The sequence below is a fragment of the Enteroscipio rubneri genome (assembly GCF_002899715.1).
Taxonomy (GTDB): domain Bacteria; phylum Actinomycetota; class Coriobacteriia; order Coriobacteriales; family Eggerthellaceae; genus Enteroscipio; species Enteroscipio rubneri.
Genome location: NZ_PPEK01000007.1, coordinates 56,770 through 112,956, shown reverse-complemented (window position 1 = coordinate 112,956; position 56,187 = coordinate 56,770). Strand labels below are relative to the sequence as shown.

Sequence of the window (56,187 nt, the reverse complement as noted above, 5' to 3'; positions counted from 1 at the left end):
CGGCGGCAAGAAACGGAGCGTATGCGGTCCGGTGGCATTGAGCAGCAGGCCGGCATCCAGACCGCGCGCAACGACGCCGAACGCGTCGAAGCCCTTGTCTAGATCAGCGGCCACCATGAGACCGAGACCGCGGACTTCCGTCACCTGCGGCAGCGAAGCAAGGCGTGTTCGCAGATAGACCCCCACCTCGCGGGCGTTTGAGGCAACGTCTTCATCGGCGAGCGCCTTCACGGTGGCCTCGGCGGCCGCTACCGCCAAACAGCTGCCCCCGAACGTCGAGCCGTGATCTCCCGGCTCGAAGGAGTCGGCTGTCTCGGCGCGCGCAGCGCACATGCCCATGGGAAATCCTGAGGCGATGCCCTTGGCGATGGTGACCACGTCGGGCACGATGCCGAAATGCTGGAAGCCGAATGGATAGGTTCCGCAACGGTACATGCCGCACTGTATCTCGTCGCACACGAGCAGCGCGCCGGCCTGATCGGTCAAACGCCGCGCAGTCTGCAGAAATTCGGCCGTGCAGGGATGCACGCCGCTTTCCCCCTGCACGCATTCGACCACCATTGCGCAGATGGCATCGCCCTGTCGAACGAACAGCTCTTCAAGCGCGGCAACGTCGTTGAGCGGCGTGCGCACGAAGCCGTCGGGCAGGGGTTGGAAGGCCTCCTGCTTGGCAGGCTGCGCCGTGGCTGCGAGCGTGGCGAGCGTACGCCCGTGGAAGCTGGCATCGAGCGTGACGATGAGCCGCGGAGCGGCAGCTTCGGCGGCGCGCACGGCGGCCGCATCGGATCCCGCCGCCTTGGCGGACGCGCCAGCGAGCTTCTTAGCGTGCAGGCGCGCGAGCTTGAACGCGCACTCATTGGCCTCCGCCCCCGAATTGGCGAAGAAGCTGCGCCACGGCCGGCGCTCGTTCTCCGGCGTGCAGGTATTCAGCAGATCGGACACGGCATGCGCCACTTCGCCGCGATGCTCGATATAGTAGTAGTTGCTGACGTGAACGAGCTTGCGCGCCTGCGCGCTGACGGCCTCGACCAGAGCCGGATGGCAGTGCCCAAGGCTCACCGCACCCACACCCGAGACGAAATCGAGGTACGTGCGACCCTCCGCATCCTCCACCCGCATGCCGCGCCCGCGCACAAGCTCAACGGGCTTGCGCGCGTAGGTTCCCATGACGTACGTGGATTCGAGTTGCCGCTCCTCGTTGAAGTTCATCGTCCCTCTTTCGTCGCCGTTTCCTTCTTCGTCCTGCGGATTCTACGCTATCGGCCGGTGCGCGTTCCCTCTGCGCCCAGTGAGCCGGATGGTCCTATCCCGCCCGATCCCGACGCCATCCTATTTTCGAGCAGCTTCGAAGCGAAGTTGCCGAGCGGGTGCGCGTCGAACTTGCATGCCTCATCAGTGGAATGCATCGTAGTGCCAACGCCGGTGCTCGTGAGCAGTTCGAGCAGAAGCGAGTGCGGCGTAATGCCGTTGATGACATGGGCGCGGAACACGCCGGCCTCCAGCGCGAGGATGCACGACTTGAGCTTGGGGATCATGCCGGTGGACACGATGTTATTCTCCACCATGTATTGCGCCTCGAACACCGTGAGGTTGGAGATGAGCGAGTCCTTGTTCTCGAAATTCTCGTAGAGGCCGTCAACGTCGGTGAGAAACACCACCTTGTGTGCGCCAATGGCGGCGGCGATGTGGCCGGCAACCATGTCGGCGTTCACATTGTAGAAGCCGCCGTCCTCGCCGAGCGCGACCGACGCGACGACGGGAATATAGTCGGCATTCACGAGGTCGTCGAGCAACGGGCGGTTGATGCGCGTGATACGGCCCACTCGGCCCAGTTCAGGGCTGGCCTGCTCGGCTACGATGACGCCCGCGTCAGCGCCTGACACACCTACGGCGAAGTTGCCGTGCTCGTTCAAGGCTTCGACGAGCTCCTGGTTCACCTTGCCCATGAGCACGGTACGCACGAGATCCATGGCTTCGGGCGTCGTGACACGTTGACCGTCTTTGAACTCCACGGGAAGCTGCATGTGCTCCATAGCCTCAGTGATGGCCTTGCCGCCGCCGTGCACGATGACGGGGTTTACGCCGACGATCTTGAGCAGCACGATATCGGCCATAACGTCGGCGCGCAGCCGCTCGTCAACCATGGCAGAGCCGCCGTACTTTATGACGACCGTCTTGCCGGTGATATTCTTGATCCAGGGAAGCGCTTCGACGAGCACTTCCGCCGCTTTGTGCGAGGCGCCATGGGGGCGCGTGTCCTTCGCGTATTTCATGATCGATAATCTCCGTTGATCGTGATGTACTCGTGCGTGAAATCGCACGTCCATACCGTGGTGGCGGCGTCGCCCGCGCCGAGGTCGATGTCGAGAACGATCTCTGGCTGCTCGAAGCGGCGCAGCGCCTCGTCCTCGTCGAAGGCGACCGTGAGCCCCTTGCGGCACACGGGCAACCCCATGATGTCGATGGCGGCATCCTCCTGACGGAAGGCCGCGCCCGACTTGCCGACGGCTGCGGCGATGCGACCCCAGTTGGCATCATGCCCGCAGATGGCGGTCTTGACGAGCGGCGAGTTGGCGACGGCGCGAGCCGCGAGATCGGCGTCCTCGGGAGTGGCCGCACCGCTCACGCGCACAGTGACGAGGCGCGTCGCGCCCTCGCCATCGGCAGCCATCTGGCGCGCGAGATCCTCGCAAACGGTTATGAGGGCTCGCTCGAACAGCTCGTAAGCAGAACCGCCCGGCTCGAAAGGCTGCGCGTCAGCCGTGACGGCGGCGCCGCTTGCCATGAGGAAACACGAATCGTTCGTGGATGTGTCCGAGTCGACCGTGACCTTGTTGAAACTCGACCCCACCGCCTTGACAAGCGCCCGATGAAGGACATCGGGCATGATCGGCGCATCGGTGGTGACGACGGCGATCATCGTGGCCATATCCGGCATGATCATGCCGGAGCCTTTCGCCATGCCGCCTACCGCGAACGTGCAACCGTCGTATCCGATACCGTCCCCCGCGAACGTAACGGCTGCCTCTTTGGGCCGCGTGTCGGTGGTCATAATAGCGTGCGCGGCATCATGCCCGCCAGCAGCCGACAGCGACGTCGCAGCGGCCGAAACGCCGGATTCGAACGGCTCGATGGGCAGGTGCACCCCGATGACGCCCGTGGAGGCAACCATGACCTCGTCAGCCGTGCAGCCAAGCGTCTCGGCCACGATGCGCGCAGACGCGCGAGCCGCCTCGAGGCCGCGCTCGCCCGTCGCGGCGTTCGCATTGCCCGAGTTGATGACGACGGCACGCGCAGTACCGTAGCCGCAGCTATCCAGATGTGCGCGCGATACCCTGACGGGCGCAGAGCAAAACACGTTGCGGGTGAATACGCCCGCGCACGCGCACGGCTCGTCCGAAACGACGAGCGCCAGGTCGAGACGCTGGGGATCGGCTCGAAAGCCAGCGTGCACCCCGGCAGCCGTAAAACCGCGTGCCGTGGCAACGCCGCCGTTCGGAACACGGGGCAACGGCGAGGGACGCCGTTCGCTGGCGCGCAACGGAACCGCTCCCTCAGGCGCACCGAACCCCACATCGATTTCATGCTCGGTCATAAGCTTCCTTCTCGTCGAATACGGTTTTGCATCGGTCGAGACACGTCACACGGGTACCGCAGCGCGGTCGAATCCGGCGCTCTCGGGCAGTCGAAGCACCGCGTTTGCACATTGAACGGCCTGACCTGCTGCGCCTTTTCCCAGGTTGTCGATAGCGCACACCGCAATAAGCATGCGCGCGCGTTCGTTGACGGCGAGCCCGATATGAGCGTTGTTCGTGCCCGCAACCGCCGAGGTCTTAGGCATCTCGCCGACACCGAGCACGTGCACGAACGCGCTGTCGCCGTAGAAGGCGCGGTAGTGTTCGATGATGGAGGCGGCATCCAAAGGCGCGTCCGACGCAAGCGGAACGTTGACCGTGGAGAGCAGCCCGCGATTGAGCGGCGCGAGATGAGGGGTGAACACGAGGCGGCCATCGAGCTCGAGAATCTGCTCGATCTCGGGCGTGTGACGATGCGTCGCCACGCCGTAAGCCTCCAGATTCTCGTCAGCAAAGCAGAAATGCGTGCGTGCCGACGCCTTCTTGCCGGCGCCCGTAACGCCCGACACGGCATCTGCGACGACGACGCCTCCAGGAACTACCCAGCCAGCACGAACGGCGGGCGCCGCCGCGAGCGACGTGGCGGTGGGATAGCAGCCAGCGCAAGCCACGAGCGTTCCCTCCCCCATCTTGTGCGCAGCGGCGGCGCGGACGAGATCGTCCGGGAACAGCTCCGGCAGGCCGAACGTTGCCTTCTCGAGCAGCTCGACCGCCGTATGGCGGGCGGCGTACCACTGTTCGTAAACGACGGGATCTTTCAGGCGAAAATCGGCCGAGAGATCGATGACGGTCGATCCGCCTGCCACGAGGCGCGGCGCCATGCCGAGCGCCGCCGTGTGCGGCACAGCGAGGAACACGAGTTCGCACGTATCGAGCGCCGGATCGTCATGGGAGGCGAATGCAAGGTCGGTTGCTCCGACGAAGCCGGGATACTCCGAGGCGACCGCCGTGCCGGCCAGTTCATTGGACGTAACAATGGAGAGCTCGAGATCGGGATGGCGCAAGACGAGCCGGACCAACTCGATGCCGGCAAACCCCGCTGCCCCTACGATGCCCGTCGTGATGGCCATAGCGCCCCTCTTTCGTCGAATCCCGGACGGTTCCGGGTCCAAGCGTGCGAACCGATGATCGGGCTGGAAAATCGTGCACCTGCACAAAAATGCGCTCGAATGTCATTGAGGTTCATCCTAAAAAAGATCAGTCCGTTTGGCAAGGCGCGCAATGAAATAGTAACAGAGTTCTCGGGTCCTTCAGCTCTCGTCCGACGCCGCATGAGCTGAAATAAGCGACAGGCCGATGCGAACGAAACCATGGCGAAATAGAAAAGAAGGCGAAACGGCGGACAGGAAAGAGTATGGTATGCAAAGCAGCATTATCATCGACACGAGTCTGTTCAGGAGCTTGCACTATGAGCGAACCAGTCTGCGCGCCCGAAGCGGCCGCACGCACGGCACAGCCCGCCCGCGAGAGCAATATCGAAGCCATCGTCGCCTACTTCGAAAGCGGCATCAAGCCCCACGACTCCCTGGGAGAATTGGGTATTGAGCTCGAGCACACCATCGTGCACGATGACCTGAGCCCGGTTCCGTACAGCGGCGAGCACGGCGTTGCCTGGGTGCTCGCAAAGCTCCAAGCCGAGTACCCGCACGCAACCACCGACCTCCACGGGGATCTTTTGGGGGTCGCCCGCCCAGGAGAGGCCGTAACCATCGAACCGGCTGCCCAGCTCGAGCTTTCAGCAGGTCCCTTTGCAGATCTCGTCTCCGCCCGAGAGGCATTCGAGGCGTTCGAACAGCACCTCGCGAGCATCCTGTCGCCGGTCGGCGAGCGGGCGCTCACCATCGGCTACCATCCCACCGCCGCCGCACGCGACCTCGAGCTTATTCCGAAACGCCGCTACCAGTTCATGAACCTGTACCTGGGCGCTAAAGATATCTACGGTCCCTGTATGATGCGCGGCAGCGCCTCGACGCAGGTTTCCATCGACTACACGAGCACGTCCGACTGCTTGCGCAAGCTGCGTCTCGCGTTTGCGCTCGTGCCCGTCTTCTCGCTCATCACGGACAACACGCCTCGGTTCGAAGGAGCGGTTCGCACACACAAGCTTGTACGAACCGCGATTTGGCAGCATGTGGACAACGACCGCTGCGGGCTCGTGCCTGATGTGCTGGATCCCGATTTCAGCCTGCGCCGCTACGCCGCCTACATTCTCGACGCTCCCGCTATTCTCGTGCCGTGCCGCAAAGAGCAGTGGTGCTATTCGGACCGCACGTTCGGCGACATCTACGCCGAACGCACCATGACGCGCGCCGAAGTCGAACACGCCGTTTCGATGTTCTTCAATGACGTACGCCTGAAGACCTACGTCGAGATCAGGCCCGCAGACGCTATGCCCATCCCCTACGTCATCGCTTATGCTGCGCTGATCAAGGGTTTGTTCTATGACGCCGCAAGCCTTGACGCACTCGACGCGCTTTTCGCCAACGTGCGCGCCCCCGATGTGGAGATAGCGAAAAAAGACCTCATGGCACAGGGCTATGATGCCGAAGTGTACGGGCAACCGGCAGGTCGGCTGTGCGACAAGGTGCTCGCGATAGCCGAATGCGGCCTCGACGATGACGACGCGGCGTTCCTCGCCCCGCTCGCTCGGCTGATCGAGCGTCGCACTACGTTGGCCGATCTTGCGGAAGCGGAGGCGGTATGAACAACGAGAACCGCATGGTGAAGGTGGCGTATCGAGGGTACTTCGACGATGGGACCACGTTTATCGACCAACGCGAGCAGCCCATCGAATTCCCGTGCGTCGCTGGCTGGATGCCCCCCGCGTTCATTGAAACGGTGCGCGACATGGAAGTGGGCGAAACAAGACGTGCGCACGTGAGCGCCGACGAAGCTTACGAGGAGCGCACCGACGCGCGCATCCTTGAAGTCGAGCGAGCGAAGATCCCCGCGGACGTCAGACTCGTTGTGGGCGAGATGGTGAACCTCGAGCAGCCGGACGGCCAGACCTTTCCCGCGCGCCTTACCGCGCTCGACGGCGAGCGAGCCGTATTCGACATGAACCATGACGCCATCTGTAAGGCGCTCAACTTCGAGATCACCTTGTTGGACGTCTACGATCTGCCGGATCGGCGGAGGATCTGACGGATCCCCGATTCTTGTCGAAGGCGGATCGGATACCCGACGAAGGAGGCGGAGCGTTGGAAGAGAGGGCGCTCGCCCGCCTTGAAAGCTGCTGCGCGCGCTCGCAGCACATACCGAAACCGGCTGCTTCACGAACTTGTGGCAACTTAGAGCAAGTTTGCCTTGAAGAAGAGGAAGCGGCAAGCCCTCGGTTAGACTGGGGCCATCGCTTTTCAATCGACAAGGAGCTTTTCATGAGCAACGAAGGCAAAAAGGTCAAAGTCCACTATACCGGGACGCTTGACGACGGCAAGAAGTTCGACTCGTCGTTTGACCGCAACGAGCCCATCGAATTCACGTGCATGGCCGGCCAAATGATCCCCGGGTTCGACGCCGCCGTGAAGGACATGGAGCAGGGCGAGACCAAGACCGTGCACATCCCCGCTGCCGAAGCCTACGGCGAGCGCGACGAAGATATGGTGCAGCAGGTGCCCCTCTCACAGATACCGAATGGTGACGAGCTGCCCGTCGGCCAAACCGTGTATATGATGGGCCAAGGCGGCCGCCCGTTCCCCGTGTTCGTGCGCTCCATCGAAGATGGTGTCGCCACGTTTGACATGAATCACGAGCTGGCAGGCCAAGACCTCAACTTCGAAATCACGCTCGTCGAGGTCGCCGACTAGCACGGGCCTCGCCTCGGACAATGCGCGACCGATGCAGTACGGATCGCAGTGATAGCACGTTCGCCGCCGGATCAGATGACCGGCGGCGTTCTTTTTTCGGAAATCCGCTCATCGACGGGTTCAACTCGACGGATGGCAACCGACTTCGAGCGCGATAGGCGTGACAGACGCATGTGCACGGAGAGGCTTCTGGCCAGAGTACGGGCCTCATCGCGTCGAAGCAGCCCGCATCAGCACATACCCATCCTGCGACTCGCGTCGATGCAACGATCCCTGAATTCGGCTCTCGCGATACCGTTGAGTCTGGCCGTGCGCGCAGCCAGACTGTCACGGAAGTCGGTCTCGAAACGATCAGGCTCCTTGAGATCGAACGAGCGCGCCCGCCCCGCCGTGCTGTCCGGCGATGGCGGCTGGGCGGAATCGTTTCCCGAAGATGCGACGCCGAGCAGCACCTTCCCGCTTGCTTCGGCTTGGCGCGCAACAACCCGCTCGTATTCGAATCCGAAGAACGTCATCTCCCAAACCGCGCTCGCGATCACGAGATAGCGTTCGCGGCGGCACCAAGGTCCTCCAAGCCACGTTTTACATGCAAGGGTCTGTTCCCAAGGAAAGAGCGTATAGGAGCGTCGTATCGGCAGTTCCTCATACGGAACGTTTGGGGAACTGCGTCGCGTAAAATCTTCACCGCGGGCGGCCGCCTCCTCGTTCGAACATGCCAGCAAACGAAGGTCGTCGAACAAGACAAGCGACGCGCCGAGCCGGCGTTCGATATCGAGACTGCCCGCATGCAGTACGAATGACTCTTCCGGCATGAGCAGAAAGTCCCGACCCGTCTTCTTCTTCATCGGCAATACGCGCATTGAACGCAGCGTGCTCGCAAGCCGCTTCTCCATGGCACGACGTCGCTGAGGAGTCGGCGGCTCATCCTCCATGCGAGCCGCATGGTCGTCCAGGATCACGCGCATCAAAAGCGTCTCATCGCAGCAGCGGATAAGCTCCTGAAGCGCAGGCAGCTGCTTGGGGGCGACATAGCTTCGATCCCAAAAGCTGGCAGGAGACATGGTGCAACACCTCTTCACCAGGCGTTCCATTGCCGAGAGGATCTTGCAAGCGTGGTACGGGCAGCGTGGAACACCGCTACCATCTATGGGCTGCCGCCTTGCGAATGTAGGCGGGACAGCGCTTGCACTGGCTCTATTTGCTGATACCAGTATAGCATATATAAGAACGTTTGTTTGGTATTTTTGCAAGACGTATCCGTCCGTCGTGTCCACGAGCATCGGTTGAGCATCACGAGAACGCGGACGGCGCAGAGGCCGGGCAAAAGGGCGGCAAGGGGACGAACCGCGGCCTCGTCGCCCCGCAAAACCCGCTACCAGGAAAGAAGCTCGTACCCGTCGTCGGTGACGACCGCCTGCACCTCCCACTGGGCCGTATCAGAACCGTCGGCGGTACGGACGGTCCATCCATTCGGATCGCTCATATCGATATCGGCTGCGCCAGCGTTGATCATAGGCTCGATGGTGAAAACAAGCCCCGGAACAAGCACCATGCCAGTGCCGGCCTCGGCCACATGACTGACGAACGGGTCCTCGTGGAACCCGAAGCCAATACCGTGCCCGCCGAACTCGCGCACGACGGAGTACCCGCAGCGCTTCGCATGTTCGTTGACGGCGGCGCCCACATCCCCCAGAAAGCCCCAGGGCTTCACATCCGCGAGACCCGCCTCCATGGCCCTTCGCGTTTCCTCGACCAAGCGAAGGCGCTCCTCAGAGACGTCGCCGATGCAGAACATACGCGAAGAATCGGAATAGTACCCGTCCAGGATAGTGGAGCAATCCACGTTGACGATGCTGCCAGCTCGAAGCACATCGTCCTCGGATGGCATGCCATGACAGACCACGTCGTCTATCGATGTGCACACGCTATACGGGTAGCCTTCATAGTTCAAATCGGCTGGCACACCGCCGTGCTCAACCGTGTAGTCGCGTACCCATCGGTCTATCTCAGCCGTTGAAATGCCCTCGCCGATGCGCTCAGCCACGTAGTCGAGCACGCCGATATTGATCGCCGCGCTCTTCTTGATGCCTTCGATGTCAGCCGGCGATTTCAACAACGAGCGCGGAGGGACTTCATACCCTTGCCCGCGAGCATCTTCCAGCCGCTCGTCGAATCCGAGATGGCACTTCTTGTATTTTTTCCCGCTACCGCACCAGCATTCATCGTTGCGGCCAGGACGCACATCGTCATCGTACATGCTCGTCTTCCTTTCGCTCGCGGGCTATTGTACCGCGAACTTGTGTGTTGTCATCGGGCTTTCATGCGGATCGCCGACGCACGCGATGGTAGACGAGCATTCCTGCAAGCACGAACGCAGCCGTAACGGCAAACACGATGGCGGTCGCCCGCCAGTCTCCCGCCGCCGCATAGGACGAGGCGAGCGTAGCGGCCACGACCGAAGGCAGCCGCCCGACCGTGGTCACGGCTACGAGGTGCACGGGACGCATGCCCGCGAGCGCTGCGAAGTACGCCATGATATCCTTCGGCAGGCCTGGGATGAAGAATGCTACAAGGATGGCCAGGTCGAAACGCTGCGAGCGCTTGAGATGAGCGAGTTGTGCGCGACGTTTAGGCGAGAGGAACAGCCTGAGCACGCGATCACCCCAGCGTCTCACGATGAGGATGATGACGACGCAGCCCACCACACTGGCCGCCAGATAGACAAGCGCTCCCTCCCAGAAGCCGAACGCGTACCCGGCCGCCAGCTCAAGCGGCTCACTCGGCACGATGACGGTGACCTCTTGCGCAACCACCAGAATCCCCAGTACGACGGGCGCGAGCGGTCCCAGGCGTTCCACCTGCCGCTGCACCAGATGGCCGTTCGTAAGGAAAGCGAACACCTCGCGCCCGTACAACGCGAGCAAAACGACGGCGATTGCAAGGACGACGCCAAGCACCGCGATGATTACGGCGCGGTCTCGACGCAACCGCTTTTCGTCGTCTCCTTTCGCCATCGTCCGCCGTCCTTCCCGCATGCTTCGCGATACGTAAAGCACTGATTATCCGCTTGGCGTATGCGCACCGAATTGCCGCAAGACGACGGGACGGAAACGGATGGGGGGTTCAGCTTGCCGGATACATCTCCTGGCGCTTGGCGCAGCCCACGCCGAGAGCGCCGGGGCCCACATGGCAGGCAATGCTCAGCGGTAGTCGGTCCACGAACACGTCACCCGAGCCGAAGGCGGCACGCATTTCGTCGGCCAGAGCAAGCGCATCGCCTTCGCGGTTCGTGTGGGCCACATAAAGATGCACGTTCTCCACGCCGCCGAAGCGCTCGTCCACGTCGCGTGCCAACGCCTTCATCATGGCGCGCTTAGCGGCCTTGAGCGACTTGGCAACCGTGAACGCATCCAATTTTTCGCCCTGTATCTGCAACACGGGCTTGATCTTGAGCACCGAGCCGACAGCAGCCGCAGCCGGGGTGATTCGGCCGCTTCTACGCAGGTGATCCATCGTGTCCACCATGAGGTAGATGCTCGCGTCGAGCCTCGTCTCCTCAAGCAGCGCACGAATCTCTGCCGCAGAACGTCCCTCGCCGGCCCATCTGAGCGCGTCGAGCGTCGCCTCGCGCTGCGTGACCGAGATGCGCTGGTTGTCCGCCACCTGCACGCGCCCCCCGAAGTGCTCGGCCAAGCCGCGCGCCGTCTCGCATGAGCCCGACAGGCCGCTCGACATGGGGATGTACACCACCGTATCGTACGCCTGCAGCAAGTCGCGCCACCGCATGCCCAGATCGACGATGGAGGGCTGCGACGTCGCGATGTCCGCGCCTGCTTCCTGGCGCTCGTAAAAGCGCTCGGCGTCAAGGTTGACGCCCTCGAAGCACTCTTCGCCATCCACGACGAAAGGCATGGGAACCACGTGCACACCCAGCCGTGCGGCTTCGTCCGCCATGATGCCGCTGTTCGTATCCGTCACGACGGCTATGCTCTCGCTCACGATCGTCCCCGCTCTCCGCATGAGAAAGCGGCGGAAACCATCCCGCCGCTCGCGTGCGGACCGCTGACGCTCCGCACGATTTCGTCACCACATTATGACCCAAGGGACCGTATCGCGCATCGTACAAGCCCGTCCTGCCACACCATCTTCACGGCATCCGCCCCGAGCGCTGTCAGGCGACGGCGCGACCGGAACGCCACGCTCCGGTCCACCTTGAGGAGATTGCGCGGCAGCCGTATCCCGCGCGATGACGTGATCGGCTTCGGACGCCATGGAGATCCCGTCCCAACCTGGGCCTTGCCTTGGGTTTCGACCCACCGACGCACGAGCGGCGAGAAAAAAGAGCCTGCGCTCTTGCAAGCGCAGGCTCGGAATACCTCGACGACCGGGTGTTTCAGCTAAGCTCGGACCTCGGCGCCGGTGGCTGCGCTCACCTTCTTCACAAGCCGGGCGTGCGCCTTGTCCACCTCTTCACTCGTGAGCGTGCGGTCAGATGCACGATACGTGAGCGCATAGGCCATCGACTTCTTTCCCACGCCGACGCGCGCCTCGTCGCGGTATACGTCGAACAGCCGCACGTCCTCCAGCAGCTTGCCGCCCGCCGAGGTCATGCACTGCACAAGCTTCTCGTGCGCGATGCCCTCATCCACGACGAACGCCACGTCCATGGACACGGCTGGGAACGTGGGGACGTCGCGGTAGTCGCGAGCGGGGCGGGACGCCTTCGCGAGCGCCTCCACGTCCAGCTCGAACGCTACAACCGGTGCGTCCGCTTGATACGCATCTACGGCCAGCGGATGCAGCTCGCCCACCCAGCCAAGTTCCGTGCCGCCCGACAGCACCGCGGCGGCCCGCCCGGGCTGCAGGTGCGGGGCCTCCTCGGCAGAAAGCGGCTTGAAGCGCAGCTTCGGCAGCGCCAGCTCGCGCGCCAAACTCTCGACGACGCCCTTGCCGTCGAAGAAGTCGAACGGGGCCGGCGCGGCGTTCCAGCCCGCGTCGCCCATGGCGCCCGCCAGCACGCCCGCCAGGCGGCGGCGCTCCTTGGGCTGCTTGCGGCCCTCGGCCGCGAAGAACACGGCGCCCGCCTCGTAGAGCTGGACGTTCTTCACGCCGCGGCTCTGGTTGTACGCCACGCTGCGCAGAAGACCCGGCACGATGCTCTGGCGCATGACGGACTGGTCGGCGTTCAGGGGGTTGATGAGCTCGACCGGCTCGCCCAGGCCCTCGTGCGGCATGCGTAGGCGGTCGAGGTCGCCCGGCTCGGCGAACGAATAGGTCATCGTCTCGTTGAGGCCGCTCGCCCGCATGACGTCGTTCACCGTGTCCATGACGTGCTCCATCCGCGAGCGCGTGCCCACGCGGCCGGGGCCGCCGGGCAGCGTGGCCGGGATGCGGTCCATGCCCCACAGGCGCAGCACCTCCTCGTACAGGTCGATCTCGCGCTCGAGGTCCGGGCGGAACGTGGGCGCCGTCACGGCCAGAACGTCGGCATTGCCCGCCGGATCGTCGGCCACCGCGCAGCCGAGACGGCGCAGGATGTCCTCGATGTCGGCGCGCGGGATGTCAGCCCCCATCATGGCGCAGAAGCGCGGGATGCGGAAGCGCAAATCGGGCGCCGTCGAGGGCGCCGGCCACTCGTCCACGATGCCCTCGCCGTTGCGGACGGCGGCGCTCACCGAGCCCCCGGCCACCTCCACCATGAGCGCGGCGGCCGCGGCCGAACGCTCCTCGATGCCGTGGTCGTCCACGCCGCGCTCGTAGCGCATGGAACTCTCGCTGAACAGGCCCAGGTTGCGGCTCGTGCGGCTCGTGCGGCCCGGCTCGAACGTGGCGGCCTCCAGCAGGATGTCCACCGTCCCGTCCGTGACCTCGGTGTCCAGGCCGCCCATGACGCCCGCGAGCGCCACGGCACCGAGCTCCGGCGTGGAGATGACCGTCATATCGGGCGTGAGCGCGCGATCCTCGCCGTCGAGCGTAGTCAGGCGCTCGCCTTCGGCGGCCGCGCGCACCACGATATGCGCCACGCCGTCCGCATTCTTGAGCTTGTCCAGGTCGAAGGCGTGCAGCGGCTGGCCGAACAGGAACAGGATATAGTTCGTCACGTCCACGATGTTGTTGATGGAGCGCTGGCCGATAGCCGCCAGGCGCTCGACCATCCAGTCGGGGCTCGGCCCGACCTTGACCCCGCGGATGACGCGCGCGGTGTAACGCGGGCAGCGCACCGCGTCCTCGATGGTGATCCTCACCGTCTCGTCGACGGGCGCCGAGGAGGCGTCCAGCACGAGCTTGCCCGCCATGCGCCCGAGCGGGCTCTCGTAGTCGGTGCGGTACATGGCGCCCACCTCGCGCGCCATGCCCACCATGGAAAGGCAGTCGGGACGGTTCGGCGTGATCTCCAGGTCGAGCACCGTGTCGGAGAGCTGCGCGAAATCGGCGATGGGCATGCCTACGGGCGCGTCCTCGGGCAGGATCCAGATGCCCGCATGATCGCCGCCCATCCCCAGCTCGCGCTGCGAGCAGCACATGCCGCAGCTGGGAACGCCGCGCAGCTTCGACTTCTTGATCTTGAGGTCGCCCGGCAGCACCGCGCCCACGGTGGCCACCGGCACCTTGATGCCCGCCGCGATGTTCGGCGCGCCGCACACGATCTGCACGGGTTCGCCTGCGCCCACGTCAACCGTCACGACGTGCAGGTGGTCGCTGTCAGGGTGCAGCTCGCAGGTGAGCACGTGCCCCACGACCACCCCGTCGAGCGCCGCGCCGGTCCTCTCCACCGCCTCCACGCCCGTGCCCGTCAGATCGAGCCGATCGCAGAACGCCTTCGTGTCCGAAGGCACGTCCACATATTCGCTCAGCCACTTCAAAGATACTTTCATATCGTTCTTCCTATCGTCTATGCGCGTCGCGCATACTATTCCGAACCACTCCCGCCCCTCGCGCCTCCCAAGAAAGCAAAACGCGCAGGTCAACCCCTCTCACCATGCCCACGCCTGCCCGACTCCCTCGACTTGAAGCCGGATCCCGGTCATCAGGCGAGCCGCAACAACGTCAACCGTGTGAAAGCGACGGCGGGGCGGCGCCCACCAAGCGAGTTCCGCAGCGCAGCGAGGACTGTTCGAGCGACTGGGCGCCGCCCCGCCGTCGCCGCCAGAAACCTCAGAACTGCCGAAGGAAGCGCATGTCGCCTTCCACCAGCATGCGCAGATCCGGCACGTTGTACTTCAAGCAGGCGATGCGCTCCACCCCCATGCCGAAGGCGAAGCCGGAGTACTTTTCCGGGTCGATGCCGGACATAGACAGTACGTTCGGGTCCACCATGCCGCAGCCGAGGATCTCCAGCCAGCCGGTGCCCTTGCAGAAGCGGCAGCCCTCGCCGTGGCAGATGCCACAGCTCACGTCCACCTCGGCCGAAGGCTCCGTGAACGGGAAGTAGTGGGCGCGGAACCTCGTCCTGCGCTCCTCGCCGAACAGCTGCTTGCACAGGTAGTCGAGCGTGCCCTTCAGGTCGCCGAACGTGATGCCTTCGTCCACGACGAGGCCCTCGATCTGCGTGAACTGGGGCAGGTGGGACGGGTCGGCCACGTCGCGGCGGTACACCTTGCCGGGCGCGATCACGTAGATAGGCAGCTCGTTGTCCTCCATCGCGTGCACCTGCACGCCCGAAGTCTGCGTGCGCAGCAGCACGTCGGACTCGCCGCGCACAGCGACCTGGTCGCCCGAGCGGTCCACCACGTAGAACGTGTCGGCCAGGCTGCGGCTGGGATGGTCGGCTGGGGCGTTGAGCGCCTCGAAGTTGTAGTAATCCGTCTCCACCTCGGGGCCCGTGGCCACCGTGTAGCCCAGGCCGAGGAATATCTCGGAGATCTCGTCGGTGATGCGGTTGATGAGGTGCCGCGTGCCCATCTGCTGGGCGCGGCCCGGCAGCGTCACGTCCACGGCGGCCGCGTCGATTGCGGCGGCCAGCTCGGCGGCATCGAGGGCCGCCTTGCGCGCGGCCAGCGCCTCCTCCACTTTGACGCGCACCTCGTTCACCATCTTGCCCACCTGAGCGCGCTCCTCCTTGGGTACCTGCCCCATGCCGCGCAGGTACCCCGTGAGCGTGCCCGCCTTACCCAGCACGGCCACGCGCACCCGATCGAGCGCGGCGGTGTCGGCCGCCTGCGCGACATCGCCGAGCGTTTGCTCGCGCAGCGCCGTCAGTTCCTCCACGATTGCCATGTTCGCTTCCTTTCCGTCTCTCTTTGCCCGCCGTGCAACGCCAATGCGGGCAACAAAAAGAGCCCTCTTTCGCCCTTGCTCAACGGGATGCGCATCCCGGAATCCAAGGACGAGAGAAGGCTCTCGCGGTACCACCTCGGTTGACGAGCCTCGGCTGCGCACCCGCCCGTCTCGCGACGATGGGGCGCACGGCTTTCGGCCGCCCGCTCATATGCTCTGTGACGGGAGCGCCCGGCGCGTTCTACTGCACGTCTTGCCGTCCGTCGAATCAGGACTGCATCCGCCTTCAAACGCACTGCTCAGAAGGGAATCGCCGCTTTCGTCGCCCGGGTGCTTTCAGCCGGTGGCACCCGTCTCTGCCGACGACCTTCGCATGCGGCGCTGTCTTCGTCATCGCGTGTAACGATGCAGTATAGCGCAAACGGGTGCCGCTGCGCGAGAAATTCCTCCGAGCTTCCACGCGAGCAGCGCGCGAGCGTGCAAACGGAACCGCCGCGAGAGAAGCCCGAGCGTAAACCTGCGAAGCGCAGGACGTCCCTTTGCACGAAGGGATCCGACGAAGCAAGAGCCGCCGGGACCTTGAGGCCGATCCTACAGAAAGCGGTAGCTAACCGTGCGCAGCCCCCATGCGGTGCAGGACGAATAGCCGAACGCCTTCCATACACCGGGCTGCAAGTCGAGCGAGCGGCTGCCGCCACCCATGCCGCCGCAGTCGTTCACGGTCGCATACACGGTCTTGCCATTGTAGGAAATTTCGACCGTACGGCCGAAATAGGAGCGATAGTTCGGCCACGCCATGGGCACGGCCACGCCCATCGACCAGTCGTCGCACACGGCGCCGGTGGCCGTGGTGCCGGGATTCGGAGTATAAGGGTCGGTCGAGCCGCCATAAGCGGATGCGATACCCGTCCTCCAACCGCTCTCAGACGATCCCGAATCAGAACCTCCCGAATTAGAGCCGGAATCAGGGGCAACGGGTTTCGGGTCGGGCTGCACCGGGGTTCCCGGATCCACCACATCCTCGCGATCGACCGTGTTTGCATCGCTCGCTATCGGGGCCTGTTCGGATTCTTGAGAGGCTGCCAGCTGCTCGGCGGCGCGCTGGAGCGCAGCAAGTCGTTCAACCTCCTCAGCCTGCGCGCTCTGGAGCTGAGAGGACGCCGAGGCCACCACTTGCTCGGCCTCCGCCTCCTTCTCCTCGAGCTCGGCGAGCTTTTTCTCCTGCTCGTTCTTCTGGAAATCGAGGTCGCTGGCAATGGCTTCGAACTGGGCGACACGCTCCTGCTGCGCGGTGATCTCGTCCGATTGGAACTGTAGGACAGATTCAAGATAGGACATGCTGCGGAGAAACGCATCGAAATCCTCCGCCTCAAGAACGAGCGTCAATAGAGATTCCACCGAGCCGCCGCGATACTGGTACACGGCCGTCTTGCCGAGCGCAGTCTGGCCTTCGACGACTCCTTGTTGGGATTCGAGCACCTGCGCAGCTGTTTCGTCGATGCGTGCTTGCAGATCGTCGACTTCCTTCTGAAGCGCGTCATGCTCCGACGCGATGCTCTGCATGCGCGCCTCGGCCTCATCAAGCGCCGCCTGTGCCTCAGCCACGCCCACAGCGCGAGCAGTAGACGGAACAGCGGGGACGAGCGCGAACGCGAGCACACAGGCAAGCATCAGCCGACCAGCGCGGCTAACGCCAACAGCGCTCGCGCATTCTACCCGTTGGGAAACAAACCTCATGGCGCTACCTGCATGCTCCTTCTTGGCGCCGCTGCGCCACTCGTTCGTTTGCAGACCCGTAGCCCTGACTGACGCTCAAGTATTTCGTATCGGCGCATATTCGGCAAGCCTTCCACCGCGAAATACACAGGAGGGCCACGGCGGCCCGTGTGCGGCCCCATGCGCGAATCCACAAAGGACTGATCTGCGTCGGCGTCGACGAAGCGAGAGACGGAGCCGGATGCGTCGCGGCCGGAACAAGCTGGAGCGGCGTGTCGGAAAGCCCGCTCAGCCTTCCCGCCCAAGCTCGTCGGATATCATATTCAGCGCCGTCGAGCACGAGATCTTCTGCGCGAGCAGCTGCTGACCCGTCGCGCCGCGCATTCGCCCGCGCGCCTTCAATGCCTCGAGTTCCGCAGCGAGGCTCGCATGCCGCGCTTCCAAAGCCTCGACGACGTTCTCGAACGCCGCCAATCGCTCCACGACAGGCCCTCGCAAAGAGCCGTCATCGTCGAATTCCGCCGCCCCTTGCGCGACGATGTGCGATCCGTCCGCCTGCTTGCAGGTCATACGTTCCATGTGCGCCCTTTCGCTTCCGTGCTAGTATGCGAGAATTAGTGTAGCGCGACCGTCCCGACCGCGCACGACGTTCTCGTGTGCCCTGCCGGAGACGGGCCGCTCGGAAAGGCAGACCATGCAATCGCAGCGCTTGTTCGAGATCGTCTACCTGCTCATGGAACGCTCGCCGCGTCCGGCCGGCGAGCTGGCGGCGCGCCTCGAAGTGTCGGAGCGCACCGTCCGCCGCGACGTGGAGGCGCTTTCGGCAGCGGGCGTTCCGGTGTTCATGACGCGCGGTAAAGGCGGCGGCGTGCACCTTATGGAAGGCTACGTGCTGGACCGCTCTCTTATGACCGATGCTGAACAGGACGAGATCCTTGCGGCACTGTCCGCCCTACGCCAGACGGGGGCCGCCGACGACGCGTCGCTTCCCGAGCGCGTCGCGCGCCTATTCAGGCGGGAGGGCGCCGACTGGCTGGACATCGACTTCTCGTTCTGGGGAGCGCCGGCCGCGTACCGGCGGGCGTTCGACCTGGTAAAACGCGGTATTCTGGAGCGACGGCTGCTCTCGTTCGAGTATCGCGACGCGGCCGACCGCACGAGCCAGCGCACCGTGGAGCCGGCGAGGCTGCTGTACAAGGACCGCTCCTGGTACGTGCGCGCCTGGTGCCGCGAGCGCGGGGACTGGCGTACGTTTAAGGTTATCCGCATGGTTTGGGAGACGATGGAGCTGAAGGACGAGACGTTCGACCCGCGCCCGCTGCCGCCCGACCTCGTGGAAAACTATTCAGCCCGCAACCGGGCGCACGTCGTGCTCGCATTCGAGCCGGGCGACCCGCGCGTGCGCGAGGAGTTCTCGCCCGACGCCATCGAAGCCCTCCCGGACGGACGCTTCCGCGTGACGTTCGATACCGAGCTCACCGACCGGGCGCGCCATCACCTGCTGTCGTTCGGCGCCGGCATGACGGTGGAAGAGCCGGACGAACTGCGCGAATGGATGCGAGATCAAGCTCTCGCCATCCTGAAGGCCTCGGAAGAGAAAGAAGCTCGGACTCCTGCTCTCTAAAAGGGAGAGAAGGCGTCCCCCTTTGCCGCCCTGTTTCCCGAACAATTTTCCAAAACCGGTCACGCCCTGTCCGGTTCGGTCGCGTATCGTGCTCCCCGTCATCAAAACTTCAACGAGAGGAACACCATGAACTACGAGATCGTCGAGCTTCCCGCACGCACCGTCGCAGGTTCCGCCGTTCGCGCGTCCAACAACTCGCCGGAGGAAGGCGCGGTCATCGGCCAACTGTGGCAGCGTTTTATGGGCGAGGGCATGGACCGCGCCATTCCCGAGGTGCGCGTGGAGCCCTACGGCTGCTTCGGGCTGTACTGCGACTACGACTTCTCCGACATGAGCTACAAGCTGCTCATCGGCTGTCAGACGAACGCCGCTGACGCGCCCGAGGGCATGGAGCGCCTGGAGATTCCCGCCGGCCGCTACGCAAAGTTCGCCGTCCGCGGCGGCGACTGCGTGGGAAGTGTGCAGGAGGTATGGGCCGCCATCTGGGCCGACGAGGAGCTCACGGCGCAGCGGGCCTTCACCTTCGACTTCGAGGGGTACCTCCCCGGCGAGGACATGTCCAACGCCGACATCGACATCTTCGTAGCGCTCAAGTAGACGCGTCCAAGGAAAGGAGGGAGCATCATGGAGCCATCGAAGGGAAGCGTCGTCGCGTACCTGCCGGAACGATTCGCCGACTGGGAGGCGGGCCTTGCGTGCGCTGAGCTCAACCGGCCGACCGCCGGCTACCGAGTGCGCACAATGTCGGCCGACGGGGGCCTGCGGCGCTCCATTGGCGGCCTGGCCGTCCAGTGCGACCTGGCCGCCGACTCCCTGCCCGAGGATCTGCGCCTGCTCATCCTCATAGGCGGCGAGACCTGGCTCGACGGCTCAAACGACGCCGTGCTGGCTGTCATCGACGACTGCGTCGCGGGCGGCGTGCCCGTGGCCGCCATCTGCGGCGCATGCACGTTCCTCGCGCGGCACGGCTACCTGGATGCGTGCGACCACACCGGTAACGCGGACTTCGAGTTCGCCCAGCTGGCACCCGCCTACCGAGGACAGGAGCATTTCCGCTTCGAGCCGGCCGTGGACGGCGGGGCGATCATCACGGCGAGCGGCGCGGCGTCGGTGGAGTTCGCGCGCCTCGTGGTGGAGCGCCTGGGCGTCGAGCCCTGGGGCGGCGTCGACACCTGGTTCGCCGCCTTCAAGCGCGGGGTATTCGTCACGGCATAATGGCAACAGCCGGTTGCTTGACGCAGCTTGGCGGGCATGGTTCCATGAATGCGCTTGCATCCATCCGACGAGAATCGAGGAACCCATGGCCATCAAGGAGACACTCATCGAGCTGCGTGAGCGAAACGGCCTCACCCAAACCGAGATGGCCGAGCGGCTGTTCGTGACGCGCCAAGCCGTGTCGCGCTGGGAATGCGGCGACACCCAGCCGGGCATCGACGTGCTCAAGCTCATTGCCACCGAGTTCAACGTGCCCATCGAGAAGCTGCTCGACATGCCCCTGCAAACCGTATGCCAAAGCTGCGGCATGCCTCTTGCGGACGCGAGCCTGCTGGGCACGGAAGCAGACGGCTCCCCCAGCGAGCATCATTGCAAGTGGTGCTACGCGGATGGCTCTTACCTCGGTGAATGCACCATGGAAGACATGGTGGACATCTGCGTGTCGAATATGGCCGGACCCGAGGCGCCCTTCACCGAGGACGAGGCGCGCGCCTACATGGAGGCGCTGCTTCCCACGCTCGAACGCTGGAAGGGCGCCGCACCCGCCGACGCACGATAACCTGCGCGCGCCCAATCGTGCGTGCATGAACGAAGGGAAAGAAGCCGTGGCTGGAGCATTCGACTTCAAGAAGGAATACCGCGATCTCTATCTGCCGAAGGAGAAGCCGGCCCTCGTCGACGTGCCGGCCATGAGCTTCGTCGCCATAGCGGGTGCGGGAGATCCGAACGAGGAAAACGGCTCCTACGCCGATGCGCTTGCCCTGCAGTACGCCTTTTCCTTCACTATCAAAATGACGAAGATGGGGAATTGGCAACCGGACGGCTATTTCGATTACGTCGTGCCGCCGTTGGAGGGCCTTTGGTGGACTGTTACGGGAGGGTTCGACGGACGCAGCATCGTGGACAAAAACCTTCTGCAATGGATATCCTTGATTCGCCTACCCCCGTTCGTCACGCCCGAGGTGTTCGCTTGGGCCCGCGAGCAGGTGGCGGCCAAAAAACCCGATTTCGACGTGACGCGCGCACGATTCGTGACGTTTGCGGAAGGACCGTGCGCCCAAGTGCTGCACAAAGGCCCCTACGACGACGAGCCAGCTACCATCGAAGCGCTTGAAGCGTTTGTTGCCGCAAGCGAGCTGGCGAGCGACATAAGAGACCCGGCTAGCACTGAGGCCATGATGGACATGCTCGATACGTGCGGAGGCGTTCCCTCGGTGCGCCTGCACCATGAGATCTACCTGGGCGATCCGCGCCGCACGAAGCCCGAGAACCTGCGCACCGTGCTGCGCCATCCCGTGAGGCCCGCATCCGCATGAGCGATGCCGCGCCAAGCCCCTGCCCCGTCGTGCGCGCGCGGTCGATCCTTCAGAAGGTGCGCACGCACGGAAACGAATGGTTCGGCATCGACTACAACATGAACCTGTACCGGGGCTGCTGCCACGGCTGCATCTACTGCGACAGTCGAAGCGAGTGCTACCGCATCGACGACTTCGACCAGGTGAGCGTCAAGTTCGACGCGCTGGCCATCCTGCGACGCGAGCTGCGCAGCCGCCGCACGCGCGGCGTCGTGGGCATCGGCGCCATGTCCGACACGTACAATCCGTTCGAGGGTGAGCTGCGCGTAACGCGCGGGGCGCTCGAGCTGGTCGAGGAGTTCGGCTTCGGCGTTTCGGTGGACACGAAGAGCGCCCTCGTCACGCGCGACATAGACCTGCTGAGCGCCATCGGGCGCGCGGGCGGCGCCATCGCGAAGATCACCGTCACCACGGCCGACGACGAGCTGGCGCGCATCATCGAGCCGCACGCGCCGTCGCCGAGCGAACGGTTCGCAGCGCTGGCAGAGCTGGCCGACGCCGGCGTGTTCTGCGGCGTGCTGTTCACGCCGACGCTGCCATGGGTGACGGACGACGATGACACGATCCGCGGCGTCGTTGAGGGCACGGCGGCGGCCGGCGCGCGGTTCGTCTTCCACTTGACGGGCGTCACGATGCGCGACCGACAGCGCGAGCACTTCCTCGAACGTGTGTCCTCCGTCGACCCCGCGCTACCCGAACGCTATCGCGCAGCCTTCGGCGAGCGCTACTTCTGCAACAGCCCGCGCGCGTCCGAGAACCGCGCCCTGTTCCGCGCGTTGTGCAAGCAGCACGGGCTTCTGTGGCGCATGTCCGACATCATCAAGGCGTACAAGCCCGCCCAGCCCCTCGGCGCACAGGCCAGTCTGTTCTAGCGACCCGATGGCGAGAAATACAGGGAGGGGCGACCATCGAAGCGAAGTCGCACCGAATAGGGTGCCAGGACATGCTTCACGCGAAGCATCCGCGTCTCCCCCTGCCGGCGGGAGTCCGATTTCTATTTCCCGCGGTGCTTGGCCTTGCGCTTCTCCTGCTTGAGGGCGAATCGACGCTTAGCCTCGGCCTCGCGGGCTTCGCGCGAGGCCGCTTTCCGCTCCGTCTTGCGCTCTTCATAGGCGGCGCTCATGGCCTGCTGGGCCTTCGTCCCGATGCCCGCATGCTCCACCTGTTTGCGCGCCTCGCGCTGGCGACGCTTTGGGTTCGCATGGGGTGGCGCCTGAATGCCCGCACCCTCAACGAGCCCGAACGGCAAAGAAGCCCAACGCGTGCACACGAAAGCGAGGAGCTCCGTGTCGGTGGGCTCTGTTGCCCCGAACACAATGCGGCATGCGCCGTAGCGGCCCTCGTCCATGTGCTCGCAAATTCCAATCCAGAATTGGCCGTCGTGAAACACGGTCAACGTGGATGAAGCGATGACGTTCATGATCGTCCTCCTTGTATGTAGCTGGCACGCGGAAAATGGACAACCAAGGAGGCAGGTTACTGACGGGAATCCTTGCGAAACCGGGCTACTTCGGCTCAAAGGGCGACTCTCGCGCCCGGACTACCAACCGGGCCGTGTTTTCATGTCCGCACGCGCTATGATAGCACGCCTTACGCGCGCCTTCGCGACGATACCCCGGCCGTGCAACTTGCGTGCGCCGCAGTGCAACTCGACCGCGGGCGCCTTGTGCAGGCGCGATAGGTTGGGCATACTGGCGGCATCGGCCAACCACCGCAACCCCACCGACGGGAAGGCGCGCACCATGAACGTGACCATCACCGAGAATCCCGCGCTCGACGACATCGAGGTGTCCGTCGCGTGCCCGCGCATAGACGAGCGCGTCCAGCGCATCGTCGCCTCGCTGGGCGCCTACGACCGCACGCTCACGGGCGAGCGCGACGGCGCCGTGCACCGCATCGACCGGGATGAGGTCTGCTATGCGGAGACCGTGGACGGCAGGACGTTCCTCTACACGGCCGATGCCGTGTACCGGACGCCGCTCAAGCTCTACGAGCTTGAGGACAAGCTGGCGGGCACCGAGTTCGTGCGCGCATCGAAGCAGATGCTCGTGAACTTCGACCACGTCGCGTCCATCCGGCCCGCCCTGAATGCGCGCCTGCAGCTCATGTTAGACAACGACGAGGCCGTGATCGTGTCGCGCCAGTACGCGCCCGCCATCAAGCACAAGCTCGGACTGTAGGCTGTGCGGCGCCGATCGCGCCGCACACCCCCCCGACCCCCGACCGTCCCTCCGTCAGAAGGAGCCCCCATGAAGAAGATCGCCGTCCAAGCCGCCTCCGCCGCGTGCATCATGTTCACCATCGTCATGCTATGGTTCACGGGCATGGGATACCTGTTCGCCGGGCCCAGCTACGGGCTCAACCTCACCCTGAGCGTGTTCGGCGCCGCCTTCGGGATGGCGGCGCTCCAGGCGCTGTGGTTCACCGGCGCCGTGTTCAAGAAACTCGCCTACCCGGTGCGCATCGCGGGCTTCGGCGCCTGCGGCCTGCCCGTGCTTGCCCTCTGCGCGTGGGCGGGCCCGTGGTTCCCGCTCGACGATCCGGGCGTCTGGGCCACGTTCGCCATCGTGTACCTGTTCATCCTTGCAGGAGTTACGATCGGCTACACCGTCTACTTCAAGAAGACCGCCGGCGGCTACGACGCGGCGCTCGAACGCTACCGCAACCAGAACCGTCACTAACGGCCGCTGCGACGAAACAGCCTATCGAACGTAGGGCGGAGGCTCTGGCCTTGCCGGAGAACCTATGGCACTGCAGCTGCCGAGCGTCAGGGGCAAAGCCGTTGCCCTACAGCCCCACAACAGCAACCCGCTTTGCAGAAAGGCATACCCATGAAAGAGAAGCTCGCCTTCGGCACGAAGGTCACGGTCGCGCACGTCCTCACCTACACCCTGTGCGGCTTTGCGGCAATGTTTCTGTTCGACTACCAATCCTCGGTGGAGGCCATCGGCATGCGCCCCCTGGACGACCCCATCGTCGGGCTGGCCCCCGTATTCCAGATCGTGCGCGGCGCGCTGTTCTCCCTTGTGCTCTGGCTCATCCGCCCCGCGTTCATGGAGCGCAAGCACGGCTGGCTCGTCGTGTGGGCGGTCATAGCCATCGTTGGCATCTTCAACACGCCAGCCCCTTCGCCCGACTCCATCGAGGGCTTCATCTACCTCGCGCCCACGGACGCGCCCCTGGGCATCAGCATCGGAGGAACGCTCGAGATACTCGCGCAGACGCTCCTGTTCAGCGTGGCCGCCACCTGGTGGGTCAAGCGTCATGCCTCCGGTGCGCCCGGCTCCTCGGCGACCGGCTCCGGCACGGTGAAGTCCTCCGACCCGAAGTTCTGATAGAAGCGCCCCGCATCGGCCGTGAAGCGCAGCACGCAGTAGTCGGGATCGGTCACGCCCAGCGGATAGTACGTCGTGTCCCCCTCCTGCCAGATAAGCTCCTTCGCCCAGGCGTCCTCGAGCACCTCCATCGTGCCCTTGAGCATGACGCCCCGGAAGAACCGCCGGTCCATGAAGTAGATGCATGCCTGCGGGTGCGCGCGGTAGTGCCGCACCCGCATCGACGAGGTGTTCGTGGTGAAGTAGAACGTGCGGATGCCCTCGCGACGGCGCGGCGGGAGCATCGCCTTGATCTCGGGGAAGCCGTCCCCGTCCACCGAGCCGACGAACGAGGCGTTCTGGTGGTCGACAAGGTTGCCGATGGTCTGCTCGGGGTCGCGCATCATGGATGCCTCGCTTTCGTCAGAGGGTACCGCTCTTTCGTTTGCGCATTGTATCACGCGAACATGCGTTTTGTTACCGGCGGCAAGGCGTATGCCTTGCCGCCTTCTCTCCTCCCCTCCTCATCGATCTCGCTTCGACCGACCATAGTCTGAACAGCCCTTTGACCGAAGCATGCCGTCGCATAGGGTCCAGTGGCGTAAGATGTCCGATACGCTAGACGGAAGATTCGGAAAACCCGCCCGCGCCGAACGGCAGACGAAGCCCTGAAGGCAAGGGCGCTCGCCGGCCAAGTCGATCGCGTCAGGAGGAGGCGACGTGCCCGTGAGCATCGAACGAGTTCCGCGCCTCAACCGGCACCGGAACACGGGTCCGCGCCTCCCCATGCTGCGGGCCGCCATCGCGCTCGCCATACTGGCCGCGTTCTCGCTTTCCTCCTGCGCTGCAAAAAACGACGACACGGCGACGGCAACCGCGTCGTTTACGGCCATGGACACCGCAATGACCGTTACCGTGCACGCACACGATCGCAACGAGGCGGATGAAGCCCTTTCGAGCTGCACTGAAATCGTACGAGGGCTGGACGAGGCGCTTTCGCCCACTGAGGATGGCAGTTGGATTGCGCGTTTGAACGACGCCGACGAACCCCTGCCCGCGCCCGACGACGTAGAAAAGCTTATCGAGGAAGCGCTCGGCATGGCGGAAGCGACCGGCGGGGCCTTCGATCCCACCATCTACCCGCTTACGAGCGCCTGGGGTTTCACGAGCGGCAACTACCGGACACCCTCGGATGCCGAGATCGAGACGGCGCTCACCCGCGTCGGCTTTCGCTCCGTGGACGTCGACGCTGCAAGCGGCGCAGTCACGCTCGATAACGAAGCCCAGCTCGACCTCGGGGGGATCGCAAAAGGCTACGCTGCCGACCGAATCACCGCTGAGCTCCGCGATCGCAATGCAACAGGCGCGCTCGTCGACCTCGGCGGGAACGTGACCGTGCTTGGATCGAAACCCGACGAGACGCCATGGACCGTCGGCATCGCAGACCCGCACAATCCCGAAGCGCTCGCCGGCACGCTCCAGCTCTCCGAGGCGACCGTGTCCACCTCGGGAGACTACCAGCGATACTTCGTCGACAGCGAAGGCATCCGACGCCATCATCTCATCGACCCCGAAACGGGCTATCCAGCTGAAAGCGGACTGTCTTCCGTCAGCGTCGTCGCAACAAGCGGCGCGCAAGCCGATGCGCTGTCGACGGCTTTATTCGTGCTCGGAGTCGATCGCGCCGTCGACCTATGGCGCGCGACACAGAATGACGAGGCATTGGCATTCGAAGCGGTGTTCATCGCATGCGACGGATCGGTGCTCGTGACGGAAGGGCTTTCCACATCCTTCGCGCCCTCTGCCGCCTACGACGGCCGCGTGGAGACGGTACCGCGATGAGCGCGCCGCAGCGGCTCACGGCCCAACGTGCCGAGATCGTGTTCGCGGGCATCGTGTTTGCCGTCGCAGTCCTCTTGGCCGCCTGCTTCGCCGTAGGCGGCAGCGCAACAGCGGGAACCCATGGCGAACGCACGAAGGCCATCGTGTCCCGCGACGGCGCAGTCGTGCAGACCATCGATCTCGGCAACACAGACGAATTCGATATTCTCCTTTTCGAGGACGACCGCGGCAGCAACCTCATCGAGCTCGACGGCGGCCGCATCCGCGTGGCGGATGCCGATTGTCCCGACAGGACATGCGTGCGCACGGGCTGGATCGAGCGGCCGGGACAGATCATAGCCTGCGTGCCCCATGGTCTGACGATCATTATCGAACGCGAAGGAGAGGGGACGCCCAATGGCCCGGACGCAGTCGTTGGCGCAGCGTGATCCCAATGCCACCCGCCGAGTGTGCCGCTGCGCGCTGCTCGCCGCACTCGCCGTGGCCGTCGCCGCCGCAGAAGCTCTCGTGCCGATGCCTGCCCCCATCCCCGGGATGAAACTAGGGCTTGCCAATACCGTCACCGTGATTGCCGCGTTTTGGCTTGGCCCGGCAGAAGCGACGGTCGTGCTGGCCGTCCGTATCCTGCTCTGCGCCGTGCTCGCCGGTCAGCTGGCCGCCCTCCCATTCAGCCTGGTCGGAGGAGTCTGTGCGCTCGCTGTCACCCTGACCTTCGTCCATCTGAACGCGCGCGGGAAGGTGCGCCTATGCTGCATGGCGGCCGCCGTCGCGCACAACTGCGGACAGATAGCCATGGCAGCGATCCTCACCGCAACACCTCAAATCGCGCTCTATCTGCCCATACTGCTCGTCGTTGGAACAGCGACAGGATATGCGACCGGCACATTGGCTGCAACAGTGCTGGAACGCCTGCCGCACCTACTGGCGTCCGCAACGAATCGGATCGAGCGCCAGAACGCAGAGCCCTCGCCAGGCGGCACCGCCTCCGAGCAACATGGAGCAGGGGCCTGTGCACCGCATCCCGACCGTTCGACACCGTCTGCCGAGCATCCCCGCCACGCGTAACACCTCACCTACCGCTGACCTAAGCACCTCTGAATCCACGATGTCGGGTTGCTATGATGATGTGCGTACCGAACACCAATCTCGGACAGGAAGCGTGCTTTGCGTCAATCGTAGCGCATTCCGCAGAAGGGAAGGCTTATGGGTATTTACGTCATCACCGGAGCTACGAGCGGCATCGGAGCGAAGACCGCCGAGATTCTGCGCGGCCGAGGCCACGAGGTAGTCAACATCGACCTCAAAAACGGCGACATCGATGCGAACCTCGCCACGAAGGAGGGGCGCGCAGGCGCCATCGCAGAGCTGCACGAGCGCTATCCCGACGGCATCGATGCCATGATCTGCAACGCAGGCGTCTCGGGAGGCAAGGTTCCCATATCCCTCATTATCTCGCTCAATTACTTCGGGGCGACCGAAATGGCGCACGGCGTGTTCGATCTTCTTGAAAAGAAGGGGGGCAGCTGCGTCGTGACCTCCTCGAACTCCATCGCCCAGGGAGCGGCGCGCATGGACGTAGCAGGCATGCTCAACAACCACCCCGACGAAAATCGTATCATCGAGCTGGTCAAGGACGTCGATCCTGCCGTCGGGCATATCTACTACGCTTCGACGAAGTATGCGCTCGCCCGTTGGGTGCGCCGCATGAGTCCTGACTGGGGTTCGCGCGGCGTCCGCCTGAACGCCATTGCACCAGGAAACGTGCGCACCGCTATCACGGCCAACATGCTGCCCCAGCAGCGCGCGGCCATGGAAGGCATCCCCGTGCCCACCCATTTTGGCGAGGAGCCGCTCATGGATCCTATCGAGATCGCGAATGCCATGGCGTTCGTCGCCTCGCCCGAGGCTTGCGGCCTGAACGGGGTGGTCCTGTTCGTGGACGGCGGCACCGATGCCCTGTTGAATTCCGAGAAAGTCTACTAGGAGGCGACTATGGTCATCAACGATTTGGTCTCGGCGATGCAAAACAAAGACCACGAGGCGCTCGCAGCATGCTTCGAAGAGGATTGCCGCCTATTCGACTATTGCCCTTCCGTCGCCGGCCGGCAAAACGCCTTCCTGTACGGGCGCAACGCCATCGAAATGTCCTACCACAACAAGTTCATGTTCGGCGGCTTCGGCATGCTTGATCCGTACGTGGTGGATGAGCGCACCGTGAACTTCTACGCCGATTACAACGGCACCATCATCCACGCCCTCGCTCAGATCGAGAACTGCAACGACGGCGTATGCACGCTCGACAACAGCCTTATCCAGGAGCTGGTGATCCGTCCGGCATAAGCTGGCGCCACCGCTCCCAGCCGCATCGCACCCGTCTCCAACGATGCGGCGACCCCGGCCCGAGGCGGCCGCCCGCGCAAACGGGCGGCCGCCTCTCCGTTTTTCGTCGGGGCCTCTACGGTCTGCAATTCTTGCAGGGTTCGTATCCGCGGGCTTCGGCTTCCGAGCGCGTTGTCGGAATTTTGCTCTTCCGCAGCGACGAACATCCGTCACGATGGTATTTTTCACCTGTTTTCGTAAGATACACGGTGTCGCCGCCACGGTCGTCCGCAGCCGAAGCCGCTGCGGCAGCAGCCGCCTCGCGCTCTGCAGCAGCGGCGGCCTCCTGCTCCGCCGTTGCTGCCGCAGCGGCTGCAGCAGCCTCTTCCTCGGCCTTTTGGCGTTCGGCCTCTTCTTGCGCCGCCCGAGCCTGCATCGCCTCGGCATCCTGCACTATCTTGATGCTGACCGTACGATCCTTCAAGCCATCGAACGAGCACTCGACTCGATCCGCCTTCAGTAGCACTTCGCCGACTGCAAGCGACGATGCATCGATCTCGAACGAGTACCGTCCTGGCGAACAAGCGAGCGTATAGGTTTTGCCAATCGCCGCTTCATGACGCTCGCTCACTTTTACGCCATCCGTTTGCGTTCCACTCACGATCACCGTGACCGAAGCGGGCGCAAGCTCTTCATCGCTCTGCACGACAAAATCGAGTTCATGCTCCTCGGGTGCTTCAACCGTTTTCGGTTCCTGTTGAACGGACGAACTGGAAGGCTGCTGAGCCTCGTTGTGAACACCTCCCGAAGCAGCTCCTCCCAACGCGACCATGACTCCGAGCACGACAGAACATATCCCGAGCGCAAGCGTCGCCTTTGGCGCAGTCATACCGGAAGAAGAGGGTTTCTTGCGCCGGTCATGAACGAAGAACCCCAGCGATACGGCACCGCAGAGCGCGCCGACAAGTGAAAGCACGCCGGTGAAGCTCAGGGCAAGACCGACTGCAGCAAGCACGAGCGCGATGATCGAATCGGTTTTCGGCTCGGATCGTTCTATGGAAGGGAGCGAGGTGATGCCGCCCTCGTACGAACCCGAACCGCATTCCCCGGTCGCCTGCTGGCTTGTCGCTCCCGCATCGGGTTTGTCCCGCATGGCCGGCGATTCGTCGGAGGGTTCGGCTGCAGCACCCCCTTCGGGCACGCGCATTCCAGCCTCCGGAGCTTGATCGGGCTCAGTTTCCAGCTCGCTCTTTGCGCTGGCTTGTCCCCTGTCGCCAAGGCGTACTTTGCCTCGTGCCGGATACTCGATCATGCCATTACGATGGAGTTCCGACCGAGCCTTCTCAAAACGATTGGAGAACAGGGCCGATGAACTGCCGGTGACGCAAAAGGCTCGCTGCGCCGATGTGAGTCCCAGACGTTTCGCCGTTTCGCTTTCAAACGAAGCGAGCGATCGCGATCTCCCGCTTTCCAAAACCTGCAAAGCCGCCGGTTTGATGTCCTCGATGCCGGGGATATCCTCCCGCGACACCCCTTTCGAATCCCCCATGCGCCATCCTTCCTGCCGCAAGAGCATACCCCTTGCCTCGGAAACCCCTCTGCCTTCTCATTCTAGCAAAGCGATCGATGATCACATGACGTTATCGATAATAAAAAGCTGTTCGCAGCGCAAACGTGCCGAAGCGCTCGCTCGCCATCGCCTTCCCGAACAGCCATCGCGCCTTGATTCGTCGCCCCTTCAAAACGCTTGAACGCCCGCAGACGCGACAAAGGGCCGAATCGCCAACACCTCACAAGCATTGTCGATCCGGCCCTGAAACGGGCGAGCCTACGCGTTTGCCCGAGGCTCTTGCTGGGTGATGCAATGGATGTTGCCGCCGCCGTAGGCTACTTCCCGGGTGGACACGCCCACGACTTCCCGATCGGGGAACATCTCGCGTACCTGGTCGAGGGCCAGCTCGTCGTACTCGTCGTCGTACTGCGGCACGATGACGCCGCCGTTGACGATGAGAAAGTTCATGTAGGAGGCGATGGCGTAGTCCTCGGTGGTGCGGGGAAGCGTGCCCTCCACCACGTCGACGGCGTCTACCTCCTCCTGCGTCATGTAGGTGAGCTCCTTGGGCATGACCAGCTTGTGCACCTTCAGCTGGCGCCCCTTCGCATCGGTGGCCTGCGACAACGTCTCATAGGCAGCGTGGGCGGCCTCGTAGAAGGGACTCTCCTCGTCGTCGGTCCAGATGCAGGCCGCCTCGCCGGGCGCAACGAAGCACGCCACGTCGTCGATGTGGCCGTTCGTCTCGTCGGGGTCGATGCCGTCTTTGATCCAGATGACCTTCTCCACGTTCAGGTACTCGCGCAGATAGCCCTCGATGTCCTCCTTCGAGAGCTCCGGGTTGCGGCCGGGCGACAGGAGGCACATCTCGGTGGTGATGACGGTGCCCTCGCCGTCCACATGGATGGAGCCGCCTTCCAGCACGAACTGGTCGGGGCGGTAACGGTCGGCGTGGGCGAGGTCGGCCACCTTCATGCCGATGAGCGCATCCTGATCCCAGGGGAAGTACAGGCCGTCGTAGAGCCCACCCCAAGCGTTGAAGTGCCAATGCACGGCGCGAACGCCGCCCTCGTCGTTCACCACGAACGTGGGACCGCAGTCGCGGATCCATGCGTCGTCTGACTCCATCTCGATGACCAGCACGTTCTCGTCCTCAGACATCTCGAAGCGCGCGGCCTCATAGTCCTCGGGCTTCGCGCCGATGATAACGGGCTCGAACCGGGCGATGGCGCGCGCTACGTTGGCGTAGGCTTTCTGAGCGGGTTTGGCGCCGTCGCGCCAGTTGTCGGGGCGATGCGGCCACAGCATCCAGATGCGCTTCTGCGGCTCGAACTCGCCCGGCATGCGGTAGCCGTCTTTCCGAGGAGTGGATTCGTTCTCGTATATAGTTTTCATACGTTTCCTTTCGACGATAAAGAACAGAGTTGCTTGGGTCAGCGACGATCGACGGGGTTGATCTTTTCCGCAACAGCGGCATCGAACGTCTCCGGGTCGCCGCTCGCTTCCATACCGAGATAGTCGACCTTTCGGCCGCGCGCCGAGAGCACGCGCACAATCTCGCCGATGACGACGAACGCGATTACGCCGATAAGCATCGGTATCTTCGACAGCTCCTCTTCGGAGCCGTTCAGCGGCACGATGGTGGCGATGATGGACAGGACGAGCAGCACCACGGGGAGCCAGCATACCACTGCCAACAGGCCTTTGCCGCCGGGCACGCGGAACACCCGCGGGCGAGCAGCGTCCACCTTGCGCAACTTGAGGAACGCGGGGAACATGGGGATGTAGCTGATAAGCAGAAACACGATGTTCATGGAGAAGAATATCCAGAAGAAGCTGTCGAAACCTGCAAGCTCCATGAGCGGCGAGAGCAGCACGAGCACGCTCGCAACGATGCCGTTGATGATGGCGGCGCCGGTGGGCATACCATTCTGAGCGCTCTCGTGGGCGAAGGGCTTCGGCATGTTCTTCTTCTTAGCAGCGTGCTCGGCGACGAAGTTCACGCCGAACGACCAGCTGACCATATTACCGAACAGCGTGATGAGGAATACCACGGCCACCACGACGAACAGCACGCTGCCGAAGCCTGCCATGATCCCCACCGCATCCATGATGCCCGAATCGAGCGAGATGTCGGAGGCGGGGATGGCGGCGCTGATGCCAAACGAGCTGAACAGGTAGAGCGCCGCGATGGCGATACCACCCGCAATGATGGCTTTGGGAATCTGCTTGCTCGGATTCTCCATCGATCCCACGTAGGTGGTGATAACCTCGAAGCCCATGAAGTTGAACAAGATGATGGAAAGATAGGTCAGACTGTTCGAGTCGAGCGAGGGCAGGAACGTCTGAGGGGCCATGTCATTTGCGAACCCGTAATTCACGGCGTACCAGATGCCCAAGCCGCCCACCACCACGGCGATACCCACTTTGAGCACAGCGGCCAGGTTGAGGATCCAGGTTGAGTCGGATACCTTCGAGAAGCTGAGGAATACGACGATCCAGATGAACGCGAGCTCTATGACGAGCGAAGGCAGAAGCCCCAGCTCGAACCCTGTGATAAGCGCAATGGTCTCGGGGAACAGAAATGCGAGCGAAGCCATCCACAGCGGGAAGTTTATCCAGTAGTACCAGCTCACGCGGCTACCCCACGTATCACCGAACGCGCGGCGCACCCAATCGTACAGACCGCCTTCGTCGTCGTAGGCGGTGCCCAACTCGCTCACCACGAGTCCATACGGCAACAAAAAGGCGATGATGAGGAAGATCCACCAGAAGAACTGCGAGTTGCCGATGGCGGCCGCAGGAGCCGCCGCCTCGGCCACGAACACGACGGTTATGACCGACAGTATCGCGTCGATCAACCGGAATTTCTTATTCTTTGCCATAGGTTTCCTTCTTTCACGCACAGGTTGGCGTAGTCAGTCAGCGAGGGCAGCTGTGGTGCTTGAGATTCGTGGGATGGCGAGGGCGACGCGTACTTCGGTACGCGAGTTCGCGGCATCGCTCGAAGATTGAGCGCCACGGCCGCCCGTCCCCTTCGGGGACTTGCTTCGCGGAGCAGCACATCGACTCGTTCCGATGGCCGCTAGGCCGTCGGAACCCCCTGCTTGCCGAGGCCTTCCAGCAGATAGTTCAGCTGGTCGTGCGCCTCGCCGGCTTCGGGCTCCTCGGTTTCGGCCTGCTTGCAGAAGTACGCCAGCAAGCCGCGGATGGAGTGCTTGCGGTTCTCGGCTTCGTCCCAGCAGATGGACTGCGCACCGTCAATGACCGCGTCGGTGACCTCCTCGCCGCGCGAGGCGGGCAGGCAGTGCATAAATTTGGCGTCCGGGGCGGCCATCGCCATGAGCTCCTCGGTGACCTGGTACGTCGGGTAGAAGATGGCCATCCGCTCGTCCTTCGACAGCTCCTTGTCGTACAGGCCGTACCACACGTCGGTGTACACGAAGTCAGCGTCCTTCATCGCTTCCTCGCGGTTGTCGGTGACGCTCACGCTGCCGCCCGACACCTCGCAGTTCTTGCGGCCGATCTCCAGCAGATCCTCGCGGATCTGATGGCCCTCGGGGCCGTACTGCACGAAGTCCATGCCCATCTTCGAGCAGATGAACATCTCGGACACGCACACCTGGGTGGCGTCGCCCACGAACACCATCTTGCAGTTCTCGATGCGCTTGCCCTCGGGCAGGTGCTCGATCATGGTGAGAAGGTCGCCCATCTCCTGGGTGGGATGGTTGTAGTCGGACATGCCGTTGATCACAGGGATCGTGGCGTACTTCGCCAACTCCACGAGGTCTTCGTGGCGGTCGACGCGCGCTTCGAGGATGTCGAGCAGGCGGCTCATGACGCGCGCCGAGTCCTCGATGGTCTCATGCCCGCCCAGCTGGATGGTACCGGGCGCGTAGAACTGGCCCGTGCCGCCGAGGTCGGCCATGGCACCCTCAAACGACAGGCGCGTGCGGGTGGAAACCTGCTGGAAGATCATGCCGAGCGTCTTGTGCTTCAACAGCTCGGGAAAGTAACCAGCCTTCACGCAGCGCTTGAGCACGCGCGACAGCTCAATCATGTCGAGCAGCTGGTCCTTCGTGAAATCATTGGTATCGAGAAAATCCTTGACGGTCATCGCGATGGGCCTCCTTTAGAAGTGGGGACAAGGGAACCGGCGCGACCGGATTGCAGTACGGACGCGCCTTAGATGCAAGTATCGGGGCTCGAGGAGGAGACGCTCGACAGTGACGAGAAGTCGTGCGAGAATCGAGAGCGAACCGAAACCAAATCGATGAAGGAGCCGTCATGGACCTGCCTGGCCTCATCACCGTCCCACCCGATCCCATCGAACAACTCGACAGCCTAGCGCACATGGTGGGCGCGTGCTTCCGTGAAGAGATGTGGTACGCCACCTGGTTGGAGGCGATTGATTCACTCGGAGCGGACGAGTCACGCAAGCTCGAGATCACGCGCGCAGCCATATACGCGGACTACGCCGTCACGGCGCCGTTCCAGTGCGTGTACACGCTCCCCGACCGCGCGGGAGCAGCGAACGCCTACCTGCGCAGCGAGCTGGAAGGCGTCACCTGGCCCGAACTCGAGGAGCGGTCGGGCGCGCTTCTGGCTGCAGCGCTCACCGCCCAGGAGGCCGAGGCGCTGGGGCCACGCGCCGAGGCGATGAACCCCCTTTCCGACACCTGCTGGCCACTTGAGCGGGCCGGCGATGACGAGGACTTCATCTACTTCATCTCCGTGGGCGTCGACCCCGAGAAGCGCGGCACGGGCGCGTTCCGCCGCCTGTTCACACCGTTTCTCGCCTACGCCGATGAGCACGGGCTAAAAAGCTATCTCGACTGCTACACCGACCGCTTGGAACAGCTGTACGGCCATTTCGGCTTCCAGACGGTGGAGCGGCGCGGCGCCCCCGGCTTCGACATCGTGGAGCGCCTCATGGTGCGCGCGCCGCGCTAGCCTAGGAGAGCCCATGAAGTCGAGCGAATTGGCGGAATTGACCGGGTGCACGGTACGCACGCTGCGCCACTACCACGCCATCGGGCTTCTTCCCGAGCCGCCGCGCGGCGCGAACGGCTACCGCGACTACGGCGCGGAGGACCTTGCGCGCGTGCTGCGCATCAGGCGACTCGCGTCGCTGGGATTCTCGCTCGAGCGTATCGGGCGCGTGATGGACGATATGGATGCGAACCCGGCCGATGCGGCGGGTGTGGGCGCCTCGGAGGCCCTCGACGAACTCGACCGCGAGCTGAAGCTGCAGATCGAGCACCTTGAGGGGCAGCGCCGCACCATTGCCCAGCTGAAGCAGGAGCAGCTCGACCCCGACCTGCCCGTGCGCTTCGCGCGGGCGGTGCGTGCGCTCATCGATTACAAAGAAGGCGCCATCTCCAGCGGCGAGCGCGAGGCCCTGCTGATCGCCGCACACCTCTACACCGAGTCAGACACCGCCGAGCTCGAACGCGTCATGGAGAGAGTCCACCGACTCGGACTGTTTGATCAAATAAAGTCGTTGAACGAGCGCTTCGACGAACTGCCCGCAGACACGCCGCGCGAGGAGCTCGAACGGCTCATCGAGGAAGCGCTCGAGACGATCGACCCCCTTATCGACTGCTTCAATTCCGCCAATTGGGAAGACATAACGAACCCGGAAGACGCCGAAATGGAGCGTTTCGTCGACGAGCTCATGCGCAGGGGACTGAACCCCGCGCAGCTCTACGCCGAGGATCGGCTGGAGGAGGAAATAAAGGCACGCATTTTCGCCCGCCAAGACGCCGCTTCCGACACCTAGCCCCTCTCCTTCACAACTTCGCCACGCTCCGCTTGACCCCGACGTTACGTCAGGGTTTTTACTGGTGCCTGCACGAAGCCGCCGAGACGGCACGCACGAGACGGCCGCTCCGCGCCCACCGCGACCGAAAGGATCCCCATGCACGGCAAAAGCACCACCATCCGGTTTCTCACCTCCAACGCGCTCTCGCTTCTGGGCAACTCTGTCGCAGGCGTCGTGTTGCCGCTGGTGCTGCTGGCGCGCACGGGCGACGCGCTGGCGGCCGGCACGCTCGCTCTCATCTGCGCGGTGCCCCAGATGCTGGCGGGCCTCATGGGGGGCGCCCTGCTCGATCGGCTGAACCGACGCTCCATCTCCATCGTGTCGGACTTCATCTCGGCACTCGGCATCGCGCTTCTGCCCGTAGTGGACATGGTGTGGGGGCTGAACTTCGGCTGGTTCGTGGCGCTGGGCCTGCTGAGCGCCGTCGGCGACATCCCCGGCATGACGGCGCGCGATGCCCTGCTGCCCGCCGTATGCGAACGGGACGGCGTGAACCTGCAGCAGTTCCTGGGCGCGGCCCAGTCGCTCGACTGCATCGTCACCATCGTGGGACCCGCGCTGGCCGCGCTGCTCATCGGCTTCGGCGGCGACGTGAACGCGCTGTGGGTGACCGCGGCCCTCTCGTGCGCGGCGGCCATCGTCACCGTCACCATCCCGCGCTCGGTAGGCGCCGTGCCCCCGCGCGTAGCCGCAGATGGCGCATGCGATGCAGAAACAGCGCCCGCGAAACGCCGCACAGCCCTCCAGCGCGTCGCAGCCGCCGCCCGCGCTTCACTCGTGGACGGATGCCGTGTGCTGTTCAAAGACGACGCCGTGCTTCGCGCCTCCACCCTGCTCACGTTCGGCATCGTCATGGTCATGGGCAGCTTCCAGGGGCTCGTGCTGCCGGTGCACTTCACCGAGACGGGGCATCCGGAACTGCTCGGCTATGTGCTGTCGGCTATGGCGGCAGGCATGCTGGCAGGGTCGCTCGGCTACGCGGCGCTCGCCCCGCGCGCCCGCAAGCGCACGTGGTATCTCATCTCGCTTGCGGGCATGGCGGCGAGCGTTGCGCTTATGGGCATGCTGCCCGCCTTCCCCGCTCTTATCGCAGGTGCAGTCGTCCTGGGGATGGCGGCCGGACCGGCGTCTGCACTGCTGGGATTCTTCGCCTACGACCGCATTCCCAATGCGCATCGCGGCAGCGCGCTGGGCACGCAGAATGCGCTCATGCTGGTGGCCGCTCCCGTCGCCGTGTTCGCCACCTCCATCGTGGTAAAGTCGGCCGGTACATCGATAGCCGCGCTTGTATTGGTGGGCGCCTGGATGCTGGTGACGGTTGCCGCCCTTTGCGCGAAGAGCATGCGCAACCTGGACGAAGCCGTCCGCTCGCCCAGCGGCGCAGGGGAGGCCGCGCGGGAGACTTCTGGAGCGGCCGCTCAATCTCCGGCCGAGTAAACCCGACGATAGCGCGCTCGTTGCGCCTTTCCAACGGCCGCCCGGGCGCCGCGTAGGCGTTCGGGCGGCGCTCCTATCATGCCAAGCGGAAACGCCCGGGCGCCCAAGCAGCGCGCCCTGCACATGAAAGGAGCCCTCCATGGCACAAACCGCATTGGTCACCGGCGCAACGAGCGGCATCGGCGAATCGCTTTGTCTGCTGTTCGCCAGCGACGGATACAACCTGGTCACCGTAGCGCGCGACAAGGAAGCGCTCGAAAAACAAGCCGACGAGCTGCGTTGCCTGGACATCGAGGTCACCCCCATCGCCTGCGACCTCTCCAATCCCGACGCCGCGCGCACCATCTTCGAGCGCGTGCGCAAGGCCGGCATCGAGATCGAGTTCTTGGTGAACGATACCGGCTATTCCCCCGCCGGCCGCTTCGCAGAGCTGCCCATCGCCGACATTCGCTCCATGATCCAGGTCAGCGTGACCAGCCTCGCCGAACTCACCAACGTGTTCCTGCACCCCATGCTCGACCGCGGACACGGCCGCATCCTCAATATGAGCTCTATGATGGCGAAGACGCCTTGTCCCTACAACGCGTTGTACGGCGCTGCAAAGGTGTTCGTTCTCTCGTTCTCCACCGCGCTTGCACGCGAGCTACGCGGCACCGGCGTTACGGTGACCACCGTATGCCCGGGCGCCACACGCACGAATTTCCCACGAAACGCAGGCATTGAGGACGCGCCGGCGTGGAAGTACTTCTCCATGGACGCCGATGAGACGGCTATCCGCGTCTACCGTGCCCTTATGCGCGGCGAGCTGTGCGCGGTCACCGGCTGGTACAACAAGATCGGCGCGTTCGGGACACGCTTCATGCCGATGGGATTCCAACTGATGGCAGGCGAATGGCTCATGGGAGCTCGCAAGCATCCGCTCCGCGAAGAGGAAGACGAACACCGCTCCGATGGCTCAACCTGCTCCGACGATCGCGCACCACGCTCGTCAGGTGACGACAAGAACGGGGAGCGCCAGCACGCGCACGGCAAGGACGACCGCAAAAAGCGCGACGGCGGTTCCGCTTGCTTCCACAGCTCCCGTCGCATGACCATCGACCCGGACGATTGGGGCTGGTTCGGCTGGTAGCTCGCTCGAACGGCGGCTGCACCGTGAATGCGCTGCGCTTACCGCACGTACTCCATCGAGCCAACGTCACCAAGCGAAAAACACTCGCCGTCGAAAGCGAGTCGGGTGACGCTGGCGTTGAGTATCTTGAGCGGGTCGTTTACGCGCGAAGGTTCAAGCAGGTAAACAAGCGTACGCACGACGAACGAATGGGTGACCACGAGCACATTGCCGCCGCCGGCCGCAAGCGCAGCTCGACCCGCATCCTCGAAGAACCGCTTGAGGCGGATCTCGATGTCCGCAAAGCGCTCGGCGCGCCCGGAACGATCGGCTGCGGCGATGACATCGGCAACTTCGGGCAGACGGCTGTTGAGCTCTGCAAACGACAGCTTGCGACCAAACCCCTGGGCGAATACTCGGTGAAGCTGCTCGCCCGGCTCTCCCTCCAGATCGCCATAGCACCATTCGCGCAAGCGAGCATCCTGAGCAGCAGGGATGGAAAAGCCATCGTCCTCAGCGCACGCGGAGCGGGAGTTCGGCCCGGCCGGCACGTATACAGCGCTCTGCACGGCTTCGACGCTGGCAGGCGAGCCCTTGCCCTGCGCCCGCTCGTCGAAGCGCGCCCTTGCGCGTTCAGCCGCACGCGAATCGAGCACCTCGTGAAGCGTCTGCACCGCGCGTCCGCTGTCGCTCGAATACGCGGCGGCGAAATCGACGCCGGCGAGTCCCCGACCGAGCGAGCGTGCAGCTCGCACGCCCTCCTCGGTCAGGGGCGTATCGCACCAGCCCTGCACCTTGCCCATGACATTGAACAGGGTCTGACCGTGCCGCACGACGAAAAAAGTCACGTCCACGGCGCTACGCTCCTTCGTAGTTCGCCAAGAATGCCCGGGTGCGTTCATGCCGGGGGTTGTTGATCAGGTCTGCAGCCGTTCCCTCTTCCACGATCACACCCCCATCCATGAAGATAACGCGGTCAGCCACGTCACGCGCGAAGCTCATCTCGTGCGTGACGATAACCATCGTCATATGCTCGGCAGCAAGGTCGCGAATGACATTGAGCACATCCTTGGTCAACTCGGGGTCGAGCGCACTCGTAGGCTCATCGAAGAACAGGACTTCGGGATTCAGGCACAGCGCCCGGGCGATGGCCACGCGCTGCTGCATGCCTCCCGAGAGCTCGCAGGGAACCTTGTCCTCCGTGCCCGCGAGCCCCATCTTGCCCAGCAGGGCGCGCGCGTGCTCGAACACCTCATCCTTCGGGCGCTTTTGCACGTGGAGGGGCGCATCCGTGATGTTCTTCAGCACCGTGTAATGCGGAAACAGGTTGAAATTCTGGAACACCAAGCCAAACCGCATCTTGGCTTCGCGCTGCACCGCCTTCGATGCATACGCCGCCCGACCCGCGGCATCGTTTTCGGCCACGATGAGATCGCCGTAAGCCAGGCGACCGGAATCGAGCGTCTCGAGCAGTGTCATGCAGCGCAGCAGCGTGGATTTTCCTCCGCCCGACGGACCGATGATGCCCACGACCTCGCCCTGGCTCACGGAAAGCGAGATGTCCTTGAGCACGATCGCGTCTCCGAAGCTCTTCTTCGCCTGTTCGAGCAACACGATTGGTTTGTCGGTCATCGGTACTCCTTCGTTCCCTAGAACCTCGCGGCTCTTCGAACTTCGTCAGTCGTGGTAGTAGTCGAGCTTCTTTTCGATGCGGGTGAGGATCATCTCGACGGCGAGGTTGAACACCCAGTATATTGCGCCGGCCACCACATAGGGCACCATGCTCACTTGAGAGGCGGCGAGCGCCTTCGCCTGGCTGAACATCTCCATGATGCCGAGGACGAATGCAAGCGAAGTATCCTTGACCAACGTGATGATCTCGTTGCTCATTGCCGGAAGGATGCGCTTGACCACCTGCGGCAAGACGATTTTCATGAAGGTCTGGCCCTTGGAGTAGCCCAAGACCGTCGCCGCCTCATACTGCCCGCGCGGGATGGACTGGATGCCGCTGCGATAGATCTCGCCGAAGTAGGCCGCATAGTTGAGGACGAAGCCGACGGAACATGCGACGTACTTCCAGTCGTTGCCCATATTGAGTCCGAACAGATAGTACGGTCCGAACATGAGCGCCATGAGCTGCAACATGAGAGGCGTACCGCGCATGATGGAGATGTAGAACCGCGTGATGAGCGCAAGCGGTTTGAACCGGCTCATGCGGCCGAGCGCCACTACCACCCCGAGCGGCAGGGCTCCCACAAGTGTAGTCAAGAATATCTGGGCGGTGAACACCAGTCCTGATAGCAGCAGTTCGATCATGGTCGCGAATTCCATGTTGCCCCTTCCGCCGTTCTGCCGCGCCGCCCGATAGGCAGGTCCCCTTGGGGAGACAGCGGAACGGATTGACACCGCGAAGCGCCGAGGCACGCCGTCCTGCCGGTCGAAGTCCTCCCCGCACGCATGGAGCGTGCTCTATCGGACGTTCGCGGCAATTCGACGCACCTCAGCGCTTCTCGCTGATTATTACACCAAGCTGCGTTACAGCACCCAGTTGTCGTAGGTGATGCCCTGGTCGGCGTACTTGTCGCACAATTCCTTGACGAAACCCTCGTCGTCAAGCTGCTTGAGAGCGTCGGTCACCTTCTGGGCCATCTCCGTGTTGCCCTTCTTGAAGCCTACGGCGTAGTTCTCGGTGGACAGGGGATCGAGCTGCACGTAGGCATCGGGTTTCGCGGCCATCTGATACGCGGCGATGGACAGATCGCACGCAACAGCATCCACCATGCCGGACTCAAGCTGCATGAACGCGCTGTTGTATGTATCGATGGTCTGAAGCTCCTTGAACGTGGAGGCAAGGTCAGCCTGGTCGCCCTCGAGCACGTCGAGCGCCGCGGAATCGACCTGCGTCATGACGATCTTGTCGGCCAGGCCATCCAGCGCGGCAATTCCGCTATCGGCCTTCACGACCACCACTTGTTCGTTCATCATGTACGGATCGGAGAACGTGTAGTTGTCCTCGCGGCCCTCCATGGTGAAGCCGTTCCAGATGCAGTCGATGGAGCCGCTGTCGATGAGCGCATCCTTCGCATCCCAGTCGATGGCCTCAAGCTTGAGCTCCCAGCCATTCTTCTCGCATACAGCCTTGGCCAGCTCCAGGTCGAAACCGGTAAACTCGCCGTCGTCACCCACGTAGCCGTAGGGCGGATAGCCCTGATCGAAACCGAGCGTAAACGTGTCGCCCTGAGCGTCAGCCCCGTTGCCCGAATCCGCGGCCTGTTCGCTGCCGCCAGAGCATCCTGCCAGCAGCACCGCCGAAAACGCGAGCGTCGTCAGAGCGACGACGAGCGCCAAAAGCTTCTTCTTCATGTGGTTCTCCCATCCTTCTCCGAAGGTGCCGCTCCCTACCCCGGTAAACGGCACATCCGCTTTTCTACTTTACTGCACTAAAGTGCAGCAGAGAGTATAGCACAGATGGTGCAAGACGCACGAACCTTCGGGGGACGAACGAACCTTCGGACAGAACGCGCGGCAGACGGCACACCGAAAAGCATGACGAACAGTCGGAGCGGAGCAACGAACGAGGCTATGCCTCGCACGGAACGCGGCAACGGGGCGAGATGCGTCCGATACACGCCCTTCTCGGGATGCAGGCATGGCCTGTACGGCGCCTCTACCAGGAATCCCCCTTTTCGGAGGATGGGGCACAACCGGATGCGCCCGAAACATCCGATGCTTCACAGGCCGCATGGGCGCATCCTGCATTCAAGCCCGCAAGAGGTACGGCCCATCCGCCGTAGACGGCGGGCAAGCAGCGCCAATGGGAGAGGAACGAGAGGATAAGGAGAACATCATGAATAACGAACGCGCCGCCAGCAAGACGAACGGAATGGCAGGATCGGGCAGCCTTTCAAGACGCGCTTTCCTCGGCGTCGGAGCGACGGCCGCGATCGGCGTCGGCGCCCTCGGATTGGCAGGATGCGCGCCCCAGGCGAGCGAGTCCGCCGGCACGTCCAGTTCGCAACCTGCACCTACCGCCGACGATCCGTGGGCCGGTTTCCGAGCCGAGGAGTACGCAGGATCCGCGAGCGAGACGGTCGATGTCGACTTCTGCATCATCGGCTCGGGCGCATCCGGCATGGTGGCCGCCGTCGAAGCCGCACAGAACGGCAAGCAGGTGCTCGTGCTGGAGTCGCAGGAGAACCCCGGCGGAAACGGCATGAACACCGACTGCTGCTTCAGCTTCGGCTCGCCTCAAATGGAGGAAGGCTGCGCGAAGTACGGGCTGACCGTCACCCCCTCCGAAATCATTCGCAGCGAAGTTGAGCTGTACGATTACATGGTAAACCCGCTGCTCTGGGCCGATACCATTGCCCATTCGGCCGACAACACCGCCTGGATGGTGGACAACGGCGTGCGCTTCGCGCCGACCACCGACTACTATGCCGGCAACATGGGCAAGACGCCCACGGCCCTCATGTGGGAGGACAGCTTCTTCAGCGGCGGCGAGTGCATGATGAAGCCCTTATTCGCTGCAGCCGAGAACTTGGGCGTCGAGACGCGAACCAAGACGCGCGCCAAGGCTCTCAAAACCTCGGAGGACGGTGCAGTGACCGGTGTGTATGCCGAGACGAAGGACGGCGTGCTGGAGGTGAACGCGAAGGTCGTCATCCTCGCAGGCGGTGGCTGGGCGGCCAACATGGACATGCTCGCCGAATACGGCGGCTACGACCCCGAAGCCATCACCTCCATGAGCGCAGCAGGCAGCATGGGCGATACGCTGAAGATGGCGGCGGCCATCGGCGCCCGCCAGGAGGCCAAAGCGCGCGGCTATATGTTTGGCAACATGATTGAGGATTTGACCACGTTCTCGCTGCCGCAATACCACCCGGGCATGTGGGTGAACGAGGACGGCGACCGCTTTGCAAACGAGGACTGCGGAGAACTCTGCCATGATTACACCGGCACGGCCGTAGGAGCCCAGAACGAGGTCTACGTCATCTTGAACGACGCGATGGTGGACGAAGCCGAAGCGAGCGGCAATAGCCCCGATTTGCGCAAGGAGATCGAGGCGGCCTTGGCCAAGGGATCGGCCAAGGCCGTATTCAAGGGAGACGACGCCGCCGATCTGGCGAAGAAGGTGGGTTGGGCAGGCGATTTCGAACAGACGCTGGCCACATATGAGGAGTACGTCGCCAAGCAGTTCGACGACGAGTTCGGCAAGGATCCTTCGTACCTCGTCTCATTCGGCTCCGGCCCTCTCTACGCCCTCAAGATCCACCAGGAAATCGCGCTGTCGCTGGGCGGCATCATCACCAACCGCTCCTGGCAGGTCGTCGGCGAAGGCAGGCAGCCCGTTCCCAATCTCTACGCTATCGGCGCCGACGGACAGATGGTGTATTTGGGCCTGTACAACTTGAACACCTCGGGTGGCCATATGGCCACCAACGTTGAATCGGGACGCTACTCCGTGAAGCACGCCGTCGCGCACTGCTTCTAGCACTGCGAGCAGCACATCCACCGTTCCCGACGCGCAGCCTATCCCGTGCCCCGGCTTCCCTCCGCCGGGGCACGTCCATTGCGGCAGACGCTCTCGCTACCGGCCGAACTCGTCAAGCATCCTGAGCAGGTCCTGACGGTTGCCAACGCCCGTCTTCTCGTAGATGTGGCCGATATGGGTCTTCACCGTGCTGTGCGCTACGAACAGCTCATCGGCAGCGGCCTGCACGCTACGACCGCGCGCGATGAGCGCAAGGACCTCCGTCTCGCGCGCAGAAAGCCCGTATCGGCAGGCGAAGCGTTCGCACCTCCCAGGCGATGCGTCCTCCTCGGCACGCGCAGACGCCAGAATCGCGCCATCCGCCAGACTCTTTCCCGGGATATCGAACGACCCCGCCAGAATGAATGCGAATACGAGACCGAGCGAGATGACGGTCAGCCATGTTCCGGCACCGCTTGCCAAGAACAGCCCCAGGAAGAACGCGAGCAGCAGCGAAGCCTGCATGACCGCTCCGCCGAAACCGAACACGCGCCAAGGACTTTGGCGAGCCGCAAGGCAAGTGCGCGCCAACGACGTCAAGATAAACATCTCGAAAAGGATCGTCCCGGCCAGCACCAGCGCCGATGCAAGCACCTGATCTTGCGACCGCGCGAGCGCGAGCGCGATGAGGCCGACCGATATGATGGGCACAACGAACCGGTAGAGCAGATTCGAATAGCGCTCATGGCGCGCCAGCGCATAGTCCACCGCCGCCACAAGCGCGATGATCACCGTGTAGATGCCGTATATTTGGAACAGCGCAGCGCCAGATGCCTCGGCTGCAACCCGACTCGCCGCTCCCGTGACAAATCCTGCAGGCAGCTCGTATACGAACAGACCCACCACAAACGCGAGAGGGAACAGTGCACGCAACCGGGCCTTCGCAGCGCGCCCAGGAGCACGGCCCTCAAACACCAACCGGGAGGCGGAGGTCGGAAAGCCCGCCACAGCCGCACCGGACACGAGCGGCAGCACCAGGAGCGCTGCTACGGCCACCGTCGCATCGATTCGTGTCGTGACGAACCAGATGACTGTGCCGCATACGGTGGCCAGCAAAAAGACGGAGCCCGGCACCTTGCGCCCGACAAGCTCCGTGAACTTCGACATCCAGCAGAGGAATAGCAAAGCGCCACCGCACGCCGCCGCCGCACGACCGAGCACGATGCAAGCGGGAGGCAGCCCGAGGAGCACGGCGCCCGTCAGTATGGCCGTCCCGACCGTGCACAATGCCGCCGTCAGAAAGAACGTGTGGTGACCCGCGAACCCCATCGGACGAAGCGATGCCGCAACGGCGCAGATCACCTGCACGGCAAGGTATGCGACATGCACCACAAGCGATGCCGCGCCCGAATCCAGCGGCGACGACGCCCACACAAGCGGGCTGGACGTCATGGACAGCCACCAGGCGTTCGAAGCGCCGAGGCCCAGGCAGAACAACACGGTATGCAGCATGTCCTCTCGTTGCACCACAAGCCTCCCCGCCTCGTGCATGTGCGATTGCACATCATCCCTCGGCCATTGTACGCCTTTCACTTCGTTCGATCATCATGAACACAACGAAGGGCGCGCGGAATGGACGCGGGACTGCGTCGGAAAAAATGGGACCGTTGTGACCTGGCCTTACCCGGGAACGAAACGCCTCGGCGGTCCTGAGTCCCTATCCTGATTCCCGAATTCGGCGATTGCCTGCCACTGAGTCCCGGCGGGAGGGAATGCGCTATCATAGGCGCATCGAAGCGATGGCCCTCCGGACGGCGGCCTTCCGGATGAAAGAGGAGGATATGGAAAGCTATCTGCACTATCGGGAAGAGGGAACGGGCGATCCGCTCATCCTGCTTCACGGAAACGGCGAGGACGGCGGGTACTTCGTACATCAGATCGAACGATTCTCGCAGCGATTCCGCACTATCGCGGTCGATACGCGCGGACACGGCGCGTCGCCACGCGGCGACGCGCCGTTCACGTTCGCGCAATTCGCCCGCGATCTCGAAAACTTCCTGAACGAACTCGAACTTCCGCGAGTGAACCTCCTCGGCTTCTCGGACGGCGGCATCATTGCGCTCCTGTTCGCGCTTGAGCACCCCGATCGCGTCGAGCGCATGGTGCTCAACGGCGCCAACCTGTTCCCAGAGGGCGTCGAACCCGGCCTGCGCGAACGCATTCGCGCGAAGCACGAGGCATACCGTGGCAACGCGCCCTACGAGGATGCCGACACGCAGCGGAAATACGAGCTTGTGCGCCTCATGGCCGAGGAACCGCATATCGACCCGGCCGATCTTGCCGACCTTGCCGTGCCGACCCTCGTGATCGCCGGCACCGGAGACATGATCGAGGAGGAGCACACCCGCCTTATCGCCGCAAGCCTACCCTGCGCCGAATTGGCCATCATTCCCGGCGATCACTTTATCGCCCGCGACAACCACGAAGCATTCAACGATGCGGTCGAGCGGTTCCTTCTTGCCCCGTAGGCAGCGTGCACGTTTCCGGAGCAGGGATAGCTATCGGATCCACCACGGCCCCGCGATAGCCTCGCAGAATTGCGAAGCGTGCAGCCCATCCAAGGAGGGTTGCACGCTTCGATCGCGTTCGCGCTAGCTTCGCACGCCCGATATGGTCTGCTCGACAATGCTGTCCATGACATCGGCCGTGAGCATGCCCGATACGTAGCCGAACACGTTGCCGTCCTTGTCGATCATGAACGTCGTCGGAAACGACATGATGCCGTACGCGCCGAAAAGTCGGCTCGACGTGTCCATGAGCACGGGGTACGTGATGCCGTGCTCGTCGATGAACGCCTTCACCTCTTCCACACTCGCATCGCTATTCTGCGGGTGCTCGTCGGTCTTGGGATTGGCCACGCCAAGCACCACGAGATCGCCTTCATTCTTGCCGCGGTCGTTGTACAGCGCCTCGATATCGGGCAGTTCGCGTTGGCATGGCCCACACCAGGTGGCCCAGAAGTTCAGGAAGATCGTTTTGCCCCTGTAGTCCGACAAGGTATGCTCCACGCCGTTTTGATCCACGAGCACAAGATCTGCGAGAGGAGCCTGCTGCACATCGGAATCCGCTTGCCCAGCCGAACCCGCATCGGAGTCCGGCGAACCGGAACCGGCTTTCGAGTCACCGTCTGCCGTACCCTGGTCGGCAGGCTGCTCCTGCGCAGCCGGCGCGGCGCCAAACGACGATAGGTAACTGGTCACGCCGTTCATCCACCCGGTTATGGTCATGATGCCCATGACGATGAGCAGCGCGCCGCCCACCTTCACCGTGTATTTCACCACGTTGCCATGCGACTTGAAGAACCTCAGCACCTCGCCCGTGAACAGGCCCACCGCCAAGAACGGCAGCACGAACCCGAGGGTGTACACGCCCACGAGCAGAAACCCCGTAGCCGCGGAAGCGCTCGACGACGCCATGAGCAGCACACTCGCCAACACCGGGCCCACGCACGGCGTCCACGCAAAACTGAACGTGAAGCCGAGCACGAGCGCCACGAGCGGATTCATGGCGAAGCGGTCGAGACGGAACGGCAGTCGCCGCTGCGTCTCGATGGCGCGAGCCTTGCCGAATGCGCCGAGCATGTACAAGCCGAATGCCGCCATGACGAGACCCGCCAGGATGGAGAACAGACGCTGATTGCCTGTGAAGAACTGACCGAGCGCCGTGAAGCCGAAGCCCAGCAGGAAGAACGCAAAGCTCACGCCCGCAACGAAGAACACCGTATTCATGAGTACGTTCACACGTGGATACTCAAAGGTGCCGTCCTCGCCCCGCTTCGCCGTGCCCCCCGGCAAGGTACCCCACGTACAACGGAATAAGCGGGAGCACGCAGGGCGAGAAGAAGCTCAACAATCCCTGGATGAACACGGTGATGGCGGGGACGCTCGTCTCGAGAGAAAAACCCATGGCGGCCTCCTTGCGGGTCGCGAAACATGTACAGGGTCAAGGCCTCAACAAGAGGCCGGATGCTTTATACGCTGCCGAAGATGCGCGCGTCGATGTCGGCCACGCTTGTGAGCGCTAACCGCTCGCGGCAGCGCTCATTGAGATCAACGAAGATATCGTCCATAATGTCCGCCATTCCCGAGGCCACAAGGCATTCCATGTCAGTATCGCCACTTCTCCACGATGACTGGACGAATCGAACGCCAAGCGCGTCGGCCACCTGCTTCAGATCAGTCTTGGCAGGATCGGCGGCGAACCGATAGCCGCCAACGCTTCCCTCCCGTGTCTCCACGAAGCCGGCGCGCTTGAGAGGGGCCATCACCTTGCGCACGCGCGCCGCGTTTGTGCATATATTATCAGCCAGCGCCTCGCTCGATACGACGTCGGCCTTATGGTTCAAGTACACGAGCGCATGAACCGCAACGACAAAATCGCTGTTCATAGTACACCTGCTTTCTTCATACCGAACATCCTGCGCACGACAACGGCCTCGTCGGCGCATATCGGACAAGAGGCGCAAGCACTTCCGCTCGGATTCTTCCGCGGTGCGCATGCTGAACCTCGGACGGCACTTTGCAACCTAACTGTATTCATCATTTATACAGTATTTTCTGTACAGAAGCTAGATACAGTTTACCCGTCGACAAGATATCCACGAACCGAGCCGGCTAGCGCTTCAAACTGGAAAGGATGGCTGGGCGTGCCGGAGGATTCAGCAGGTGAATGAGGCGCGGCTCGAAATCAAACAGCTCGTCGGTGGAGACGACGGAGTCGACTTCGAGGCAGTCCTTGAGACAGGCGTCGGCGCACAACCCGCATTGCACGCAGTCAGCCGCCGAAAACTCGAGGAAGCTTCCATCTCCTTCCTCGGGCTTCAAATCGCTTTTGGCGAGCGCGCCCGTAGGGCAGAACACCGTGCACATGCCACAGGAGCTGCACGCCTCAAGATCGATGGCAACGGTACCGAACAGGCGCGTATCGATCTCGTCCGCAACCGGCACGCCCAATCCGTCCATCGCGTCGAGCACGCGCATCCTTCGTTGCGGGTTGAACTGTGGAAGTGTGCCGGAATCGGACATGCGCAGTCGATCGCGCAGCGTGGGCGCGCCCTCTTTCTCGTTCTTGAAAGCCACCTCTACCGTCTTCTCGGCTGCGTCCTTCGCACGCGAGCGCGCCTGCGAGAAGAACCCGCGACGTGAAGCCCCCAGCAGGCTGCGCTTGTCTTCCAGCACGATATGCTCGGGAAAATCCGAGGCCCGTTCCACGCGGACGGCGCAGCCCTGCGCAGCCATGAGGCTGTTGGCCGACTTCACCGTGGCGTCGATGCCCGCCACGTTCGAACGGAACCGGCACGTATCGCACGTGCCGTCCACCAGCAGGATCTCGTCCACCCCGCGGGCGGCGAGGCCCAGCAGCACGCTCTCTTCAAGACGCGCGAGACAAGGAACCTCTGCATACTTCGAAGGATCGCCTCGATGCTTCGAAGCGATGCGCGCGCAGGCGAATACGGCCGATCCGCCTGCGGCAACCACCGAGGAGGCAATAGCCGACGCCAAATCCTCGTCGAGCGGCTGAAGCGGAATGAGAGCCTCCGTCGGGCAGACGGTCGTGCAAGCGCCGCATGCAACACAGCGCTCCGTATCGATCGAGAGCACGTTGTGCTCGGCGTGCACGGCATCCATCGGACAGACATCGGTGCATCTGCGGCACGATGCATGGCGGTTGCGAACGGCAACGCAGCGGTCTACCGCCAGATACACCGCTTTACTCTCGAGCGCCTCGGCCACTTCCATGATATCTACAAGATTCGGCATGCCCGCCCATTCCGCCTTTCTTCGTTCCTTTTCACACTCGCCCCCGAGGAGACTAACATGCGCGTCCTTATTTTCCGAGGAACGATTCCTCGATGGAGCGCAGCTCCTCCGGCGTGTTCGCATTGATGAAGCAGCCGCCCATCGGCTCAGCTTCGAGCACCCGCTCCTGCGGAAACTCACACACGTTGACCTCGGAAAAGAACGCCTGGGCGCGCTTCTCGCCCCGATCAAGCGCCGCTTGCACGGCCGGCAAGCATCCCGCTCTCCGGTAGAGCGCGTGAAACGGCTCGAAACCGTGCTTGTTCGAAGGAACAACGGCGTCCGCACCCGATTCGTTCATGGCAAGCGACTCGGCCACCACGAGTGACGCGCTGGCAAACACCATGTCGCACGCCACCACGGCCACGTACGGATTGCTCGCCGCCAGAAGCGCCGTGTAGAGTCCCGGGAGCGCACCGCGCACGGTGCGAGCATCGGGCACGAGCCGGATGCCGTGCTCCGGATACCGCTCTTTCAAGAATTCAAGATTCTCCGGCTCGTTCGTCGTGATGATCAGCTCGTCAGCCGCTGGAGCAAGGCGCTCAACCAGCCGGCAGATGAGCGGCCGACCGGCAAAGGCCACCGTCGCCTTGCTGCGGCCCATGCGGCGACTTTCCCCGCCCGCCTGGATGACCACCGTCACTCGGGGCCGCGCGAAACGCTGTTCGAGAAAGTCTGCCAGCGCACGCACGTCGTCCGGATCGAACGCCGGCACGCCGTAGGATACTGCGGCACGCCGAGCCTCGTCGATATCGGTGACGACAGCGACCGTGCTTGCCGTAGGCAGCTTGCCTACAATATCGACACAGTCGATACCCGACGGCAAGGATCGGTCATCGCCCTCGCCGGGCGCGCCCAGGACGTCGTCAGACGCGCCCGAAGCCGCCAGTTCGCACGCACTTGTATCGAGGCTTCCCGCGCCAAGGGCAGCCCTGTATGCCCCGCGCTCCACCACGACGCGCTCGCGCGCAAGCTGAGTGAAATCGGCGCCGAGCGGCCAACCGCACCGCGCACCTTCGGCGAACACGGAAGCCGCGCGCGCATCAGACTCGTTGGCCGCACGCATGATCTCGATGGTGGGCAAGCCGCTTTTTCGGTAGCCCTCCACCACGACGATGTCGTGACCGGGCATGCCGCGCACGATGTCCGCACACTCCAGCTCACCTTCGATGGACTTGATGCATGCCATTTGCCCTGGAGCGGCTATGACGGTCTCCCGCGCGCCCGCGGCGCGGTGGCGGTACGAGTCCTTGCCTGGATAGTCGATATCGAAGCCCGCATGGCTGTGGTGCTTCACGCTGCCCACATCCAAGCCACGCGCGACGAGTTCAGCGATGAGCCGCTCGACGAGCGTGGTCTTGCCTGAATTGTGACGTCCGACGACGGCAACAGCCGGGCTGGGAATGTACACCATGCGCTCCCCCCTCTGCATTCGGCGCACAGTATAGCATGACGTCCCTCTTCGACGCGTGAGGCTTAGCATCCGGCGCGCCCGCACGCAAGCAGAACAGCTCACCGAAAACTATTGTTGTGATTTCGTGGAGATTGTTTTATAATATGCTCTGTTTTACAAGAGGCTTCGATGCTTCGCTAAAGAAAGGGGTTCTGTTTTTGGAGGGGGCAGGACCCTTTTTCTTTCGTAAAACGGGCGGGCCGGATGCCAAGCATCCGGCCCGCTTCTTATGCAGCTTGACCACCTCGCTGCAGAACGGGTGCGCCTCGCATACTCGCCATCCGTCAAAAGCCTACAGCTCTCGACGCGCCTCGAGAGCGCGCCCAAGCGTCACCTCGTCAGCGAACTCCAAATCGCCGCCAACGGGAAGGCCGCTTGCCGGACGCGTGACGCGAATGCCAAGCGGCTTGATGAGACGCGCCAGATAGGCGGCCGTCGTCTCGCCCTCCACGTTGGGATTCGTGGCAAGCACAACCTCTTCGATATCTTCAGAGGCCAAGCGCTTCATAAGCTCGGCAATATGGAGGTTGTCCGGACCGACGCCCTCCATGGGCGACAGCTCCCCACCCAACACGTGATACAGCCCCGAGTATACGGCTGTTCGCTCGATGGGCGGAATATCGCGCGGCTCGCCGACCACGCAGATGGAGCGCGCATCGCGATTGGACGAGCGGCATATTTCGCACAGCTCGTCCTCGGCGTAATTGAAGCACCGCGCACAGAACCGCACGCTCTCCTTCACCTCTGAAATAGCCTCCGATAGACGCAGCGCCGTCGCCTTATCGGCGTTGAGGATCCAATAGGCTATCCGTTGCGCGGATTTGGGCCCGACGCCGGGTAGGCGCTCGAGCTCATCAAGGAGCTTTTGAATGGACGGCGCTGCATGCACGGCTTAAACGCTCCGACTACATGAGCCCGGGGATGTTCATGCCCCCGGTCACGGTGTTTAAGCGGCGCGAGCTTTCCTCGGAAACACCGCGCAGAGCCTCGTTGACGGCAGCGAGCACCGTATCCTCGAGCATCTCAACGTCGTCGGGATCAACCGCCTCGGGGTCGATAGAGATGCTCTTCACGGCCATATCGCCGGTTGCCACCGCCTTGACCATTCCGCCGCCCGCCGTAGCCTCGAACTCCAGATATTGGATCTCTTCCTGCGCTTTGGCGAGTTCAGCCTGCATGCGTTGGGCCTGTTTCATCATCTTCTTCATGTCCATGGTCTTGCCTTTCGGTCTCATTGGTATGTTCGAACGCCCGATTTCTCCTGCGGGCGCCACTTGCTCGCCGAACCGCCCCTACTCCCGCACTTCCTCGACAACGACGCCGTCTCCGAAGCTCGCCTCGAGCACGGCGCGCAAATCGTCAGGCGAGTCGAGAACCGCATCCGCCGACACGGGGGCGCGAACCCCCTCTTGCGCGGTTGCGACAGCGGGATCGGGAGCTGCAGGAGCTGCACTGCCGACGCTCGGAAGCGGCGCGGATGCAGAAGCCGCAGGCGCAGCTGCGGGGATCTGGGGAGACCTGGCGGGCGCAGGCGCCGATCGATCGGCGGAAGCTCCTGCGAGCGCGGGTGCGAACTCGTCATCATAGGGCACACGCTCGTCCTCGTACGGAGGAAGATCGTCGTAAAGGTCGACCGGCACCTGGTCGGGATCGACTGACATTGACGGCGATGGAGCAGCGGGAGGCACTGATGCTCTCGCCGGCTGCGCTGGAGCGGAAGCCGGGCAGGTGGCGACCGGTGCGATCGGCGCGCCGGTATTCGAAGATGCAGGCGGCTGCGCAGCTCGCGAGACGGCTGTTTCGGCCTGTGCTCGCGCGGAAGATGCCGCGCGAGCGATCGGTCTCGGCGACATCGTCGGCGTCTCTACCGGAGCCGCCGACGGCGCCGGGGGGACGGACGTTCCGTTCTGCGTGTAGGCAAACGCCAGGGTCTCTCCGGTCGCCTGAACGAGAGCCGCTGATACGGCATCTTGCACATCGGGTTTCTGCACGGCTTTAAAGGCAAAAGCGTTCTCCGCAGGAAACTCGATGACGAACAAGGACTTCGCCTCGTCGTAGATGGCTTTTGTGTTGAGGAAGAGCACGCCGTACGCCGCCTTGTTTTTCTTGAGCGCGACGAGTGCGGCCTGCCACACCCGCTGCAACGCAGCGGGGTTGCGCAAGCTGGCGATCAACTGATCAGAGGGGCCTTTCCCCGTCCGAGCGACTGACGCAGCAGCCGGGACGGCGGGGGCCGCAGCGGGCTCCGCAGCACTCGGCTCGGGCGCAACAGATCCTGAGGCCGGGACGGGAGGGGCAGCAGGATCGGAGACAGCCGAGGGCGTTTGAACCAGCGTCTGCACAGGATCGTCCGACTCACCTCGCCCGTTCTGGACGGCGGAAGGAGCTTGCCCGCGCGGCATGGAAAACGGCTCGTCCGCAACGCCCGTCGATGCTGCCTGCGCAGCGAGGGCGGCCGTATTCGATGCTGGCGAGGAGGCGATCGGCGGCGCGGACCGCGCAATCTGCGAACCGTCGCCGGCAGGATCCGCACCCGTCACATGCGCGACAGCGGAATAACCGCTTTCGAGCGCTTCCACGCGCTCGGCAAGCCCGGCCAGCGTGAGGTCGGAATCGGGACGCACCATGCGCGTAAGCGCGATCTCGAATGACAGGCGTGGATTCGTGGACGTCTTGAGTTCGGCCGACAGATCGCCCAACACGCCAAGCAGCCGCGCAAGACGGTCGGACCCGAACAAGGGCAACTCGCCCGTCAACTGGCGGCGCTCGGTGGCGCCCACCTCGAGCGCCACATCGGCATCGGTGAGCGACATCACGTAGAGGTTGCGCACGTGCTCGGACAGATCGCGTGCGAATTGAGCGAGGTCGGCTCCTGTCTCCACATACTCCGCCGTCCAGCGAAAGCACGCCGCCACATCACGTTGGCCGATAAAGCGGACGATCTCTGCAAGATCGTTCGTGTCCACGCCGCCCAGGAGCCGTTCAGCAACCTCGAGCGTGACCTTCCCTTCGCCGAACGCGATAAGCTGCTCAAGAGAGGTGAGCGCGTTGCGCATGCCGCCCTCGGCACGGTGCGCGATGAGATCGAGCGCCTCCCCCTCGAACTCCACGTCCTCGCTCACACAGATAGCGCCAAGGCGCGATACAATGGCCTCGGCCGAAATGCGGCGGAAGTCGAATCGCTGGCAGCGCGAGTGGATGGTCTCGGGCACCTTCTGGGGATCCGTCGTGGCCAGGATGAACACCACATGGCTCGGTGGCTCCTCGAGCGTCTTCAACAGCGCGTTGAACGCAGCCGTCGACAGCATGTGAACCTCGTCGATGATATACACCTTGTACCGGCCGCGCGTGGGCGCGAACTGCACACGGCCGATAATCTCTTCGCGCACGTTCTCCACGCCGGTACGACTTGCAGCATCCAGCTCGTAGACGTCGGGGTGCTCGCCGTTGGCAATCATCACGCAGTCGTCACAGGTTCCGTCCGGCTCAGACGTGGGTCCGTGCTCGCACAGAAGCGCCTTTGCCAGCAGGCGTGCCGTGGTGGTCTTGCCCGTGCCGCGCGGACCGGTGAACAGATAAGCATGGCTTACCTTATCCTGCTCAATGGCGTTTTTGATCGTGCGCTCAATGCGCTCCTGGCCGACGACGTCCTCGAAGATCTGCGGCCGGTATTTTCTGTACAGTGCCTCTGACATGACGCGTGGATCCCGCTTTCCCATAGGCGTTTCAAGTTCTCGCACCTAGTATAAAAGAATCGCCCCGCACGCGGCGGCAGCCTTCTCCGCCCTCACAGCATCAGCAGGCGCTTTGGCGCGGCTACTCCGTGTCGGCCTTGGGGGCCTGCTTACCCTTGCGAGAACTCGTCGCCGCCTTGATCGCACCGATGATGGCCGGAGCTACGCTCACGGCCACGATACCCAGCACGATGACCTCAAAGTGCTCCTGCACGAACGGAATGCCGCCGAAGAAGTAGCCCACCAGCACGAACAGGCTTACCCAAGATATGCCGCCGATGCAGTTGAACAGCGTGAACTTGCCGAAATTCATGTGGCCCGTACCCGCAATGAACGGGGCGAACGTGCGGAAGAACGGCATGAAGCGCGTGATGACGATGGTGAGGCCGCCGTACTTCGCGAAGAAGTGGTCGAGCTTGGCCATGCGCTCGGGCGTGAGCGCCTTCACCTTGCCCGAATCGATAATCCGCGCACCGAAGAACCGAGCGATCCAGTAGTTCGAGGTGTTGCCAAGAATGGCTGCGACGTAGAACACGATCAGTGTGGCCCAGACATTCAGCCCGCCGCCATCTGCCGAGAACACGCCGGCCGCGAACAGCAGCGAGTCACCCGGCAAGAACGGGAAGAACACGAGCCCCGTCTCCACGAACACGATGAGGAACAGCGGGGAGTACACCCAGAGGGGCCCGAGCGCGATGATCCAAC

The 56,187-nt window shown here is 63.5% G+C and carries 55 protein-coding genes (2 of these 55 cut by a window edge); 23 read left to right on the top strand and 32 right to left on the bottom strand.

The genetic code is table 11. The features are described from left to right. The 4 genes in view from C2L71_RS07365 to argC are tightly spaced (at most 47 nt apart) and all read right to left on the bottom strand, a layout consistent with a single transcriptional unit that may run on beyond the window. On the bottom strand, nt 1-1,209 hold the 5' portion of the coding sequence (locus C2L71_RS07365) for an aminotransferase class III-fold pyridoxal phosphate-dependent enzyme (RefSeq protein ID WP_103265127.1). It extends 84 nt beyond the left edge of the window; 1,209 of the gene's 1,293 nt are visible here — the first part of the coding sequence; the start codon lies at nt 1,207-1,209; its stop codon lies off the left edge, out of view. Nucleotides 1,210-1,256: 47 nt separating this feature from the next. Then, nucleotides 1,257-2,273, bottom strand: coding sequence for an acetylglutamate kinase (gene argB, locus C2L71_RS07360; protein WP_239926472.1), 1,017 nt, complete (start codon nt 2,271-2,273; stop codon nt 1,257-1,259). Further along, on the bottom strand, nt 2,270-3,595 hold the full coding sequence (gene argJ, locus C2L71_RS07355) for a bifunctional glutamate N-acetyltransferase/amino-acid acetyltransferase ArgJ (RefSeq protein WP_103265126.1): 1,326 nt from the start codon (nt 3,593-3,595) through the stop codon (nt 2,270-2,272). Before argJ ends, argB begins: the two co-directional genes overlap by 4 nt. 45 nt (nt 3,596-3,640) lie before the next feature. Continuing rightward, nucleotides 3,641-4,705 (bottom strand): N-acetyl-gamma-glutamyl-phosphate reductase, encoded by a 1,065-nt coding sequence (gene argC, locus C2L71_RS07350; protein WP_103265125.1) that lies wholly within the window; start codon nt 4,703-4,705, stop codon nt 3,641-3,643. Between the two features lie 338 nt (nt 4,706-5,043). Here argC and C2L71_RS07345 point away from each other — a divergent pair, with 338 nt between their 5' ends. The 3 genes from C2L71_RS07345 to C2L71_RS07335 all read left to right on the top strand — a co-directional run bounded on the left by C2L71_RS07345 (nt 5,044) and on the right by C2L71_RS07335 (nt 7,441). Continuing rightward, nucleotides 5,044-6,339, top strand: coding sequence for a glutamate-cysteine ligase family protein (locus C2L71_RS07345; RefSeq protein ID WP_103265124.1), 1,296 nt, complete (start codon nt 5,044-5,046; stop codon nt 6,337-6,339). Continuing rightward, nucleotides 6,336-6,779: an FKBP-type peptidyl-prolyl cis-trans isomerase gene (locus tag C2L71_RS07340; RefSeq protein WP_103265123.1), complete on the top strand. Its 444-nt coding sequence runs from the start codon at nt 6,336-6,338 to the stop codon at nt 6,777-6,779. Before C2L71_RS07345 ends, C2L71_RS07340 begins: the two co-directional genes overlap by 4 nt. A 233-nt stretch (nt 6,780-7,012) precedes the next feature. Then, a complete protein-coding gene (locus C2L71_RS07335; RefSeq protein WP_103265122.1) occupies nt 7,013-7,441 on the top strand; it encodes an FKBP-type peptidyl-prolyl cis-trans isomerase in 429 nt (142 codons plus the stop codon). A gap of 230 nt (nt 7,442-7,671) precedes the next feature. On the opposite strand, the gene C2L71_RS07330 is transcribed toward C2L71_RS07335, so the two are convergent. The 8 genes from C2L71_RS07330 to C2L71_RS07295 form a co-directional block, all read right to left on the bottom strand. After that, on the bottom strand, nt 7,672-8,502 hold the full coding sequence (locus C2L71_RS07330; RefSeq protein ID WP_103265121.1) for a hypothetical protein: 831 nt from the start codon (nt 8,500-8,502) through the stop codon (nt 7,672-7,674). Between the two features lie 311 nt (nt 8,503-8,813). Continuing rightward, nucleotides 8,814-9,698, bottom strand: coding sequence for a type I methionyl aminopeptidase (gene map / locus C2L71_RS07325; protein WP_103265120.1), 885 nt, complete (start codon nt 9,696-9,698; stop codon nt 8,814-8,816). A gap of 61 nt (nt 9,699-9,759) precedes the next feature. After that, nucleotides 9,760-10,455, bottom strand: a complete 696-nt coding sequence (locus C2L71_RS07320; protein WP_103265119.1) for a TVP38/TMEM64 family protein — start codon at nt 10,453-10,455, stop codon at nt 9,760-9,762. Between the two features lie 109 nt (nt 10,456-10,564). Then, nucleotides 10,565-11,440 (bottom strand): DegV family protein, encoded by an 876-nt coding sequence (locus tag C2L71_RS07315; RefSeq protein WP_204600466.1) that lies wholly within the window; start codon nt 11,438-11,440, stop codon nt 10,565-10,567. A 398-nt stretch (nt 11,441-11,838) separates the two neighbouring features. Continuing rightward, entirely contained in the window at nt 11,839-14,316 is a 2,478-nt protein-coding gene (pheT, locus tag C2L71_RS07310) for a phenylalanine--tRNA ligase subunit beta (protein WP_103265117.1), read from the bottom strand. 280 nt (nt 14,317-14,596) lie between these two features. Next, a complete protein-coding gene (pheS, locus tag C2L71_RS07305) occupies nt 14,597-15,658 on the bottom strand; it encodes a phenylalanine--tRNA ligase subunit alpha (protein ID WP_103265116.1) in 1,062 nt (353 codons plus the stop codon). 591 nt (nt 15,659-16,249) lie between these two features. Beyond that, the gene (locus tag C2L71_RS07300; RefSeq protein WP_239926470.1) at nt 16,250-17,395 is read right to left on the bottom strand and encodes a coiled-coil domain-containing protein; all 1,146 of its coding nucleotides are present in this window, start codon (nt 17,393-17,395) and stop codon (nt 16,250-16,252) included. Nucleotides 17,396-17,662: 267 nt separating this feature from the next. Then, nucleotides 17,663-17,953 (bottom strand): hypothetical protein, encoded by a 291-nt coding sequence (locus tag C2L71_RS07295; RefSeq protein ID WP_103265115.1) that lies wholly within the window; start codon nt 17,951-17,953, stop codon nt 17,663-17,665. A gap of 115 nt (nt 17,954-18,068) precedes the next feature. Between C2L71_RS07295 and C2L71_RS07290 the strand changes: the two genes are divergently transcribed. From C2L71_RS07290 to C2L71_RS07265, 6 genes are all read left to right on the top strand, one after another. Continuing rightward, nucleotides 18,069-18,998: a helix-turn-helix transcriptional regulator gene (locus C2L71_RS07290; RefSeq protein WP_103265114.1), complete on the top strand. Its 930-nt coding sequence runs from the start codon at nt 18,069-18,071 to the stop codon at nt 18,996-18,998. Nucleotides 18,999-19,124: 126 nt separating this feature from the next. Continuing rightward, nucleotides 19,125-19,595, top strand: a complete 471-nt coding sequence (locus C2L71_RS07285) for a GyrI-like domain-containing protein (protein WP_103265113.1) — start codon at nt 19,125-19,127, stop codon at nt 19,593-19,595. 27 nt (nt 19,596-19,622) lie between these two features. After that, nucleotides 19,623-20,213, top strand: coding sequence for a DJ-1/PfpI family protein (locus C2L71_RS07280; protein WP_103265112.1), 591 nt, complete (start codon nt 19,623-19,625; stop codon nt 20,211-20,213). Nucleotides 20,214-20,298: 85 nt separating this feature from the next. Continuing rightward, nucleotides 20,299-20,772, top strand: a complete 474-nt coding sequence (locus C2L71_RS07275; protein WP_103265111.1) for a zinc ribbon domain-containing protein — start codon at nt 20,299-20,301, stop codon at nt 20,770-20,772. Between the two features lie 46 nt (nt 20,773-20,818). Beyond that, nucleotides 20,819-21,529, top strand: a complete 711-nt coding sequence (locus C2L71_RS07270; protein ID WP_239926468.1) for a GyrI-like domain-containing protein — start codon at nt 20,819-20,821, stop codon at nt 21,527-21,529. Then, nucleotides 21,526-22,440, top strand: a complete 915-nt coding sequence (locus C2L71_RS07265) for an SPL family radical SAM protein (protein WP_103265109.1) — start codon at nt 21,526-21,528, stop codon at nt 22,438-22,440. Before C2L71_RS07270 ends, C2L71_RS07265 begins: the two co-directional genes overlap by 4 nt. 122 nt (nt 22,441-22,562) lie before the next feature. Here the strand turns inward: C2L71_RS07265 and C2L71_RS07260 are convergent, their stop codons facing one another. After that, complete coding sequence (locus tag C2L71_RS07260; RefSeq protein WP_103265108.1) at nt 22,563-22,988, bottom strand: YjdF family protein; 426 nt, start codon at nt 22,986-22,988, stop codon at nt 22,563-22,565. Between the two features lie 262 nt (nt 22,989-23,250). On the opposite strand from C2L71_RS07260, the gene C2L71_RS07255 reads away from it, so the two are divergent. The 3 genes from C2L71_RS07255 to C2L71_RS07245 all read left to right on the top strand — a co-directional run bounded on the left by C2L71_RS07255 (nt 23,251) and on the right by C2L71_RS07245 (nt 24,903). Next, nucleotides 23,251-23,748, top strand: a complete 498-nt coding sequence (locus C2L71_RS07255) for a LytTR family DNA-binding domain-containing protein (RefSeq protein WP_239926466.1) — start codon at nt 23,251-23,253, stop codon at nt 23,746-23,748. A gap of 69 nt (nt 23,749-23,817) precedes the next feature. Further along, nucleotides 23,818-24,249, top strand: coding sequence for a hypothetical protein (locus C2L71_RS07250; RefSeq protein WP_103265107.1), 432 nt, complete (start codon nt 23,818-23,820; stop codon nt 24,247-24,249). 150 nt (nt 24,250-24,399) lie between these two features. Then, the gene (locus tag C2L71_RS07245; protein WP_103265106.1) at nt 24,400-24,903 is read left to right on the top strand and encodes a hypothetical protein; all 504 of its coding nucleotides are present in this window, start codon (nt 24,400-24,402) and stop codon (nt 24,901-24,903) included. Here the strand turns inward: C2L71_RS07245 and C2L71_RS07240 are convergent. Further along, nucleotides 24,831-25,289 (bottom strand): pyridoxamine 5'-phosphate oxidase family protein, encoded by a 459-nt coding sequence (locus C2L71_RS07240; protein WP_103265105.1) that lies wholly within the window; start codon nt 25,287-25,289, stop codon nt 24,831-24,833. The two genes, C2L71_RS07245 and C2L71_RS07240, sit on opposite strands and share 73 nt — an antisense overlap. A gap of 319 nt (nt 25,290-25,608) precedes the next feature. Between C2L71_RS07240 and C2L71_RS07235 the strand changes: the two genes are divergently transcribed. The 5 genes from C2L71_RS07235 (at nt 25,609) to C2L71_RS07215 (ending at nt 29,064) form a co-directional block, all read left to right on the top strand. After that, entirely contained in the window at nt 25,609-26,724 is a 1,116-nt protein-coding gene (locus C2L71_RS07235; RefSeq protein ID WP_129588487.1) for an FAD:protein FMN transferase, read from the top strand. Next, nucleotides 26,721-27,152 (top strand): NusG domain II-containing protein, encoded by a 432-nt coding sequence (locus C2L71_RS07230; protein ID WP_103265103.1) that lies wholly within the window; start codon nt 26,721-26,723, stop codon nt 27,150-27,152. Before C2L71_RS07235 ends, C2L71_RS07230 begins: the two co-directional genes overlap by 4 nt. Beyond that, nucleotides 27,121-27,789 carry a Gx transporter family protein gene (locus C2L71_RS07225; protein WP_103265102.1) on the top strand — a complete coding sequence of 223 codons (669 nt, stop codon included), beginning with the start codon at nt 27,121-27,123 and terminating at the stop codon, nt 27,787-27,789. The genes C2L71_RS07230 and C2L71_RS07225 overlap by 32 nt, the downstream gene beginning before the upstream one ends. 138 nt (nt 27,790-27,927) lie before the next feature. Beyond that, on the top strand, nt 27,928-28,707 hold the full coding sequence (locus C2L71_RS07220; RefSeq protein WP_103265101.1) for an SDR family oxidoreductase: 780 nt from the start codon (nt 27,928-27,930) through the stop codon (nt 28,705-28,707). Nucleotides 28,708-28,716: 9 nt separating this feature from the next. Next, the gene (locus C2L71_RS07215; RefSeq protein ID WP_103265100.1) at nt 28,717-29,064 is read left to right on the top strand and encodes a nuclear transport factor 2-like protein; all 348 of its coding nucleotides are present in this window, start codon (nt 28,717-28,719) and stop codon (nt 29,062-29,064) included. A 115-nt stretch (nt 29,065-29,179) separates the two neighbouring features. On the opposite strand, the gene C2L71_RS07210 is transcribed toward C2L71_RS07215, so the two are convergent. From C2L71_RS07210 to ptcA, 4 genes are all read right to left on the bottom strand, one after another. Beyond that, the gene (locus C2L71_RS07210) at nt 29,180-30,592 is read right to left on the bottom strand and encodes a winged helix-turn-helix domain-containing protein (protein ID WP_170042460.1); all 1,413 of its coding nucleotides are present in this window, start codon (nt 30,590-30,592) and stop codon (nt 29,180-29,182) included. Nucleotides 30,593-30,871: 279 nt separating this feature from the next. After that, the gene (gene aguA / locus C2L71_RS07205; protein WP_103265098.1) at nt 30,872-31,990 is read right to left on the bottom strand and encodes an agmatine deiminase; all 1,119 of its coding nucleotides are present in this window, start codon (nt 31,988-31,990) and stop codon (nt 30,872-30,874) included. A 38-nt stretch (nt 31,991-32,028) separates the two neighbouring features. Beyond that, a complete protein-coding gene (locus C2L71_RS07200; RefSeq protein WP_103265097.1) occupies nt 32,029-33,480 on the bottom strand; it encodes an APC family permease in 1,452 nt (483 codons plus the stop codon). A 200-nt stretch (nt 33,481-33,680) separates the two neighbouring features. Next, the gene (gene ptcA, locus C2L71_RS07195) at nt 33,681-34,712 is read right to left on the bottom strand and encodes a putrescine carbamoyltransferase (RefSeq protein WP_103265096.1); all 1,032 of its coding nucleotides are present in this window, start codon (nt 34,710-34,712) and stop codon (nt 33,681-33,683) included. Between the two features lie 170 nt (nt 34,713-34,882). Here ptcA and C2L71_RS07190 point away from each other — a divergent pair, with 170 nt between their 5' ends. The 4 genes from C2L71_RS07190 to C2L71_RS07175 all read left to right on the top strand — a co-directional run bounded on the left by C2L71_RS07190 (nt 34,883) and on the right by C2L71_RS07175 (nt 38,985). Next, nucleotides 34,883-35,548 (top strand): GNAT family N-acetyltransferase, encoded by a 666-nt coding sequence (locus C2L71_RS07190; protein ID WP_103265095.1) that lies wholly within the window; start codon nt 34,883-34,885, stop codon nt 35,546-35,548. Nucleotides 35,549-35,561: 13 nt separating this feature from the next. Next, nucleotides 35,562-36,377: a MerR family transcriptional regulator gene (locus tag C2L71_RS07185; protein ID WP_103265094.1), complete on the top strand. Its 816-nt coding sequence runs from the start codon at nt 35,562-35,564 to the stop codon at nt 36,375-36,377. A gap of 138 nt (nt 36,378-36,515) precedes the next feature. Beyond that, nucleotides 36,516-37,856, top strand: a complete 1,341-nt coding sequence (locus C2L71_RS07180; RefSeq protein ID WP_103265093.1) for an MFS transporter — start codon at nt 36,516-36,518, stop codon at nt 37,854-37,856. A 139-nt stretch (nt 37,857-37,995) separates the two neighbouring features. Next, the gene (locus C2L71_RS07175; protein ID WP_239926464.1) at nt 37,996-38,985 is read left to right on the top strand and encodes an SDR family NAD(P)-dependent oxidoreductase; all 990 of its coding nucleotides are present in this window, start codon (nt 37,996-37,998) and stop codon (nt 38,983-38,985) included. A gap of 38 nt (nt 38,986-39,023) precedes the next feature. Here the strand turns inward: C2L71_RS07175 and C2L71_RS07170 are convergent, their stop codons facing one another. The 4 genes from C2L71_RS07170 to C2L71_RS07155 form a co-directional block, all read right to left on the bottom strand. Further along, the gene (locus C2L71_RS07170) at nt 39,024-39,818 is read right to left on the bottom strand and encodes a histidine phosphatase family protein (RefSeq protein WP_239926462.1); all 795 of its coding nucleotides are present in this window, start codon (nt 39,816-39,818) and stop codon (nt 39,024-39,026) included. A gap of 4 nt (nt 39,819-39,822) precedes the next feature. Then, a complete protein-coding gene (locus C2L71_RS07165; RefSeq protein ID WP_103265091.1) occupies nt 39,823-40,596 on the bottom strand; it encodes an amino acid ABC transporter ATP-binding protein in 774 nt (257 codons plus the stop codon). A gap of 45 nt (nt 40,597-40,641) precedes the next feature. Continuing rightward, nucleotides 40,642-41,295, bottom strand: a complete 654-nt coding sequence (locus tag C2L71_RS07160; RefSeq protein WP_103265090.1) for an amino acid ABC transporter permease — start codon at nt 41,293-41,295, stop codon at nt 40,642-40,644. Nucleotides 41,296-41,499: 204 nt separating this feature from the next. Beyond that, nucleotides 41,500-42,327, bottom strand: a complete 828-nt coding sequence (locus tag C2L71_RS07155) for a transporter substrate-binding domain-containing protein (RefSeq protein ID WP_103265089.1) — start codon at nt 42,325-42,327, stop codon at nt 41,500-41,502. 484 nt (nt 42,328-42,811) lie between these two features. Between C2L71_RS07155 and C2L71_RS07150 the strand changes: the two genes are divergently transcribed. Next, nucleotides 42,812-44,458, top strand: a complete 1,647-nt coding sequence (locus C2L71_RS07150; RefSeq protein WP_157938946.1) for an FAD-dependent oxidoreductase — start codon at nt 42,812-42,814, stop codon at nt 44,456-44,458. Between the two features lie 96 nt (nt 44,459-44,554). Here C2L71_RS07150 and C2L71_RS12420 read toward each other — a convergent pair whose 3' ends face one another. Further along, nucleotides 44,555-45,949 carry a response regulator transcription factor gene (locus C2L71_RS12420; protein WP_157938945.1) on the bottom strand — a complete coding sequence of 465 codons (1,395 nt, stop codon included), beginning with the start codon at nt 45,947-45,949 and terminating at the stop codon, nt 44,555-44,557. A gap of 329 nt (nt 45,950-46,278) precedes the next feature. Between C2L71_RS12420 and C2L71_RS07140 the strand changes: the two genes are divergently transcribed. Further along, complete coding sequence (locus tag C2L71_RS07140; RefSeq protein WP_103265086.1) at nt 46,279-46,965, top strand: alpha/beta fold hydrolase; 687 nt, start codon at nt 46,279-46,281, stop codon at nt 46,963-46,965. 123 nt (nt 46,966-47,088) lie between these two features. Here C2L71_RS07140 and C2L71_RS12415 read toward each other — a convergent pair whose 3' ends face one another. The 9 genes from C2L71_RS12415 to C2L71_RS07100 all read right to left on the bottom strand — a co-directional run. Beyond that, a complete protein-coding gene (locus C2L71_RS12415) occupies nt 47,089-48,237 on the bottom strand; it encodes a cytochrome c biogenesis protein/redoxin (RefSeq protein ID WP_275664968.1) in 1,149 nt (382 codons plus the stop codon). 10 nt (nt 48,238-48,247) lie between these two features. Next, entirely contained in the window at nt 48,248-48,403 is a 156-nt protein-coding gene (locus tag C2L71_RS12410) for a cytochrome c biogenesis protein CcdA (RefSeq protein ID WP_275664967.1), read from the bottom strand. 64 nt (nt 48,404-48,467) lie between these two features. After that, nucleotides 48,468-48,884 carry an RrF2 family transcriptional regulator gene (locus C2L71_RS07130; RefSeq protein ID WP_103265085.1) on the bottom strand — a complete coding sequence of 139 codons (417 nt, stop codon included), beginning with the start codon at nt 48,882-48,884 and terminating at the stop codon, nt 48,468-48,470. A gap of 226 nt (nt 48,885-49,110) precedes the next feature. Further along, nucleotides 49,111-50,256 carry a 4Fe-4S binding protein gene (locus tag C2L71_RS07125; RefSeq protein WP_103265084.1) on the bottom strand — a complete coding sequence of 382 codons (1,146 nt, stop codon included), beginning with the start codon at nt 50,254-50,256 and terminating at the stop codon, nt 49,111-49,113. 67 nt (nt 50,257-50,323) lie between these two features. Beyond that, a complete protein-coding gene (gene mobB / locus C2L71_RS07120; protein WP_103265083.1) occupies nt 50,324-51,709 on the bottom strand; it encodes a molybdopterin-guanine dinucleotide biosynthesis protein B in 1,386 nt (461 codons plus the stop codon). Between the two features lie 331 nt (nt 51,710-52,040). Then, nucleotides 52,041-52,637, bottom strand: a complete 597-nt coding sequence (gene recR / locus C2L71_RS07115; RefSeq protein ID WP_103265082.1) for a recombination mediator RecR — start codon at nt 52,635-52,637, stop codon at nt 52,041-52,043. Between the two features lie 16 nt (nt 52,638-52,653). After that, a complete protein-coding gene (locus C2L71_RS07110) occupies nt 52,654-52,962 on the bottom strand; it encodes a YbaB/EbfC family nucleoid-associated protein (RefSeq protein WP_103265081.1) in 309 nt (102 codons plus the stop codon). Between the two features lie 78 nt (nt 52,963-53,040). Beyond that, nucleotides 53,041-55,443 (bottom strand): DNA polymerase III subunit gamma/tau, encoded by a 2,403-nt coding sequence (dnaX, locus tag C2L71_RS07105; RefSeq protein WP_103265080.1) that lies wholly within the window; start codon nt 55,441-55,443, stop codon nt 53,041-53,043. A gap of 121 nt (nt 55,444-55,564) precedes the next feature. Continuing rightward, nucleotides 55,565-56,187, bottom strand: partial view of a VTT domain-containing protein gene (locus C2L71_RS07100; protein ID WP_103265079.1) — the 3' portion only. 58 nt of this gene lie beyond the right edge of the window; 623 of the gene's 681 nt are visible here — the last part of the coding sequence; the start codon falls outside the window, past its right edge; the stop codon is at nt 55,565-55,567.

Bases quoted from the DNA above. Each gene is read 5' to 3' on its own strand.
- argB (WP_239926472.1), bottom strand. From the start codon at position 2,273: ATGAAATACGCGAAGGACACGCGCCCCCATGGCGCCTCGCACAAAGCG.
- argJ (WP_103265126.1), bottom strand. From the start codon at position 3,595: ATGACCGAGCATGAAATCGATGTGGGGTTCGGTGCGCCTGAGGGAGCG.
- argC (WP_103265125.1), bottom strand. From the start codon at position 4,705: ATGGCCATCACGACGGGCATCGTAGGGGCAGCGGGGTTTGCCGGCATC.
- C2L71_RS07345 (WP_103265124.1), top strand. From the start codon at position 5,044: ATGAGCGAACCAGTCTGCGCGCCCGAAGCGGCCGCACGCACGGCACAG.
- C2L71_RS07340 (WP_103265123.1), top strand. From the start codon at position 6,336: ATGAACAACGAGAACCGCATGGTGAAGGTGGCGTATCGAGGGTACTTC.
- C2L71_RS07335 (WP_103265122.1), top strand. From the start codon at position 7,013: ATGAGCAACGAAGGCAAAAAGGTCAAAGTCCACTATACCGGGACGCTT.
- C2L71_RS07330 (WP_103265121.1), bottom strand. From the start codon at position 8,502: ATGTCTCCTGCCAGCTTTTGGGATCGAAGCTATGTCGCCCCCAAGCAG.
- map (WP_103265120.1), bottom strand. From the start codon at position 9,698: ATGTACGATGACGATGTGCGTCCTGGCCGCAACGATGAATGCTGGTGC.
- C2L71_RS07320 (WP_103265119.1), bottom strand. From the start codon at position 10,455: ATGGCGAAAGGAGACGACGAAAAGCGGTTGCGTCGAGACCGCGCCGTA.
- pheT (WP_103265117.1), bottom strand. From the start codon at position 14,316: ATGAAAGTATCTTTGAAGTGGCTGAGCGAATATGTGGACGTGCCTTCG.
- pheS (WP_103265116.1), bottom strand. From the start codon at position 15,658: ATGGCAATCGTGGAGGAACTGACGGCGCTGCGCGAGCAAACGCTCGGC.
- C2L71_RS07300 (WP_239926470.1), bottom strand. From the start codon at position 17,395: ATGAGGTTTGTTTCCCAACGGGTAGAATGCGCGAGCGCTGTTGGCGTT.
- C2L71_RS07295 (WP_103265115.1), bottom strand. From the start codon at position 17,953: ATGGAACGTATGACCTGCAAGCAGGCGGACGGATCGCACATCGTCGCG.
- C2L71_RS07290 (WP_103265114.1), top strand. From the start codon at position 18,069: ATGCAATCGCAGCGCTTGTTCGAGATCGTCTACCTGCTCATGGAACGC.
- C2L71_RS07285 (WP_103265113.1), top strand. From the start codon at position 19,125: ATGAACTACGAGATCGTCGAGCTTCCCGCACGCACCGTCGCAGGTTCC.
- C2L71_RS07280 (WP_103265112.1), top strand. From the start codon at position 19,623: ATGGAGCCATCGAAGGGAAGCGTCGTCGCGTACCTGCCGGAACGATTC.
- C2L71_RS07275 (WP_103265111.1), top strand. From the start codon at position 20,299: ATGGCCATCAAGGAGACACTCATCGAGCTGCGTGAGCGAAACGGCCTC.
- C2L71_RS07265 (WP_103265109.1), top strand. From the start codon at position 21,526: ATGAGCGATGCCGCGCCAAGCCCCTGCCCCGTCGTGCGCGCGCGGTCG.
- C2L71_RS07260 (WP_103265108.1), bottom strand. From the start codon at position 22,988: ATGAACGTCATCGCTTCATCCACGTTGACCGTGTTTCACGACGGCCAA.
- C2L71_RS07250 (WP_103265107.1), top strand. From the start codon at position 23,818: ATGAAGAAGATCGCCGTCCAAGCCGCCTCCGCCGCGTGCATCATGTTC.
- C2L71_RS07245 (WP_103265106.1), top strand. From the start codon at position 24,400: ATGAAAGAGAAGCTCGCCTTCGGCACGAAGGTCACGGTCGCGCACGTC.
- C2L71_RS07240 (WP_103265105.1), bottom strand. From the start codon at position 25,289: ATGATGCGCGACCCCGAGCAGACCATCGGCAACCTTGTCGACCACCAG.
- C2L71_RS07230 (WP_103265103.1), top strand. From the start codon at position 26,721: ATGAGCGCGCCGCAGCGGCTCACGGCCCAACGTGCCGAGATCGTGTTC.
- C2L71_RS07225 (WP_103265102.1), top strand. From the start codon at position 27,121: ATGGCCCGGACGCAGTCGTTGGCGCAGCGTGATCCCAATGCCACCCGC.
- C2L71_RS07220 (WP_103265101.1), top strand. From the start codon at position 27,928: ATGGGTATTTACGTCATCACCGGAGCTACGAGCGGCATCGGAGCGAAG.
- C2L71_RS07215 (WP_103265100.1), top strand. From the start codon at position 28,717: ATGGTCATCAACGATTTGGTCTCGGCGATGCAAAACAAAGACCACGAG.
- C2L71_RS07210 (WP_170042460.1), bottom strand. From the start codon at position 30,592: ATGGGGGATTCGAAAGGGGTGTCGCGGGAGGATATCCCCGGCATCGAG.
- aguA (WP_103265098.1), bottom strand. From the start codon at position 31,990: ATGAAAACTATATACGAGAACGAATCCACTCCTCGGAAAGACGGCTAC.
- C2L71_RS07200 (WP_103265097.1), bottom strand. From the start codon at position 33,480: ATGGCAAAGAATAAGAAATTCCGGTTGATCGACGCGATACTGTCGGTC.
- ptcA (WP_103265096.1), bottom strand. From the start codon at position 34,712: ATGACCGTCAAGGATTTTCTCGATACCAATGATTTCACGAAGGACCAG.
- C2L71_RS07190 (WP_103265095.1), top strand. From the start codon at position 34,883: ATGGACCTGCCTGGCCTCATCACCGTCCCACCCGATCCCATCGAACAA.
- C2L71_RS07185 (WP_103265094.1), top strand. From the start codon at position 35,562: ATGAAGTCGAGCGAATTGGCGGAATTGACCGGGTGCACGGTACGCACG.
- C2L71_RS07180 (WP_103265093.1), top strand. From the start codon at position 36,516: ATGCACGGCAAAAGCACCACCATCCGGTTTCTCACCTCCAACGCGCTC.
- C2L71_RS07175 (WP_239926464.1), top strand. From the start codon at position 37,996: ATGGCACAAACCGCATTGGTCACCGGCGCAACGAGCGGCATCGGCGAA.
- C2L71_RS07165 (WP_103265091.1), bottom strand. From the start codon at position 40,596: ATGACCGACAAACCAATCGTGTTGCTCGAACAGGCGAAGAAGAGCTTC.
- C2L71_RS07160 (WP_103265090.1), bottom strand. From the start codon at position 41,295: ATGGAATTCGCGACCATGATCGAACTGCTGCTATCAGGACTGGTGTTC.
- C2L71_RS07155 (WP_103265089.1), bottom strand. From the start codon at position 42,327: ATGAAGAAGAAGCTTTTGGCGCTCGTCGTCGCTCTGACGACGCTCGCG.
- C2L71_RS07150 (WP_157938946.1), top strand. From the start codon at position 42,812: ATGAATAACGAACGCGCCGCCAGCAAGACGAACGGAATGGCAGGATCG.
- C2L71_RS12420 (WP_157938945.1), bottom strand. From the start codon at position 45,949: ATGCTGCATACCGTGTTGTTCTGCCTGGGCCTCGGCGCTTCGAACGCC.
- C2L71_RS07140 (WP_103265086.1), top strand. From the start codon at position 46,279: ATGGAAAGCTATCTGCACTATCGGGAAGAGGGAACGGGCGATCCGCTC.
- C2L71_RS12410 (WP_275664967.1), bottom strand. From the start codon at position 48,403: ATGGGTTTTTCTCTCGAGACGAGCGTCCCCGCCATCACCGTGTTCATC.
- C2L71_RS07130 (WP_103265085.1), bottom strand. From the start codon at position 48,884: ATGAACAGCGATTTTGTCGTTGCGGTTCATGCGCTCGTGTACTTGAAC.
- C2L71_RS07125 (WP_103265084.1), bottom strand. From the start codon at position 50,256: ATGCCGAATCTTGTAGATATCATGGAAGTGGCCGAGGCGCTCGAGAGT.
- mobB (WP_103265083.1), bottom strand. From the start codon at position 51,709: ATGGTGTACATTCCCAGCCCGGCTGTTGCCGTCGTCGGACGTCACAAT.
- C2L71_RS07110 (WP_103265081.1), bottom strand. From the start codon at position 52,962: ATGGACATGAAGAAGATGATGAAACAGGCCCAACGCATGCAGGCTGAA.
- dnaX (WP_103265080.1), bottom strand. From the start codon at position 55,443: ATGTCAGAGGCACTGTACAGAAAATACCGGCCGCAGATCTTCGAGGAC.